This is a genomic window from Lactococcus hircilactis (genome assembly GCF_009601015.1).
Classification (GTDB): domain Bacteria; phylum Bacillota; class Bacilli; order Lactobacillales; family Streptococcaceae; genus Lactococcus; species Lactococcus hircilactis.
Window position 1 is genome coordinate 1 of the sequence record NZ_WITJ01000008.1, and the last position, 57,671, is coordinate 57,671.

At 39.4% G+C, this 57,671-nt stretch carries 52 protein-coding genes, 2 tRNA genes and 1 pseudogene (1 of these 55 running past the window's edge); 17 read left to right on the top strand and 38 right to left on the bottom strand.

The window, feature by feature from the left end; translation table 11 throughout:
• Positions 1-109 (top strand): annotated as a pseudogene (locus GHI93_RS06485) (IS982 family transposase); the annotation flags it as partial.
• 39 nt (positions 110-148) lie between these two features.
• Positions 149-235: transfer RNA gene (locus GHI93_RS06490), tRNA-Ser, on the top strand.
• Between the two features lie 126 nt (positions 236-361).
• Here the strand turns inward: GHI93_RS06490 and GHI93_RS06495 are convergent.
• From GHI93_RS06495 to GHI93_RS06525, 7 genes are all read right to left on the bottom strand, one after another.
• Complete coding sequence (locus tag GHI93_RS06495; protein WP_153496257.1) at positions 362-1,807, bottom strand: glycoside hydrolase family 1 protein; 1,446 nt, start codon at positions 1,805-1,807, stop codon at positions 362-364.
• Positions 1,808-1,837: 30 nt separating this feature from the next.
• Entirely contained in the window at positions 1,838-3,778 is a 1,941-nt protein-coding gene (locus GHI93_RS06500) for a beta-glucoside-specific PTS transporter subunit IIABC (RefSeq protein ID WP_153496258.1), read from the bottom strand.
• A gap of 18 nt (positions 3,779-3,796) precedes the next feature.
• A complete protein-coding gene (gene licT / locus GHI93_RS06505) occupies positions 3,797-4,651 on the bottom strand; it encodes a BglG family transcription antiterminator LicT (protein WP_153496259.1) in 855 nt (284 codons plus the stop codon).
• A 295-nt stretch (positions 4,652-4,946) separates the two neighbouring features.
• Positions 4,947-8,126 carry a beta strand repeat-containing protein gene (locus GHI93_RS06510; RefSeq protein ID WP_153496260.1) on the bottom strand — a complete coding sequence of 1,060 codons (3,180 nt, stop codon included), beginning with the start codon at positions 8,124-8,126 and terminating at the stop codon, positions 4,947-4,949.
• Positions 8,127-8,174: 48 nt separating this feature from the next.
• On the bottom strand, positions 8,175-8,924 hold the full coding sequence (locus GHI93_RS13240) for an LPXTG cell wall anchor domain-containing protein (RefSeq protein WP_153496261.1): 750 nt from the start codon (positions 8,922-8,924) through the stop codon (positions 8,175-8,177).
• Positions 8,925-8,957: 33 nt separating this feature from the next.
• Positions 8,958-10,220: a class C sortase gene (locus tag GHI93_RS06520; RefSeq protein WP_153496262.1), complete on the bottom strand. Its 1,263-nt coding sequence runs from the start codon at positions 10,218-10,220 to the stop codon at positions 8,958-8,960.
• Between the two features lie 54 nt (positions 10,221-10,274).
• The gene (locus GHI93_RS06525) at positions 10,275-12,152 is read right to left on the bottom strand and encodes an isopeptide-forming domain-containing protein (RefSeq protein ID WP_153496263.1); all 1,878 of its coding nucleotides are present in this window, start codon (positions 12,150-12,152) and stop codon (positions 10,275-10,277) included.
• Positions 12,153-12,266: 114 nt separating this feature from the next.
• Between GHI93_RS06525 and GHI93_RS06530 the strand changes: the two genes are divergently transcribed.
• From GHI93_RS06530 to GHI93_RS06540, 3 genes are all read left to right on the top strand, one after another.
• Positions 12,267-12,425: a hypothetical protein gene (locus GHI93_RS06530; protein ID WP_153496264.1), complete on the top strand. Its 159-nt coding sequence runs from the start codon at positions 12,267-12,269 to the stop codon at positions 12,423-12,425.
• A gap of 44 nt (positions 12,426-12,469) precedes the next feature.
• Positions 12,470-13,399, top strand: a complete 930-nt coding sequence (locus GHI93_RS06535; RefSeq protein ID WP_153496265.1) for an alpha/beta hydrolase — start codon at positions 12,470-12,472, stop codon at positions 13,397-13,399.
• A gap of 58 nt (positions 13,400-13,457) precedes the next feature.
• Positions 13,458-13,543: transfer RNA gene (locus tag GHI93_RS06540), tRNA-Leu, on the top strand.
• A 64-nt stretch (positions 13,544-13,607) separates the two neighbouring features.
• Here GHI93_RS06540 and GHI93_RS06545 read toward each other — a convergent pair.
• Entirely contained in the window at positions 13,608-14,006 is a 399-nt protein-coding gene (locus tag GHI93_RS06545) for a Fur family transcriptional regulator (protein WP_153496266.1), read from the bottom strand.
• A gap of 175 nt (positions 14,007-14,181) precedes the next feature.
• Here GHI93_RS06545 and GHI93_RS06550 point away from each other — a divergent pair, with 175 nt between their 5' ends.
• Positions 14,182-14,871: a VIT1/CCC1 transporter family protein gene (locus GHI93_RS06550; protein ID WP_153496267.1), complete on the top strand. Its 690-nt coding sequence runs from the start codon at positions 14,182-14,184 to the stop codon at positions 14,869-14,871.
• Positions 14,871-15,554 carry a VIT1/CCC1 transporter family protein gene (locus tag GHI93_RS06555; RefSeq protein ID WP_153496268.1) on the top strand — a complete coding sequence of 228 codons (684 nt, stop codon included), beginning with the start codon at positions 14,871-14,873 and terminating at the stop codon, positions 15,552-15,554. The genes GHI93_RS06550 and GHI93_RS06555 overlap by 1 nt, the downstream gene beginning before the upstream one ends.
• Positions 15,555-15,619: 65 nt before the next feature.
• Here GHI93_RS06555 and GHI93_RS06560 read toward each other — a convergent pair whose 3' ends face one another.
• The gene (locus tag GHI93_RS06560; protein WP_153496269.1) at positions 15,620-16,594 is read right to left on the bottom strand and encodes a biotin--[acetyl-CoA-carboxylase] ligase; all 975 of its coding nucleotides are present in this window, start codon (positions 16,592-16,594) and stop codon (positions 15,620-15,622) included.
• Positions 16,594-17,169 carry a biotin transporter BioY gene (locus tag GHI93_RS06565; protein ID WP_343030331.1) on the bottom strand — a complete coding sequence of 192 codons (576 nt, stop codon included), beginning with the start codon at positions 17,167-17,169 and terminating at the stop codon, positions 16,594-16,596. Before GHI93_RS06565 ends, GHI93_RS06560 begins: the two co-directional genes overlap by 1 nt.
• A gap of 193 nt (positions 17,170-17,362) precedes the next feature.
• Between GHI93_RS06565 and GHI93_RS06570 the strand changes: the two genes are divergently transcribed.
• A complete protein-coding gene (locus GHI93_RS06570; protein ID WP_211368883.1) occupies positions 17,363-17,524 on the top strand; it encodes a hypothetical protein in 162 nt (53 codons plus the stop codon).
• A gap of 119 nt (positions 17,525-17,643) precedes the next feature.
• Here GHI93_RS06570 and GHI93_RS06575 read toward each other — a convergent pair whose 3' ends face one another.
• The 5 genes from GHI93_RS06575 to GHI93_RS06595 all read right to left on the bottom strand — a co-directional run bounded on the left by GHI93_RS06575 (position 17,644) and on the right by GHI93_RS06595 (position 22,833).
• Positions 17,644-19,203, bottom strand: coding sequence for a bifunctional metallophosphatase/5'-nucleotidase (locus GHI93_RS06575; protein ID WP_343030332.1), 1,560 nt, complete (start codon positions 19,201-19,203; stop codon positions 17,644-17,646).
• 60 nt (positions 19,204-19,263) lie between these two features.
• A complete protein-coding gene (gene phnE / locus GHI93_RS06580; protein WP_153496271.1) occupies positions 19,264-20,073 on the bottom strand; it encodes a phosphonate ABC transporter, permease protein PhnE in 810 nt (269 codons plus the stop codon).
• 9 nt (positions 20,074-20,082) lie between these two features.
• Positions 20,083-20,895 carry a phosphonate ABC transporter, permease protein PhnE gene (gene phnE / locus GHI93_RS06585; RefSeq protein WP_153496272.1) on the bottom strand — a complete coding sequence of 271 codons (813 nt, stop codon included), beginning with the start codon at positions 20,893-20,895 and terminating at the stop codon, positions 20,083-20,085.
• A complete protein-coding gene (gene phnC, locus GHI93_RS06590) occupies positions 20,896-21,636 on the bottom strand; it encodes a phosphonate ABC transporter ATP-binding protein (RefSeq protein WP_153496273.1) in 741 nt (246 codons plus the stop codon).
• A gap of 147 nt (positions 21,637-21,783) precedes the next feature.
• Positions 21,784-22,833, bottom strand: coding sequence for a phosphate/phosphite/phosphonate ABC transporter substrate-binding protein (locus GHI93_RS06595; protein WP_153496274.1), 1,050 nt, complete (start codon positions 22,831-22,833; stop codon positions 21,784-21,786).
• A gap of 410 nt (positions 22,834-23,243) precedes the next feature.
• Here GHI93_RS06595 and spxB point away from each other — a divergent pair, with 410 nt between their 5' ends.
• Positions 23,244-25,046 (top strand): pyruvate oxidase, encoded by a 1,803-nt coding sequence (gene spxB, locus GHI93_RS06600; protein WP_153496275.1) that lies wholly within the window; start codon positions 23,244-23,246, stop codon positions 25,044-25,046.
• A 366-nt stretch (positions 25,047-25,412) separates the two neighbouring features.
• Here the strand turns inward: spxB and GHI93_RS06605 are convergent, their stop codons facing one another.
• Together GHI93_RS06605 and GHI93_RS06610 are read right to left on the bottom strand one after the other, a co-directional pair.
• The gene (locus GHI93_RS06605) at positions 25,413-25,736 is read right to left on the bottom strand and encodes a hypothetical protein (protein WP_153496276.1); all 324 of its coding nucleotides are present in this window, start codon (positions 25,734-25,736) and stop codon (positions 25,413-25,415) included.
• Positions 25,733-26,005: a hypothetical protein gene (locus GHI93_RS06610; protein WP_153496277.1), complete on the bottom strand. Its 273-nt coding sequence runs from the start codon at positions 26,003-26,005 to the stop codon at positions 25,733-25,735. Before GHI93_RS06610 ends, GHI93_RS06605 begins: the two co-directional genes overlap by 4 nt.
• A 637-nt stretch (positions 26,006-26,642) precedes the next feature.
• Here GHI93_RS06610 and GHI93_RS06620 point away from each other — a divergent pair.
• Both GHI93_RS06620 and GHI93_RS06625 read left to right on the top strand, forming a co-directional pair.
• On the top strand, positions 26,643-27,236 hold the full coding sequence (locus GHI93_RS06620) for a TetR/AcrR family transcriptional regulator (protein ID WP_246177053.1): 594 nt from the start codon (positions 26,643-26,645) through the stop codon (positions 27,234-27,236).
• A 316-nt stretch (positions 27,237-27,552) separates the two neighbouring features.
• Positions 27,553-27,852, top strand: coding sequence for a YbaB/EbfC family nucleoid-associated protein (locus GHI93_RS06625; RefSeq protein ID WP_153496279.1), 300 nt, complete (start codon positions 27,553-27,555; stop codon positions 27,850-27,852).
• Positions 27,853-28,015: 163 nt separating this feature from the next.
• Here the strand turns inward: GHI93_RS06625 and ptsP are convergent, their stop codons facing one another.
• From ptsP to GHI93_RS06710, 17 genes are all read right to left on the bottom strand, one after another.
• Positions 28,016-29,746 carry a phosphoenolpyruvate--protein phosphotransferase gene (gene ptsP / locus GHI93_RS06630; RefSeq protein ID WP_153496280.1) on the bottom strand — a complete coding sequence of 577 codons (1,731 nt, stop codon included), beginning with the start codon at positions 29,744-29,746 and terminating at the stop codon, positions 28,016-28,018.
• Positions 29,747-29,748: 2 nt separating this feature from the next.
• Complete coding sequence (locus GHI93_RS06635) at positions 29,749-30,015, bottom strand: phosphocarrier protein HPr (RefSeq protein WP_054639877.1); 267 nt, start codon at positions 30,013-30,015, stop codon at positions 29,749-29,751.
• 250 nt (positions 30,016-30,265) lie between these two features.
• Positions 30,266-31,297 carry a 3-deoxy-7-phosphoheptulonate synthase gene (locus tag GHI93_RS06640; RefSeq protein ID WP_153496281.1) on the bottom strand — a complete coding sequence of 344 codons (1,032 nt, stop codon included), beginning with the start codon at positions 31,295-31,297 and terminating at the stop codon, positions 30,266-30,268.
• A gap of 2 nt (positions 31,298-31,299) precedes the next feature.
• The gene (locus tag GHI93_RS06645; RefSeq protein ID WP_153496282.1) at positions 31,300-32,343 is read right to left on the bottom strand and encodes a 3-deoxy-7-phosphoheptulonate synthase; all 1,044 of its coding nucleotides are present in this window, start codon (positions 32,341-32,343) and stop codon (positions 31,300-31,302) included.
• A 208-nt stretch (positions 32,344-32,551) separates the two neighbouring features.
• On the bottom strand, positions 32,552-35,134 hold the full coding sequence (secA, locus tag GHI93_RS06650; protein WP_153496283.1) for a preprotein translocase subunit SecA: 2,583 nt from the start codon (positions 35,132-35,134) through the stop codon (positions 32,552-32,554).
• Between the two features lie 150 nt (positions 35,135-35,284).
• On the bottom strand, positions 35,285-35,905 hold the full coding sequence (locus GHI93_RS06655) for a lysophospholipid acyltransferase family protein (RefSeq protein ID WP_153496284.1): 621 nt from the start codon (positions 35,903-35,905) through the stop codon (positions 35,285-35,287).
• An 83-nt stretch (positions 35,906-35,988) separates the two neighbouring features.
• Positions 35,989-37,344 (bottom strand): amino acid permease, encoded by a 1,356-nt coding sequence (locus GHI93_RS06660; protein WP_153496285.1) that lies wholly within the window; start codon positions 37,342-37,344, stop codon positions 35,989-35,991.
• Positions 37,345-37,664: 320 nt separating this feature from the next.
• Entirely contained in the window at positions 37,665-38,291 is a 627-nt protein-coding gene (locus tag GHI93_RS06665; RefSeq protein WP_153496286.1) for an HAD family hydrolase, read from the bottom strand.
• Between the two features lie 2 nt (positions 38,292-38,293).
• Positions 38,294-39,298: a TMEM175 family protein gene (locus GHI93_RS06670; RefSeq protein WP_153496287.1), complete on the bottom strand. Its 1,005-nt coding sequence runs from the start codon at positions 39,296-39,298 to the stop codon at positions 38,294-38,296.
• Positions 39,291-39,746 (bottom strand): D-aminoacyl-tRNA deacylase, encoded by a 456-nt coding sequence (gene dtd, locus GHI93_RS06675; protein ID WP_153496288.1) that lies wholly within the window; start codon positions 39,744-39,746, stop codon positions 39,291-39,293. Before dtd ends, GHI93_RS06670 begins: the two co-directional genes overlap by 8 nt.
• Positions 39,747-39,952: 206 nt before the next feature.
• A complete protein-coding gene (locus GHI93_RS06680) occupies positions 39,953-42,178 on the bottom strand; it encodes a RelA/SpoT family protein (RefSeq protein ID WP_153496289.1) in 2,226 nt (741 codons plus the stop codon).
• 180 nt (positions 42,179-42,358) lie between these two features.
• Entirely contained in the window at positions 42,359-43,120 is a 762-nt protein-coding gene (locus GHI93_RS06685; RefSeq protein ID WP_343030333.1) for a 16S rRNA (uracil(1498)-N(3))-methyltransferase, read from the bottom strand.
• A complete protein-coding gene (gene prmA / locus GHI93_RS06690) occupies positions 43,113-44,063 on the bottom strand; it encodes a 50S ribosomal protein L11 methyltransferase (RefSeq protein ID WP_153496290.1) in 951 nt (316 codons plus the stop codon). The genes GHI93_RS06685 and prmA overlap by 8 nt, the downstream gene beginning before the upstream one ends.
• 25 nt (positions 44,064-44,088) lie before the next feature.
• The gene (locus GHI93_RS06695; protein ID WP_170272409.1) at positions 44,089-44,790 is read right to left on the bottom strand and encodes a class I SAM-dependent methyltransferase; all 702 of its coding nucleotides are present in this window, start codon (positions 44,788-44,790) and stop codon (positions 44,089-44,091) included.
• 66 nt (positions 44,791-44,856) lie between these two features.
• Entirely contained in the window at positions 44,857-46,416 is a 1,560-nt protein-coding gene (locus tag GHI93_RS06700) for an ABC-F family ATP-binding cassette domain-containing protein (protein ID WP_153496292.1), read from the bottom strand.
• Between the two features lie 435 nt (positions 46,417-46,851).
• The gene (locus GHI93_RS06705) at positions 46,852-47,586 is read right to left on the bottom strand and encodes a class I SAM-dependent methyltransferase (protein ID WP_153496293.1); all 735 of its coding nucleotides are present in this window, start codon (positions 47,584-47,586) and stop codon (positions 46,852-46,854) included.
• Positions 47,587-47,663: 77 nt separating this feature from the next.
• Positions 47,664-48,131: a DUF3013 family protein gene (locus tag GHI93_RS06710; RefSeq protein ID WP_153496294.1), complete on the bottom strand. Its 468-nt coding sequence runs from the start codon at positions 48,129-48,131 to the stop codon at positions 47,664-47,666.
• A gap of 132 nt (positions 48,132-48,263) precedes the next feature.
• On the opposite strand from GHI93_RS06710, the gene GHI93_RS06715 reads away from it, so the two are divergent.
• From GHI93_RS06715 to GHI93_RS06725, 3 genes are read left to right on the top strand one after another with little or no spacing between them, the layout of a single operon-like run.
• Positions 48,264-48,752, top strand: a complete 489-nt coding sequence (locus GHI93_RS06715; protein WP_153496295.1) for a GNAT family N-acetyltransferase — start codon at positions 48,264-48,266, stop codon at positions 48,750-48,752.
• Positions 48,753-48,794: 42 nt separating this feature from the next.
• On the top strand, positions 48,795-50,060 hold the full coding sequence (locus GHI93_RS06720) for a replication-associated recombination protein A (protein WP_153496296.1): 1,266 nt from the start codon (positions 48,795-48,797) through the stop codon (positions 50,058-50,060).
• On the top strand, positions 50,044-50,835 hold the full coding sequence (locus GHI93_RS06725; protein WP_343030334.1) for a ParB/RepB/Spo0J family partition protein: 792 nt from the start codon (positions 50,044-50,046) through the stop codon (positions 50,833-50,835). Before GHI93_RS06720 ends, GHI93_RS06725 begins: the two co-directional genes overlap by 17 nt.
• On the opposite strand, the gene GHI93_RS06730 is transcribed toward GHI93_RS06725, so the two are convergent.
• The 4 genes from GHI93_RS06730 to GHI93_RS06745 all read right to left on the bottom strand — a co-directional run bounded on the left by GHI93_RS06730 (position 50,829) and on the right by GHI93_RS06745 (position 56,036).
• Positions 50,829-51,488 carry a phosphatase PAP2 family protein gene (locus GHI93_RS06730; protein ID WP_343030335.1) on the bottom strand — a complete coding sequence of 220 codons (660 nt, stop codon included), beginning with the start codon at positions 51,486-51,488 and terminating at the stop codon, positions 50,829-50,831. The two genes, GHI93_RS06725 and GHI93_RS06730, sit on opposite strands and share 7 nt — an antisense overlap.
• Positions 51,489-51,529: 41 nt before the next feature.
• Positions 51,530-52,501 (bottom strand): glycosyltransferase family 2 protein, encoded by a 972-nt coding sequence (locus GHI93_RS06735; RefSeq protein WP_153496298.1) that lies wholly within the window; start codon positions 52,499-52,501, stop codon positions 51,530-51,532.
• A complete protein-coding gene (locus GHI93_RS06740) occupies positions 52,464-54,071 on the bottom strand; it encodes a hypothetical protein (RefSeq protein WP_153496299.1) in 1,608 nt (535 codons plus the stop codon). The genes GHI93_RS06735 and GHI93_RS06740 overlap by 38 nt, the downstream gene beginning before the upstream one ends.
• Positions 54,072-54,206: 135 nt before the next feature.
• Positions 54,207-56,036, bottom strand: a complete 1,830-nt coding sequence (locus tag GHI93_RS06745) for a heavy metal translocating P-type ATPase (RefSeq protein WP_153496300.1) — start codon at positions 56,034-56,036, stop codon at positions 54,207-54,209.
• 384 nt (positions 56,037-56,420) lie between these two features.
• On the opposite strand from GHI93_RS06745, the gene rpmF reads away from it, so the two are divergent.
• The 3 genes from rpmF to GHI93_RS06760 form a co-directional block, all read left to right on the top strand.
• The gene (rpmF, locus tag GHI93_RS06750) at positions 56,421-56,594 is read left to right on the top strand and encodes a 50S ribosomal protein L32 (RefSeq protein WP_054639723.1); all 174 of its coding nucleotides are present in this window, start codon (positions 56,421-56,423) and stop codon (positions 56,592-56,594) included.
• 34 nt (positions 56,595-56,628) lie between these two features.
• Positions 56,629-56,790, top strand: coding sequence for a 50S ribosomal protein L33 (gene rpmG / locus GHI93_RS06755; RefSeq protein WP_054639691.1), 162 nt, complete (start codon positions 56,629-56,631; stop codon positions 56,788-56,790).
• 404 nt (positions 56,791-57,194) lie between these two features.
• A protein-coding gene (locus GHI93_RS06760) for a CoA-disulfide reductase (protein ID WP_153496301.1) crosses the window boundary here: on the top strand, positions 57,195-57,671 show its 5' portion. It continues 1,998 nt past the right edge of the window; the window shows 477 of its 2,475 coding nt (coding positions 1-477); it begins with the start codon at positions 57,195-57,197; its stop codon lies beyond the right edge, outside the window.

Below are 57,671 nucleotides of genomic sequence, written 5' to 3' on the forward strand. Positions count from 1 at the left end.
GAAATTAGAGATGATACTTTTAGCGTATTCTTTACTGTTAAAATCAGCTAAATCACTGGAACCAGAGACTTTAAGATATTCTATCGGGTATCAAGTCATGGCTAAATAATCAACTAGCAATTCGGGTAATAGTTATAGATAAAAGGATGGAGCCATGGCAGAGTGGTAATGCAACGGACTCGAAATCCGTCGAACCGTGTAAAGCGGTGCAGGGGTTCAAATCCCCTTGACTCCTTTCATTTCACCTTTTTGTTCGTTTTTATACGAATGTACTCCTTTTTCCTCCTGCGAACGAAAGCAGGAGGTTTTTTTTGACAAAACATCGCATGAGCAACCACTCACACGATGTTTTAAACGTTATTTATTCAAGCACTTCTCCATTGGTCGAAATGACTTTTTTATACCACTCAAATGAATCTTTCCGAGAACGATCCAGAGTACCATTGCCCGCATCATCCAGATCCACATAAATAAAGCCATACCGCTTACTCATCTCGCCCGTCGAAGCCGACACAAGATCAATACACCCCCACGGCGTGTACCCCATCAGATCAACTCCGTCTTCATTGACCGCAAGCTTCATCGCCTCAATGTGTTTTCTAAGATAAGCAATCCGATACCCATCATGAATCGCACCATCCACTTCAACGACATCCTTTGCTCCCAAGCCATTTTCAACCACGAAAACAGGTTTTTGATAGCGATAATAAAGCTCGTTGAGCGCAATGCGCAAGCCATCAGGATCAATCTGCCATCCCCAATCACTCGATTCCAAAAATGGATTTTTCACCCCTCCAACAAGATTTCCACGCGCAGCGCCACCTGCATCATTTACTTCATCTACACATGAAGACATGTAGTAGCTAAATCCCACATAATCAACAGGATATTTTGAAAGAAGCTCTAAATCTTCAACTGTCGTATCAAGTTTTTCCCAAGAAGTCCCATGTTCTTTTAAGAACCGATCGCGAAACGCTGGATATTTTCCTCGCACTTGAACATCCGCACAATAATAATTAAATCCTTGGTTTTGTAGCAAGTTTGCGACTTGATTGATCGGATTAGCATCCATAGCATAACTTGTTGCATAAATAATCATACATCCAATTTTCAAATCCGGATCAAGTTCATGTCCAATTTTGACCGCCTTACTACTTGCAACAAATTGATTGTGCCAAGCTTGAGCGATATGCGTGAAATCATTTGCCCCGTTACTTGGAACAAGACCTTGAGAAAGTGCAGGAAATTCATTTGCAGAATTTATTTCATTAAATGTCATCCAATACTTCACCCGATCGTGATACCGCGTCAAAACAACCTTTGCATAGCGTTCATAAAAATCAATCAGTGCCCGATTTTTCCACCCCCCATAATTTTTAACCAATCCAAGTGGCATCTCATAGTGCGAAATCGTGATAACAGGTTCGATATGATACTGAACACAAGTATCAATCAAACGATCATAAAATGCCAATCCTGCCTCATTAGGGGTTTGTTCATCTCCATTTGGAAAAATCCGTGACCACGCAATTGAAAAACGGTAGCATTTAAATCCCATTTCAGAAAAAAGTGCAAGATCTTCTTGAAAACGATCATAATGATCAATTCCCCGATGATTTGGATAGCGATACATTTTTTCATTCATTTCCCATTCAAAATCAGGATCACTTAATGTGCTCATTCTAATCTTTCCGCCCGGCATTACATCTGCAACAGAAAGTCCTTTCCCATCGCGATCAAATCCTCCTTCAAGCTGATTTGCTGCGGTTGCACCGCCCCACAAAAAGTGTTTTGGAAATTGTGTCATTTTTTAACTCCTTTTTTTCTATCTTTTGTTTTATTTTAATACCGTCATCAAATAGTCCCCATGTTGAACCTCTTTTTCCTCTGTGACAAAAAGGTCTTCAAGCTCATTTGTCACAACAACTGGAGTAATCAATGGGAGATTTTGTTGTTTGATATAATCCAAGTCAAAATCAATCAATTTTTGTCCTGCTTCAACAACGTCTCCTTGTTTGACATGGACAGTAAATCCCTTTCCTTCAAGTTTCACTGTATCCATCCCAATATGAATCAAAAGTTCTGTTCCATTTTCACTGACCAATCCAATCGCGTGATTCGTTGGCATGAGTGCCTGTACTGTTGCTTTGATTGGTGCATAAATATGTCCTTCTGAGGGTTCTATTGCAATTCCTTTACCAAAAGCTCCTGAGTTAAAAACAGGATCTGGTGTTTCAGAAAGAGCAACCACACGACCAGAAAGCGGACTTGCAAAAATTTCTTTGATTCCTCTTGATTCGTGCGTATCTCCCCCTTTCATCTGCGCCGGTGTTTCCGTCACAGGTGCTACATTTTCAGATGTTTCTCCTTCTTTTGAATAAAGCAGTGGCACTTTGATCATCATTGTAATCGCAAACGCAAGTACAAAAGCAAGAAGCGTCGTAAATACACTCACCAAGAGATTGCTCATCCCTTCTCCGACTTTGATATTGCTTAAATAACCAAAGATGCCAAGCCCACCAATCACATAGATCTTAAAGTTCATCAATCCACCGATCGCCGCCGTAATTCCTGCAACCACACAAGAAATCGCAAATGGGGTTTTCATTGGCAGTGTCACACCATAAATCGAAGGTTCTGTCACACCGAAGATCCCTGAGATGAACGCCGGAATAGAAAGTTCTCTCACTTTTTTCTCTTTTGTCTTAATCATAATCGCAAGTAAAGCACCGATCTGTGCAAAACTTGCAGTGAACGAAGAGGCAATGATCGGATCAAATCCTTTGGTTGCCACATTGTTCAAAGCGATAGGGACAAGTCCCCAATGCAACCCAAAGATCACCAAAATTTGCCAGAATCCACCAATAAGACCAGTAGCAAGCCAAGGCACACCATTATAAATCGTCAACAATAAATCCCCAACACCAGTCGCTGCCCAACTAAAGACAGGTCCGATCAATAAGACCGACAAAGGTACTGCAATCAAAAGTGTGACAAATGGCACAACAAACAATTTCACCGTCGTTGGAACGACTTTTTTCAACCATTTTTCAAGTTTTGAAGCAAACCATACTGCAAAAAGAATTGGAACAACGGTCGAATAATACGACATGATGATGACTGGAATTCCTAAAAAAGTATAATACACCTTCGTGGCGAAAATAGTACCACTAAATAAAGTATAAAGTGCATGACCCGTTGCTGGATTGACCAAACTTGGATAAAGCATTGCAGCAGCGAGTGCCATCGCTGTAAATTTATCCATCTTAAACTTTTTACTTGCAGAATAAGCAAGGAAAAATGGTAAAAATTGGAATAATCCATCCCCAGCAGCTTGAATGATAAGATACGTTCCCGTATCTTTCATCCCGACCACAGATAAAATCGCCGCAAGCCCTTTAAGCATACCAGCAGCAGCCAATGGTCCCAAGATTGGCGCAAATATTTTCGACATTAAATCAATAAATTTTGCGACGATTCCTTTTGGTGCATCATCGCTATCTTCTGTGCGATCCACTTCATTTTTTAGATGTCCTACTTTATTTACTGCATCAAAAACTTCTGGCACTTCGTTTCCGATCACGACCTGATATTGCCCACCAGATTTGACGACCGTCACAACACCTTCGCGTTGTTTCAAATAGTCATCATCCGCAATACTTTCATCCTTAAGTCTAAAGCGCAGTCGCGTGATGCAATGCACCAGACTCTCAACATTTTCTCGACCTCCCACATGCTCAAGAATATCTTGAGCAAGCGCATCGTAATTTTTAGCCATTTTTTCTCCTTTGATCCGCTAGGATTTTTTCTCCTCTATTTCATCAAATAAGCGCTGTATGTGTAGTGTCAGATAAGCAATCTCATCTGTATCTAAAGTTACTGATCGACTTTGCCTCAAATAATAAGTGATTTTTTCTACACATTGACTCGCGTGTGGATATTTGCGCTGCACTTGCTTAAATAAAAATTGGTCCTCAATCTGATTTGAAGCATTCCCATTTAAAATCCGCTGTCCTAAATAATGAAGATGTGTGACAAAGCGTTGAAATGAAAGAGAATCCTCATCATAATCAATATGATAATATAATCTTACAATCTTTAAAATATCATCAATCAAATGTGTAATCTCATACGTATTTCGATAGAGACTATTTTCTTGTCGTGCATTGACAAAGTGAAGCGCAATCGCAGCCGCTTCATCCTCGTGGAGCTTGACATCTAGGACCTGATTGATTTTTTGGACGTACTTTCTACTTAAAGCAAATTCTTTTGCATAAAACTTTCTCACCTCCCACGTCAGAGGATTTTTAATCTCAATCCCCTCACGCGTTCGTGTGATTGCATAATGGATGTGATCTGCTAATGAAACATAAAGACTGACAAAGTAAGTTTGATGAAACTCAGTCTCTGCTTCTTTGATCAGATCACTGATCAGATCGATCTCCTCAGAAGGCAGTTGTTCATAGATTTCTAAAAGCGAATCTCGCACACTTTTCTTCTGAAAAGAAAATACTTTTTGAATCATTGTTCCATCTACTGATTCTCCCGGTTTTTTCTTAAAACCGATCCCTTTTCCCATCACAAACTTCTCATGATGGTCATCATCTTCGACAAGTAAAGCGTTATTATTAAATATTTTTAAGATGCGCATCTTAAACACTCTCCTCCTTTTTCAAAATCACACGCAGTAATCAATAAATGGCCAATAAATCAATCAAAAAACCGAAACAAAACAAACACCCGAGTATTCCTCGTCGGTATCTTGTCTTATTTCGGTTTCGCCTGCATGATCAGTAACAATCCTACTTTGATTTAAGTTTATTATAGCACAAGTCCTATCGCTTTGCAAGCGCTATTATAAAAAATATTTTTTTATTTTCACTCCTAAAAAATCAAGCGGCAAAAAGAAAAAAGCGGTGGCTTTTTTCTTTTGAGATGCTTTTAGCTTAACTTTCTTCTTCTGTCTTTTTACGTTTCGTGGCATAGAGTGCGACCGCTGCGATGAACGCAGCCACAGAAATCCCACCAATCATCGCGAGTCCTTCGCCACCCGTATAGGGCAATGCAAACGGCGGGTCAACAGTAACCTGATCATGTGCAACAACCGTCTGCGTCAGCCCGTCCGCCGTCGTGTAGGTATAGGTCACGTCAAAGCTGTAAGTGCCCGGCTGATTAAGCTTGCCAGAAGCGATGGTAACCTTGCCCGTATTATCAGCCTTGATGTCCGTGAGCTGCAGGTTGGGTGTGATAGTGTTGCCCACGGGATCGACAGCTGACAGGTTCGACACCGTCCCTGCTGAGAGCGAGGCACCGCTATTGAGCCCCTGACCCTGAGTCCACGGGCTAGCATCCGCCACGACATTCACATCATTTTGACTGGAGTAGTTATCATTGCCGAAGTTGCTATTCATTTCAGTGCCCGTAACTGCCCCGTCAAGCGGCACTTCGGTATTAAAGCCATAAGCCCCGACCACCGTGATTTTTGCTGTCGCTGATGCCGATGCACCAGTGACAGGATCGACAAATTTGTAAGTCACTGTATAAACGCCTGGGTTTTTAATATTAGCAAAAGTAGCCGACATACCGTTGAATGGTCCTGTAATGGTAGGATTTTCAGCCTGATTATTGCTAGAATTACCACCACCAGGATTAAAATCATCATAGGTTGAATCTTGCGTTTGATTGGTCGATGTGGTAAATGAAACAAAGCCAGCACCAGCCCGAATAGTAGTGCCCGCAGCGACGATGATGTTTTTTGTCGTGATCGTCGGCTGAACAGCTTGGTAAAGCACAGCAAACTGGTCAACTCCACCACCACTTGTCGTGGTAAAGTCGTGCCGTCCGACGGGGGTATTATAAGGATAATCATAGTATTGATCATTATTATTTGCAAGTGCTGCTTCCATAGAAGCATATTTCGTCGTGGCAGTCAGCCCAGTCGTTGTAATCCCAGTCGTCTGGCTAATGTCCGATGTTGAGTTGGAATGACGGACACCGATAATCTTGTAGCCTGGAATATTCAAACTTGAATTCGGCGTCGTCGTCGTAGGGAAAGCATTTGACCCTGAAACACTCTTCATACTCGCATAAGTCTGCCCTTGAGAAGCAATGAAGCCATAGGGCTGGTTGATTGAGTTGCCTGTTAGAGTCCCTGAGTAAAGCCCTCCGTTGGTACTACTTCCCCCAAAAGCCTTATAGGTGCCTGCTGCGACTGAACCGCTCGCTTGTTTAAGTGTTACACCTAGAGTCGCTGTGGCACCGCCATCGGTCGTTGTTTCAAGGAAAACTTTTGTTTGGGCTGCATTTGTATTAGCAATCGTCTGAGTACTGGTCGTTCCACCTGCTGAGGTCATCGTGTAAGTCGCCGTACCAGCTGTACCAGCAGTGATAGCCGTCGTCTGATAACCTGAATACGGTGCTAAATAAAACTGGATTTTATCTGTACTGCTTGCAACGGTCACAGAAGATGTCGTTGGCGTTGTCGGTAAGCTCGTGTTTGAGTCCGTCAGTGCGACAGGTTTGCCACCCGCATAGCTGTAACCTACGATATAGTAGCCCAAAGGCGCCGTATAAACGACAGGCGTCACACTAGTGTTTGTAGTATCTTTCACGGTTACTTTTGCAGTACCCAGTGGATTTGGGACAGCTGTTAGGACATCCGTTTTGCTGATGGTCAGATTATCGCCGACATTTGCCGCTATCGTTGCTGTCGTTCCTGTGCCGTTGAGCGCATCATTGCCTGGCAATGCCCCTGTTGTGTTTGAGCCGGGTGTGCCATCAACGAAGGTAAAGCTGCCTGCGATGTTGGCTTGCTGGGCGTAGGTCACGGTAATCGTCGGTGTTGCAGACGTTGAAGCTGTCACGGCTGCCGAGACAGATTTGTAAGTATAGCCTGAAATCGTAGGCGCCGCATAATCATAAGTATTGCTATCGCTGATACTAGTTGCGCCTGGTGCAACCACACCGATAGTGTCGCCCACTTTGGCGTTTAGCATCGTCGCTGGAGCTGCATTGATAGGATTGCCATTGCTATCGACGTATTTGACATTGACGAGACCCGTGGGTGCATAAGCAGAGAAACTCGCATTCCAAACTTGCATTTGAGAGCCATAGTTTCCTGTGGAGCCCGCAACACCAAACTGCATCCCATTTTGCATCACGACACTTTGGCTAATTGTAGTGTTGTTGCCGAATGTTAGAGTGAGTATTCCTGTCGTTGTTGTGCCACCGACAGCTGTCGGTGTCCATGTAATCTTGACAGTTTCTCCACCTGATGGAATTGATACAGAATTATCTGTATTTGCCGTACCAATCGTGTTCTGATTAGCCGACGCATCTGTTTGCGACATCTGGATAGCTAGACTACTCGCACCTGTATAATAGTAATTTCTCCCTAAGAAAAACGAATTTTTAATCCCAGAAATAGCAGTATAGGTTGGTGAACCTGTTTGGCTTGTGCTTGTTGTCTGAGTGAAAGTTGTTCCTACTGGCACAAAATACGCCCCAAAGTAATTTCCTACGTTATTCAAAGGATTGAGCGTAGCATTAGGTGTTGCCTTAAAGCTCGCACTAAATGAGAAAGCTTGCGTCATATTAAGTGTCGGGTTAAATGTCGCCCATGAATTTTCTGCATCATATAAAGTAGCAGTGGGGTTGAGTAGTGACGTATGAGATGTAGAATTCTGTAGTGTTAAAGTCCCATTAACGGCAGACCAATTTGATCCTGTCTTACCAAGAGTAAACGAACCAGACAAACCAGTCCCAGATTGAGCGAAGACATTTTCAGTTAAAGTTGTATTGGCTGCAGTTGTATAATCCGTAGCACTATAGGCAGCTGCCACATCAGGTGTATTGAGCGGCAAGCCTGTCGTCGTGCCTTGACCAGGGGTCAAGGTCGCGGTGCTTGTGGTGGCTGCGTTTGCGATTTCGACTTTTGGGAGAAAGGCGAGGTTGCCGATAGGTGCGACAGTGCCTGCTGTGAGGGAGAGGACAGCTGCGCCGTAGATCCATTTTTTACCTGATTTCCACGTGCGAAAATGACCCGTTTTTGTTTCAAGCGGCACTTTTTTGCGTTTTACGTCATGGATGCTTCCACCGTGTTTTATGTCATGTATGGAGTGGCTCATCGCGCTGTCCCTTTCTTTGGTTTTTGATTTATTTTTGTGTGTTTGATTCTATGCGTTTTCTTCTTCGACGACACGATTTTTTCGGCGTAGGATGATCAAGCTAAAGCTCAAAAGAATCAATCCTACTGTCCCTAGCGCACTCACTTGATCTCCTGTTTTTGGCAAATAGCGATTCACGATTTGTGTGATCGGGTTGCTTGGGATTTTAGTGATTGGTTTTGGACGTGGTTTTGGTGGCGCTGGCTTTGGGTGTGGCGTTACGACAGGTGGCGTTTGTGAGACGACACTCGATTTTGGATAGACATAGAGTTGACTCATGTCACTTGAGCTTGTCGCATCCCATGCTGGTAGATGGATCAAGACAGGCTCACTCGGTGTCGTCAATCCTTTTTGAGGATTGGCAAGCTCTGTGAGGAGATACACGCCATCACTCAGTGTGAGACTGGCTTGACCTGTAGCGTCCGTCGTGATTTTTTGGCTTTTTCCCACAAGATGATAGGTTTCTTCGTGCTTTGGATCTATCGTATCAGCGCCATTTGCAGCGACTTCTTGGACTTCATACGAGATGTCAGAGACAACATGAAGTTCTTGACCTGTATTATCATAGATGGGGAGATGATTGATTTCTTGACCTGTGTTGATGGTTTGATTTTCTTGAAATCCTGTAGCGTTTTGACTCAGACCGTACTTGACGATGGTCAGCGTTTGCGTGTGTGTGTCGGCATCAACGCTCGTCGCACTTAGGCCTCCTATGAAAAGGAGGAGTACGATAAAGAGATTGATTGGTTTTACTTTCACGACTCCTCCTCTTTTAGAAAGTCTAAAAATTTTTTATTTTACTTGCTCTGACTTGATAAACTTCAGATGTTCAAATGCGGCATCTGACTGGAGGACGACTTGCATCTCCCGACGTTTGACTGGGATTTCAGGAGTGTGATGAGGCCCTTTGACATAGTCGTGTGCTTTTCCCTCGTACTGTCCGTCTAAGTTTGCGGTGACAAACTTCTCCCAATTTTCCGTTTGTTTATAATAAATCAGATATTTTAATCCTTTTTTGGCTTTTACAAACCGATAACTATTGATCACAGCGCCCTCAAGTGCTTGTGCTTGGTGCTGTGCTAGCTTTTTGCTGGTCGTCAGATAAAATCCTGCGCCAAACTCTCCTTGTACTTTTCCATCTGCTAAATGCGGCTGTTTCAGAACAACTTGTGCGACATGATAAAGTCTGCGTCTTTTTGCTAAAAGTAAGAGCAGACTTGTCAAAAGTGCAAGCAACGCAAGACTGCTCGATCCTGCCAGCACCCAAAAATCATAGCCAAACTTATTGCGACTAATCTTTTCTGAGGGAGTGACTTGTGTGAGCGGAATGCGTTTTCCAGTCACAAGAAGTCGTTTATTATTGATTCCTGTCGGATAGCAGGTGACCAACGTCGCGAGATCTTCGCCTTTGATGATACTTAGCGTTGAAACATCAGCAGGTTGTACGATTTTTGTGTTGATGACCTCATATTTTAGCTCAATGTTGAGTGTATGGATATAGAAAACATCTCCACTTTTGAGCTTGTCCAGATCTGTAAAAAGCGTATCATTGACCCGTCCAGAGTGTGCTGCAAGTACCGTGTGTGTATTGATGCCACCGATTGGCAGACTGGTTTGTTGCAGATGCCCAACCCCAATCGCAAGTGTGCTTTCAGCGTCCCCATGATAGATCGGCACGTCATTGACTTTGATCTGTGGGATGGAGATGTAGCCCATCATTCCTTTTTGGTCGATGTCAAGGGTTTGATTGTAATCAGGGATTTTTCCTGTAAACTTGATACCTTGACTTGCGTCATAGACATACTGATTGTAGAGTTTTGCATTGTAGAGTCTGGCATCATCTATGATTTGCTTGACTTTGGTTTGACTCGTTTTTTGAACTTCTTGATTAAACTTTTGCACCGAAGTGACGGCTTGTTTAGCAGCGAGATAGTTTGCAATGATTGGATATAAAAGCACTCCAAGCGCAATCAATAAAAACAAAGTCGATAAGCCCGTACGAATACGGTTGGAAGTACGAGATTTAGCAGATTTCTTCCTTTGCTCTTTTTTCATCACGCGCTCCTCTCATGGATTTCTTTGCTTTTTATCCCGCTTCAATCGTCAAAGTTAAGCTTGTTCTTCTTCATTATCACGACGACGACGGATCGCAAACGCAGCAAGTCCTGCAACCGTCGCAATAATGATGATTCCCGTCAATCCCTCACCTCCAGTGAATGGCAAAGCGAAAGGTTTGTTGTTGTAAATAACATTAGAGTTCGTCGTTCCACTACCATTCAAAGTTGTTGTTGATGTTTTTACTGCAAAGACATTTTCTGCATTGGATGCGTTTGGAAGAGCATAATTATTTGCGTTACCATCTGCTGTTCCTGGCGCTTTTACTTCGACAGCAAAGTAAGTGGTCGCATCAGAAGTATCTGTATCTGTATCTACTAAATTCAGACCTGTAAATGATCCCACACCATGGCTGTCTGTTGTTGTTGTAACAGCATTTCCTGTGCTATCCGTTACGAATTTTGCATTTGTAGATGTCGCATCTTTAAAGGCAGATCCAGCTTGAGCTGTATTATTAAAGAGACTTGCGTTAGCTTTTACTAAATCTTGTGCATCAGTTGCTGTTTTTGCTTGGACGAGGACAAACTCAGCACCTTGCAAAAGCGTTTGACTTCCAGTTGCTTCTTTTTCAAAGTCTGTTCCACCAACATTCAAGGTAGATGGAGTGATTCCTGTCGTAACGTTTGTTGAGAGATCTGTTCCATAAGCATTGACAATCGTTGTTGATGGACTATCTTTAAATTGACCAACTGCGGTATTTGAGACAGTCGTTGTATATTGAACATTGATGCCACCTGTTGTGCCATATTTTGTTCCTGTCCCATCTCCGCCAGCGATAAGATCTGCTGCTTTGATCTGACCTGCTGGTGTCAATGTTACTGTTGTTCCATCAGTACTGACTGTGTAGTCCGTACCAGCTGTCAAAGTACCAAGAACTTTACCTGTACTATCTGTGACATTGACTTTAGAAACTGTTTGTGCTCCTGTCGCAAATTGACTTGTTGGAATAGTATCTGTGATGACATATTTTCCAGCATTTGTCGTTGTTGTCGTGTTAGTGACTTGTGATTGATCAAATGTAGAGTTGACGTTCCAAGTGACCGTATCATTTGATCCAGCGGTGTTTGTGTTGCCGTTGACATCTTGTTTAGTGTACGCAACATCATCAGATCCCAATTTGCTATTTGAAATCGCATTAGGGTCTGTCACTGTATCAGAAGTATCTCCTTTTACTAAAACACTATCTGAAGCTGTATTAGATGAGCTAAGACTCAATTTAGGATATACATTGAGTGTTCCAGCGCTATTGTCCTCAGTATTGACCTGAATGATAAATGGAGCTACAGTACGCACACCACCAACCGTTGTGACTTGTGTGATGAGATAATAGCCGTCAGACAAACCTGAAATTGTCGCAAGGCCAGAACCATCTGTCGTTCCTGTTTTTGTTAGATCTCCAAGTGTGATGTTTGTTCCATCTGCTGAAACATTTGGTGTTCCATCATCGTTATACGTCACATTTGCTGGCGTCATGTCGCTTGCCTTACCCGTTGATGAGGTGATGCTGTACACGTCAAATGTAACATTTGACATCCCATAGACGCTACCATTTGCATCTGTGCTCACGCTCCCATTTACACCTGTTTTGGCGCTGCTATTTTGACCATCGCCGACTACACTTGTAGTGTTTCCAGACGTTTGGTCTGAGCCGTCATTATTACCAAAAGTGTTGGTTTGACCTGAGCCATATCCACCCGTTGGTGCTGCTTGTTCTGCGTAGATGGCGACATTTCCATCTGAGATTTGGTCGGTCGTGGCTTTGTTTGGTGTCGTTGCAGCGCTGACAACACTCAATCCAGAAGTTCCAAATACAGAAAGAGTAAGCAAAGTCATACTTGCTAGGGTGAATTTTTTGTTTAATGATTTACTCATTTGTTGTACCTCTTTTATTTTTTTAAAGGTCCGTAATATTTTGTACTGTTTTGGATTCATTCCACTACATGACCTGTAATTATCTTACTTCATTTTTTATAAATTACAAGTGTAATGTTCGCTCTTTTTCATTTAATTTTTGCTCTTGCTCTTGCTCTTGCTCTTGCTCTTGCTCTTGCTCTTGCTCTTGCTCTTGCTCTTGCTCTTGCTCTTGCTCTTGCTCTTGGCGCTTTTGTGGGGGATATAAATAAAAAAAATACGTGTGATGCGTGATTTAAAAGAGACTATTTTCATAAATTAATGTATAATATGGCATGATGAAAAAAAAGATAATAAAATGGGTCATTGGAATTCTTATTGTATTGCTTGTGGTTGATGGTGGGGCCACGCTTTATTTTTACAATGTCGCTGCGATCCGAAGTAGTGCTGCTGTGAAGCAGGTTTCAAAAAAAAGTCCCAATCATGCGCTCGTCGTGCAATTTGATCAACTGAAAAAAACGAAAAAGACCCTCACAACTGACGGTCTGAAACTTGATGCTTGGTATGTCGCTGCCGATCAGCCCACTCATAAAACGGTCGTGATTGTTCATGGGTTTAGACAAGATAAATCAGCCATGCGCCAATACGGTGAATTATTTCATCAACTTGGGTACAATGTTTTGATGCCTGATAATCGCGGTGCTGGTGCTTCTCAAGGGAAGTTTATCAGCTATGGATATTATGATAAGACAGATGTCATTGCATGGACTAAACAACTCACAAAAGAAGATCCCACAAGCGATATCACACTCTTTGGACTGTCAATGGGTGCTGCAACGGTCATGATGGCCAGTGGTCAAAAAAGCTTACCTTCATCGGTGAGCAGTATCATCGAAGATTGTGGGTATAGCGGCGTCTGGGATGAAATCACCTATCAAGCGAAAGCTTCATATCATATTCCTGCTTTTCCGTTGGTTTATAGCGTTTCTTTAGAAAATAAAATCCGTCAGGGCTGGTTTTTCCAAGAAGCAAAATCTACTACTGCTCTGGCAAAAGATCATTTGCCAATCTTACTTATTCACGGTAGTGCAGATACATATGTCCCTACAAAGATGGTCTATGAAAACTACAAGGCTGTGAAATCTGGTACTCCAAAGTCCTTACTTATTGTCAAAGGTGCTGCTCATGCGAAGTCTTTTGAAACGAATCCAAAACTCTATCGCACGACTGTCAGTGCATTTATGAATCACTATAATCCACTTCATTAATGTTCTGTAAAGCTTGCAAAAAATGAGAATAAATGGTACGATATTGAAGTACTGTTTTGCGGTGGTGGCGGAATTGGCAGACGCGCAGGATTAAGGATCCTGTGGCCGCTTTAGGCTGTAAGGGTTCAAGTCCCTTCCACCGCATCATTAAAAGGGCTTTGTGTTTGTAAAGCTCTTTTTTCTTTGATTAAAAAAGAGGAATGATAGATCATTCCTCTTTTTTTTGATTTTCGCCATAGACTTCAATGTTAAATCCTGTGATTGTCAATCCACTTGCGGAGCGTGCAGCGTCAAGTAATGGATGTAGATCAAAATTATCTGCATCTAAGATTTCACCTGTTGTTTTATTGATGATATGATAATGTGGCTCGCCATAATAGTCGTAACGTCTGGTGAGTCCATCTCCCATCACAATCACTAATTTGCTGGCAATTAATTTTTCTAATGTATTATATACCGTGGCAAGACTAATCTCTGGAAATGCTTCGTGAATCTCCTCTGCCGTCGGGTGAGTGTGGCAATGGATAAGATAGTCTAAGATAGATAAACGCTGTGCTGTTGCTTTTAGTCCATGTGTTTTTAATAATTCTTTTAAGTCAACAGTCATCTCCATCACCTCTTTCTATTTTTTTTTAATCCTTGTAAAAGTGCTATTTTAGGAGGATTAGACCTTTTTACATTATATCATTTCCTCATCATCATTTCAAATTAATTGCTATTTGTTTAGAATTGTTCTAAAATAGAACTATGAGATTAGAATGATTCTAATAAAGGAGCAAATAATGAAGAAGAAAAGTAATTTTTCACAATATAATAATATCATCAGAGCAAGTATTATGGGAGCAAATGATGGCATCATTTCGATTGCGGGGATTGTCGTTGGGGTTGCTGGGGCAACAACAAATATGGGAACCATCCTTTTAGCTGGTCTTGCAGGAACATTAGCTGGGACGGTCAGTATGGCGATGGGAGAGTATGTTTCTGTGAGTTCACAGAGAGATTCTCAAAAAAAGATTGTTGAAGATCAGACAAAAGCTTTAAAAGAAGATTTTCAAAAAGAATTTGATGCGGTCTATCAAAACTATCGAGACATGGGAATTTCTGAGCCATTGGCGCTCAAAGCAACCAATGAGATGATGAATAAGGATGCGCTGGGGACTACTGTTAGAGAACGGTTTGGTTTTACGCTCGGTCAGGAATTAGATGCACGAGCTGCAGCGATTGCTTCAATGCTTTCTTTTCCGGCAGGTGCACTTTTACCCATGCTTGCGATCTCTTGTGCGCCGACTGCTTTAAAAGAGGGACTTACTTTTATCACTGTCGTCATCGCACTTGCGCTTACGGGTTATGGTGCGGCAAGTTTTAATGGTGCAGATAAGAAACATGCGGCACTAAGAAATATCATTTCAGGGATTTTGACGATGGTTGTGACGTATGTTGTTGGGATGATTTTTAGAGGGGAAGGTTTTTAATGGCAAATAAAAAACACATGACGATGGATGAAAAATTAAATAGTATTCGTGCAGGTGTATTGGGATCAAATGATGGGATTTTGACTGTTGTCGGTGTCATGTTTTCGGTCTCTGCGGCTTCTGGAAGTGCTTTTGCTCTCTTTATCGCGGCATTGTCTAATCTGATCTCTGGAGCCTTTTCTATGGCTTCTGGGGAATATGCCAGTGTCAGCTCGCAGTCTGATAGTGAGAAAGTTGTTGTTGAAAGAGAAAAACAATTATTAAAGACTGATTTTGAAGGGCAACAACGCGATGTGACGGATTTTTATATTCAAAAGGGAATTTCTCAAGCGACTGCGGCTCAGATTTCAAGAGAATTGCTTGCTAAAAAACCACTGGAGACGGTATTGTCTGTCAAATATGATATTACACTTGGACATTATATGAATCCTTGGCAGGCGGCTTATTCTTCTTTGATTTGTTTTACGATTGGCGGACTTTTTCCTTTATTGGCGATGATTTTCATCAAAGGACCGTATCAATTTCCTATCACTATTGCATCTACCACAGTTGCGCTTGCCTTTACTGGATTGATTAGTTCAAAATTATCCAATGGTTTTGTCAAAAAAGCGATCTGGCGTAATATTATCATTGGAATAATCACGATTTTTATCCACTATGGTTTAGGTAAAATCTTTAGTTAATCTTTTTCACATTAAAAAGAGCAGTGATGAGGTCACGCTCTTTTTTTTCTTTTTTTATCTGTTCCTTAAGCCCATCTGAGCTTTATTACTTCTCCGCTATTGAAAGTGTGGAGTTTTCCGTAATCATCTTGAATCACAAGTCCGCCATCGTCTTTGATTTGTTTTGCTGTGCCAAAAACTGAGGTATTTCCGAGTTGTAGGGTCACTTTTTTGTCTAAGATAAGCGAGCGCTTGCGATATTCTTTTAGTAAGTCTGGTGCGGTATAATTGACCGCAGTTTTCGTGATGTGCTGAATCAATGCTGCGGCAAGTTGGTTGCGATCAACTTTTATCGTTGGATCAATTGCTTGTGCAATTTGGCCTAAATCTTCTGGAAAATCTTGTGTGGACAAGTTGATTCCAACCCCTAGAATAAAATGAGCTGCAGTGCTTGATTCTAAATCAAGGACTGCTTCAGTAATGATTCCTGCTACTTTATGTTGATCTAAATAGACATCATTGACCCATTTGAGTTGGAATTTTTTTTCCGGATAAAATTGCTCAAGTACTCTTGCAATTACAACTGAGATACTGGTTGTCAATAATCCTACTTGAAAGAGTTGATGATCCGGATTTGGAAGGATGATACTGAGGTAAAGTCCCGTTTGTGCTGGTGAATAAAAAGAACGTCCTCGTCTTCCATAGCCTTTTGTTTGATGATCCGCTAGAAAAATAACAGGGGATGAGATGGTATGCGTACTGAGGTATTGTTTTGCCATATCCTGAGTGGATGTGGTTTCTTTGAATACGATAATCTTGTTTTCAAAATGGTGGTCACTGTAAAAATCTATTGTATCTACATCTAAAAATGGATTGCCGCTATAACGATAGCCCAAGTTTTTTCGACTTAAAATATCATTTCCTTGACGTTTCAAGCTATTGATGGCTTTCCAAATGCTTTCTCTGCTGACACCGATTTGGCTAGCTAAATCATCCCCTGAAACCCATGTGTCTCGCTGTTTTAGAAGTTGTTTTAATACAAGATTTTTAGTTGAATTCATTATGCTTTCTTTCTATCGGTCCCATCAAGTCTAAGACTCTTTCTGAGACGTCTGATAATGATCACTGATAAAATTGCTTTGATCAGATCTCCTGGGATAAAAACTAAGTTGGAACTTAGTGAAGTTAAAATTGGAAGGTGTGTTTGCCATGAGAGCCAAAAAGAGCCGATGACATCAACGAAAAGGGCACCTGCGATAATGACAACGCTCAACTCAAACCACCACGGATTTGAGAGACGCGCGCTTCTTTTTTCTAGGAAAAATCCTATCAAAAGAGGGACAAATAGCCAAGCGATCAAGTATCCTCCCGTTGGTCCTAGAAAATGTGCTGCACCTCCTGCACCACCGGTCAATACCGGCACACCTAATAATACCAAAAATAGGAAAGAAAAGACAGAGGCTGTCCCGTATTTTGACCCAAGTAATTCACCTGACATCATAATTCCCATATTTTGTAAAACAATGGGAACTGGTATAAATCCAAGCGGGATGGCTGGGAAAAATCCTAATACAATGATAAAAGCGGTCATCATCGCTGAATAGGTGAGCATTTTAATTTTTTTGTTGTTCGTCACAAGAACTACTCCTCAAATATATTTTACAATAATCATTTTTATTGTATTTATAGCATAACAAATAGTAACCCATTAATCAAATATAAGGTCACTATTATTTTTGAGAAGATTCTTGTTTTTTGAATGATATTGCTTTGAATTATAAGAATAAAATGAGAAAATGAATTTAGAATTAAAAAACACGGAGGAAAGGATGTTCATATTAATCTCAATTTCACTTTCTTTGATTATTCTTATCGTAGGCACTTTCTTATTCAATAAAGGCGCACGCCCCAAAGTGCATCACGAACAAATTAATCATGAAGAGATGAAAGCCCTGAAAAAATGGGAAAATCGTCGTTTAAGTAAAAAATAATTTCTGTCAGTACTGACAGAAATTACACTGTTAAAAATTTTGAAATCTGTCAGTACTGACAGATTTTTAAATGCCTGTTTGGGCACAAAGCACCAGAACACGTTCTGGGTGGTGTTTTTTTAATGGATGATTTTGAAGTTATGGTTTACTGTTGCTTCAATCACAGGGTGCTTTTTTAGATATTCTGCAATGAGCTCTGTCATATCCACTGTAATTTCTTTTACAATTTTGCTGGCATCAAACATGTCGTAATTGCCACCACCTACGGCTCGATATTGATTTACCACTACATCTAATTGCTCCTGTGCTGTGATGGTGTGCCCCTCAAAAGTGAGTGCAACGATTCTATGTCCAATCGGCTGTGTCAAGTCAATGGTGTAATCAATCCCCTCGTACATGTCGTAGTTATAGTACTCTGGTTTTGGTGTGACAAAGCGTGGACTAAAAATTATGTCCCCTTGCTCATCTCGCTCTAAATGCTCTGCGGTACGCTCTAACGCTGCTTTTAAATCCGCTCCTGTAAGACGTAAGACGGCTAACGTATTAGGATAAATATAGTTTGTCAAAATAGAACGCATCGTAATCACCTGACCAAAACCACGGGCTTCATTATTAAATAGCGCTGTTCCAGATATTTTTGCTCCTGATGCTTCCATCTGAACTTTATTGATAAACTCAATATAGGGGTGCTCAGACACGCGCGCAAGCATTGGATTTTTTATTTGCATCTCTCCTGAAACTTGCCCCATTGGTGTGTCTAACCAATCTTCTGTTTCTTTACTGATGTCTGAGATGATAGATACAACTTCCTTAGAAGGTTCCATTGCACCAGTTTCGTGAATTTGTGCTGTAGAATGGATAACCTTTTTGTCTTCATCTAGCTCTAGCTCAATCTCACCTACAAAAGCACCGCGATATCCTGGTTGAACGACTGGGACGCCTAGCACGTGCTGTGCAATTTCTCGGTGTTGGTGACCAGTGACAAACGCATCAATCCAGTGGCCACATTCTTTTAATAATTGGTACCCTTCGTTTTCTCCTGTCAGCGCTTCTGTTGGTTCTCCTGTGTTTAAATCGCGCTCAAATCCGCCATGATAAGCAACAACCACAACATCCGCAAGCTCATGAAGTTGAGGTAAGATTTTTTTAGCTGTTGTAACAACAGATTGAAACGTTAGATTTTTGATTGTTGCAGGCTGCTCCCAATGAGGAATGTATTGTGTTAAAAATCCTATGATTGCAATTTTAATGCCTTGTGTTTCAATGATTTTATACTCTGGTCCAAAAGCTGGGCTTCCAGATGCATTCAATACATTTGCTGCCAAAATGGGATAAGCTGCTTGGTCAACATAAGATTGGAGATAGTTCAATCCATAATTAAATTCGTGATTGCCAAGAAGCCCCACCTGATACCCTGACGCATTCGTGACTTCTACTAAATCATGCACGCCAGATTTTGATTTTTTAGCTAAATAATATGCTAAAGCAGAGCCTTGTAACAGATCCCCATTTTCTATTTTTAAAATGATATTCCCTTTTGACTGGGCAAGAAGGGTTCGTTCATCCATTTTTGATCTTGCTTTTGCCATTGAAAAAGGGAGATTCATATTTCTTTCTGTAAAATTTGTAGGAAGGACAAATCCATGCATGTCACTGGTTTCTAATATTGTAATCTTCACTTTTAATCTCCTTATCGTTAAAAAAGTCCCATTTTTTTGGAACTTTTAATCCTTTATTTTTTATCCTTTTGCTAAGATGTGACGGATTCGTGATGAAATTAATTCGACAACAATAATCAAAACTAAGAGTCCCAATAAAATGGCACCAACAGATGACCACTTGTAACCACTCATTGCAAAACTTAACGGTGCTCCAATACCACCAGCTCCGACAAGTCCTAAAATGGCTGCATCACGTAAATTCATATCCAAACGATAGAGCAAAATCGAATACAACTCCGGTAAAAGTTGAGGAAGAACCCCGTATCTAATTTTTTGGAATGTCGTACTTCCTGCAGCATCCATCGCTTCAATGACACCCATATCCAAATCCTCGATCGCTTCGATAAATAGTTTTGCAATCATCCCGATCGACTCAAATCCAAGTGCCATGACTCCAGCAGAAGAACCTAGCCCGACAACTGGAATAAATAAAAGCGCATAAACAAACGATGGAATGGTCCGAATGGCCATCAAAACGACACGAATGATGTATGCAAACCACGTTGGAACTAAATTCGTTGCCGCCAAAAAAGAAAGAGGAACTGCAATGATCGCTCCGACCAGTGTTCCTAAAATTCCAATCGCTAGTGTTTGGAGCAGTAAGTAAGAAAGTCCTGTCTCTCCAAAATCAAACATCAATGCAGTATCTGGATGAAAAATCCCAGTAAAAATATTTTTTGCGATTAACGAACCATGTTCAGAAACGCCGTGAAATTGGACAACAGAAGTTGACCAAATTGAGATGGCAAGTACAATCAGAATAATCAGCAAATAATAAAACCATTTTTTGGGTCTGCGATTATATTCTTCAATTATTTTAGAATTCATTTTTCCCCCTTATGCAATCTTTTTACGGATTAAAGCGCTAAGAAAATCAATGATCATAACGGTCACTAAAATGGACAGTAAAATCATCCCAACGCTTGAGAAATCACGAAAATTAACACGATCATTTAAGATGTTTCCAATCCCACCGGCTCCGACATATCCCAAAATCGCTGCATATCTGACATTTCCTTCAAAAGCATAGAGCGCTGTAGATAAGTAGGTCGGTAAGACTTGTGGAAACACAGAGACAAAGAAGGCTTTGAGCGGACTCACACCGAGTGTTTCTGCTGCTTCAAAGGGTCCCATATCTACTGTTTCAATGACTTCAAATAATTGCTTTCCGATGAATGAGAAGGTGAAGATAAAGATGGCAATGACTCCTGCAAAAGTCCCAAGACCAAAAATATAGGTTGCAATCAAGGCTAATACAAGCGTCGGCAATGTTCTTGTAATCATGAAAATGAAACGAACAACCGCATTGATTGCTTTGTTTTTAACAATATTGTTTGCTGCTAAAATGGCGAAAGGTACTCCTATAATAGCACCAATCAGCGAAGCAAAAAAGCTCATCTTTATTGTATCTAATAACGGAGGTAACACGGAATGAAAATAGGACCAATTGGGCGGAAACATGCTTGCTAACTTTTGGAAAAAGAGGTTAATTCCTGCAAGCGACTTAAAATCAAAGCCTGTCAATAAAACAGAAAGATAGATAATTACAAGAATCACCAGCCAATAAAACCATGTTTTACTGCGCTTTTGCTCAACAACTTCTCCTGTTTTTAGGGTTATTTTTTTGGGCTTAAAGAGTTTATCGTACATTTAAGCCTCTTTCCTATAAACTTCATCCAAAATTTCTTTTGTTACATTTTGAGATGGACCGTCATAGACGATCTCCCCTTTTTTAATCGCAACGATTCGTGAAGCATACTCTAATGCCAGCTCGACGTGGTGAATGTTGAGTAAAATTGTTTTATTTAAATCTTCATTGATGCGTTTAAAATCATCCATCACTTCTTTAGCAGTAACGGGATCCAATGCTGAGACGGGCTCGTCTGCAAGTAAAATGTCTGTATCTTGGGTCAATGCACGCGCAAGTGAAACCCGCTGTTGTTGTCCGCCTGAGAGTTGATCTGCACGAATAAATGCTTTATCTAAAATCCCGACTTTATTGAGTGAATCTAGCGCAGCCAACTTATCTTCCTTTGAAAATAGACCAAAAATAACTTTAAATAAATTCATATCGGGCACACGAGCAAACATGACATTTTTTAATACGGTCGCTCTGGGAACAAGATTATAGGATTGAAAAATCATTCCGACATGACGACGGAATTGCCGTAATTCTTTCCCCTTTAGCTTGGCGACATCTGTGTCATTAACCAATAAATTTCCTTGGGTAATATTGTTTAAACCATTGACACAGCGAATCAAAGTTGATTTTCCTGCACCAGATGTCCCAATAATCGCAACAAACTCCCCTTGCTCAATTGTTAGATTGATGTTGGTTAGCCCTTTGGTGCCATTGGGATAAACCTTTGACACATTTTCAAATTTAATCATGAATCCTCCACCTTCCATGAAAGGTTTTATTTTTTAATTTTCTTTTAACAAAGAAAAACGTTACTGCTTATTTACACCCTCTGCAAAAAAGGTCTGGAACCGTATCAGCTGTCCAGACTGTTTATTTTAGAATGATGTGTGATGTGATTAGTTTGCCTTACTCATTGAATTAACAATTTTGATTGCTGTTTTATAATCATCTTTTGATGAATCGACATAACCGTCATGTGAATAAATGGCGATGACTTTTTTACCTTCATCTGTTTTTGCCATGTCTTTAATCGCAGTTGATAACGCTTTTTTGAATGCTGGCGTCATAATTTTAGATTTTTCTGAGACCATAATTCCGTCATTAGCAATCGCTGGTGTTACACCGATGACGTTGGTATCATCCCAGATGCTTCCTTTAGCACCAAATGTTGTGTTCCATTTTACTGCTTCATCTAAACGCGCATCAGCATATTCAGGCATCACGTCAATTTGACCAGAAGCGAGTTGAGCTGTTGCAGAGTCGTATGAATCAACGGTCACAGTATTTTTCAAATCACGAATGGAGTGCTTGAAGTTTTCCGTCAACCATTGTGATGGATACATATAACCTGCAGCTGATGATGTTGATTCAAGTCCCCATTTAGCAGCGTTCAAATCTTTCCATGTCAATGTCCCATCATTAGCTTCTTTGGCTAATTTTTTACCCATTTCAGAATTACCAGTAATAATGAGGGAGCGATAAGATGTAACTTCTTTGTCTGTTTTAGTGGTTGGTTTGTGTTCATTCCAATATTTTGCAGAAGCAGAAGCATCATTTGAAAGTCCTTTACGCGTTGCCATCAAAAGTGGCGTTGAACCGTCTTGATACATCGCATAAGTTGTGGCTGACATCCCATAACCGACATCAACGGAACCTGCATCAAGTCCTTCTCCAACGGCTTGATAGTTTGTCCCAACACTTGTTTCAATGTTTTTAACAGTATATCCTTGTTTTTTTAATTCAGATTTCAAGATGTTTGCGATTGGTTTTGTCGCTGTTGTGATGTCATCTGGATTTTTAGATGGGATAAATGAAATCTTCAAGTTTGAGATCGTTTTGCTCTCTGATTTTGAAGAGGAAGCATTATTACCACAAGCAGCAAGAACGGATACTGCAATCAATGCAGCCGCTGTAAGTCCAATAACTTTCTTTGATGTCTTTTTCATTTTGAAAATGAATCTCCTTAATTTTTATTCATCACATCGATGAACGCATTATTACTACAAGACTATTCTAAACTATTTTTTTGTTCTTGACAATGGTGTGTTTGTAAACATTCTGTTAATCTTTTTTATCGTTCGTAAATATCGAACGTTGTATTTTAAAAGTATTTTTTATTGAGTGATTATTATGAATTTTTGGATTAATTAAAGTGGTTTAATTTTTTTAATTTTCATCCCAGATTTTAGATAAAAAAAATGACACGCGCGCTAAAAGATGAATTTTATCGATTCCGTTGCTTTAACGTTCGAAATTTCCGAACAATTTGTTTCAATAAGGAATCATTTTTTGGTATAATATTTTTTGAAATCGATTTCAAAAAATGATTAGAGTGTTTATTGGAGGAATAGATATAATGGCATCAGATAAAATAACAGCTGGTCTAGCTGCTTTAAAAGTAATGGAGGGATGGGGTGTGGACACCATGTATGGGATACCATCAGGGACACTTAGTGGCCTTATGGATGCGATGGGACATCCTGGTCATCACATCCAATTTATTCAAGTAAAGCATGAAGAGACTGGTGCTATGGCGGCTGAAATGCAATGGAAATGGGGAGGAAAACTTGGTGTAGCTGTTGGTTCAGGAGGTCCTGGCGCAACACATTTGATCAATGGAATTTATGATGCAGCGATGGATCGGATTCCAATGCTTGCAATTTTGGGATCGAAACCAAATCGTGAAAATGCAATGGATGCGTTTCAAGAATTGAATCAAAATCCAATGTATGAGAATGTTGCGGTGTATAATCGTAGAGTGGCTTATGCTGAAGAATTACCTAAATTAGTAGATGAAGCGATTCGTAGTGCAATCACAAAACGTGGTGTAGCGGTTCTTGAAGTGCCTGCAGATTTTGGTTTTGCAGAAATTGATGCTGATGCGTGGTATTCATCTGGGCTCACACATCATCACTTTAAACCTCAAGCACCCGATGAGGCTGAGATTGATGAAGCAGTAGCAATTTTGCGCGACTCAAAGCGTCCAGTGATTTATGCTGGTTTTGGTACTCGTGGTCATGGTCAAGCCGTTCAAGAGTTGTCTCGAAAAATTAAAGCACCTCTCATCACAACTGGGAAAAATTTTGAAACTTTTGATTGGGATTTTGAAGCATTGCTTGGTTCTACTTTCCGTGTCGGTTGGAAACCTGCAAATGAGGCTATACTCGAAGCTGATACTGTGCTTTTTATTGGATCAAATTTTCCATTTGCAGAAGTTGAGCGGACGTTTCGTAATGTGAAGCACTTCATCCAGATTGACAATAATCCTGGCATGCTTGGAAAACGGCATCAAGCAGATGTTGCGATTTTAGCAGATGCTGGACTTTCTGTCACTGCGCTTTTAGAAAAAACAACAGCCATTGAACAATCTGCTTGGTGGGATGCTAATCTTGAAAACGTCAAAAATTGGCGAGAATATATGGATCATTTGGAGAAAAAAACACAAGGGGATTTGCAATTTTATCAAGTGTACCATGCAATTAACACTTTTGCTGATAACGATGCGATTTTCTCGATTGATGTCGGGAACGTAACCCTTACTTCTACACGGCATTTGCATATGACTGAAAAAAATATGTGGCGTACTTCTCCACTCTTTGCAAGTATGGGAATTGCGATTCCTGGTGGTATTGCTGCGAAAAAAACTTATCCTAATCGACAGGTTTGGAATATCGTTGGGGATGGTGCTTTTGCGATGACTTATCCTGATGTGGTCACAAATGTCCATTATCAACTGCCTGTCATAAATGTTGTATTCACAAATACGGAGTATGGCTTCATCAAAAACAAGTATGAAGATACAAATACTTATAATTTTGGGGTTGATTTTGATGATGTAGATTACGCAAAAATTGCTGAAGCCCAAGGTGCTGTTGGTCTTACGGTAAGTAAGATTGAGGACATTAATCGTGTGGTTAAAGAAGCTGTGGAGCATTATCGTCACGGACGTGTTGTGGTCATTGATGCGAAAATTACACATGATCGTCCACTGCCAGTTGAAACGTTAAAACTTGATCCGTCGCTTTATTCTGAAGCTGAGGTCTTAGCTTACAAGGAAAAATATGAAGCACAGAATCTGGTTCCTTTTAGAGAAATTCTTGAACAACATCACTTGAGCTCTCAATATATCAAAGATGAAGAAAATCAATATAGTTTTTAAGTGTAATGAATTCTCCTATTTTGGGAGAATTTTTTATTTTTGAAGAATGATTACGCTATTATGATGGATACATAAAACTAATCCAGCTCTTTCTAAATAGCAAAAAAATTTTTAAATATTAGTACACATCTATTCATCACTTCACTAGATTATTTTGGTTCATTGAAGCTTAACTATAATTAGTATATTTTGAAATTAGTATTAATTTTTTAAACAAAATAAAACAGCAATCCATAAATTAAAATTGCTGTTTTCGTAAGCACGACATTAAATCCTTTACTAAAAATATATTCAATTCAAGAAAAAATATAAGAAAAAAATAGTAAAAAATAGTTGAACCACTCTTTTTTAGTTCTTTTTCAATTGTTAATTCTTGCTAAACAGAATCATTTTATCTAAAAATTTTTTTAAATCTGATTTTTGTTGAATGGTCATCCTTGCTTTTTCAGCATCATGGTCACTAACAGTTCCAACATGTGTTTCAACTTGTCCTTTCGAATTGATTGACACCACAAAAGGTACAGACAATGATGTTTGATGAGTATATTTTTCAAAAAAACGATTTAATTTTTGGTTATCTTGACTAGAGTAATGCTTTTCCTTAATTTTTGCCATAAAAAAATGAAGTAACTCATGACTTAAAACAATCACTAGCGATGACATTAAATAAATCAAAACAAGTAAAATCATTGTTTATTTTTCACTTTTTCTATTCCTTTATTTATTGCAAATCCCAAAATTAAAGTAACGAAGTAACTTATCACTAAGATCCAAGTGGGAGAAAAGGTTGTCGTAATATTATGTGTCGTAATTGTATTTTTGATTTGAATCCCTAACAATGAGGTCACGATGACAGAATAGTTTGCTGGGGTAGAAAACAAAGTGAATAGAGTGTCAATGAGCAACATCCCTAAATAGATCATTGTCATTATTCCAAATGTTTTACTATATTCTTTCATATCTCTCCTTTCTTAAAATATAAAATAGTATTCCCCCTAATATTAAAATAATAAAAAGAGCAGTACCATTCACTCGATTTGATAATTCTAGCAACGCAAAAAACATAATCAAAAGAACTGTAGAAGTAGTTTCATTGAGACTCCCTTCTGATTTTGGAAAAAGGTAACCAAGTATTAACGATCCAATAGAAACACTTAACGCCAAAAAAGTCTTTTGTACGACAGCATTTCCCTGTAACCAACTCATCACAAATACTAAACAAGAAAGCAATATACTCATCATAAATTTCGTAAAGAAGTAATGCAACGTTTGTCAAAGTTAAAAATGAGCTTTGCTCTATCTATTAATTGGATAGATATTCCATATATGAAAATCTCATTACTAATCTACAATTGAATTTTATCATTCTATCAAGGTAAAAACAATAATGTTTAGTTCTCATAATGTGAACGTTTCTAATGATTATAGAAGCTCTTTGCTTATATTTTATGAGCTTTGAGAGGCATGTAACCAAATTCAACGTTCACACTGTGTGACCTTTTTCTTTCTTTAACATTCTTTTTTAGTTTTTAGATTCCAATGATGTAAATTAATGATATAATTCATTTAGAAATAAAATTTGAAGGAGGTACAGGCATGCCTGTCACAAGTGATTCTCAAAGACAATTAATAGAGGCTTTCTTTCGAGTGGCCAAGGAATATCCCGAACAAAAAATGACTTTTGCTATGGTTGCAAAAAGAGCTGGGATGTCACGAGAAAACGCTTATCGTAATCATTTTAGAGGAATACCAGAAATTATTGAAAGAATTCATTTTTTGATTGATAATGAAATAAGGACTGATTTTGAGAAATTTATCTCCAGCGAAGATCCTGACATTTCAAAGTTTTTCAGCACTATCCTCCCTTTTTTATATGAAAAACAAGAATGGCTTAGGGTACTTTTTAATTCATATATCGATCCTAATTGGTTGATGTTTTTGCAACAGAAATATATTCCTTTATTTACAGATTATCTTGATAAGCTCGGGAAAGTTGATGTATTTTCTAATGCTTTTTTATCTCAGATTGTTGTAAAAGAATTTCTTTCTATTATATCTACATGGTTATCAACTGATTCACCTGAGCCGCCCGCTCTTTTCGTGAAAAAATTTATTCATCTTTTACAACAATCTCCAATTGATATGCTAACTCAAAAATCGCAATTTTCTTACAAAGATTCAAATCTGTAATTATTGCTTAATTCTTTTTATACATTCAAATCGCAGTCCTAATTTTCAGTTTGTTGATCTGGTTGTTTAATATAGTTTTTAAGTGTAATGAATTCTCCTATTTTGGGAGAATTTTTTATTTTTGAAGAATGATCACGCGGTGGTTGGGGTTCAAATTTTGCTGTGAAAATGGTATAATGGAAGGAAATGAGTGAGGAAAAGTGGGATGTCGTTTTTGCCCTTGTGGTTTTAAGTCATCACACATTCTCGTTGCGTTTCGTGACTCATTTGTATTTTAAATGGCGCACAGTCGCTGATAAGGAGAATTAAAACTACGATGATGAATATGCAAAATATGATGCGTCAGGCACAAAAGCTTCAAAAGCAAATGGCTGCATCAAAAGATGAAATTGATGCTTCTACTTTTGTTGGAAAATCGCCTCAAGAATTGGTCAGTGTTGAATTTACAGGGGATAAAAAATTAAGAACCATCCATTTTAATGCTGAGATTATTGACCCTGATGATGTTGAGACCTTACAAGAGATGACCATTGCCGCGGTGAATGATGCGCTGGGTCAAATCGAAAAAATTACTGAGGAAAAGATGGGAAAATTCACTAAAGGATTGCCTTTCTAATGACTGTTTGAGATGAAAAGCGGCGTTTTTTAGCTCCGTTTTTCTTATTTTTTTCTGTCAGTACTGACAGAAAAATTTTTTAATTAAAAAGCTCGGCGTTCACTAAAGAACACCGAGTTTTTTATGTTGTGATCGTTCTGTCAGTACTGACAGAATCTGATTTTTATTTTGTATAGTCGTCAACAAGAGCGAGAACTTCTTCCATTGTAGCGGCTTGTGTCAAGGCTTTGTCAGCGAGTTCTTCCATCTTAGTAGAATCAAGACGTTTCATCAGTGAGCGTGTTTCAAGTACAGAAGTTGCTGACATTGAAAATTCGTCAAGGCCAATTCCCATAAGCAATGGAACAGCTTTTTGATCTCCTGCCATCGCACCACACATTCCAGCCCATTTTCCTTCAGCGTGTGCAGATTTAACAACGTGATTAATCAAACGCAAAAGTGATGGGTTGTAAGGTTGGTAGAGGTAAGAAACGCGTTCATTCATTCGGTCAGAAGCCATTGAATATTGAATGAGGTCATTTGTACCGATCGAGAAGAAGTCAACTTCTTTAGCAAATTGGTCCGCCAAAACTGCGGCTGCTGGGATTTCAATCATGATTCCGACTTCGATTCCATCTGCTACGGCAACACCGTCTGCAATTAATTTTGCTTTTTCTTCTTCATAGATGGCTTTTGCTGCACGGAATTCTGTAACAAGTGCAACCATTGGGAACATGATCCGAAGTCGTCCGTGAACAGAGGCGCGTAAAAGGGCACGCAGTTGTGTACGGAACATTTCTTCACCTGCACCTTGAGTCAAACTAATCCGAAGGGCACGCCATCCAAGGAAAGGATTCATTTCTTCTGGAAGATCGAAGTAAGGCAATGTCTTATCTCCACCGATATCCATCGTCCGAACAACAACAGGTTTTCCATTCATGCCTTCGAGTACTGCTTTATATGCAGCATACTGCTCATCTTCTGTTGGGAAATGATCAGATTCCATGTAGAGGAATTCTGTACGGTAAAGTCCAACAGCTTCTGCGCCATTAGCATTTACCCCTTCAACATCTTTTGGTGCACCGATATTTGCAGCAAGTTCAAAGTGTTTGCCATCAGCAGTGAGCGTTTTTGCATCTTTAAGCGCAGCCCATTCCGCTTTTTTTGCAGCATAAACTTTTCCAGCTTCAACAAATGAAGCTGCTTGTTCTTCTGTTGGCTCGATGATAACATCACCTGTTAAGCCATTTGCAGCAAGCATTTGACCATCTTTAACAAGCGTTGTGATATTTTTAGTTCCCAAAACGGCTGGAATTTCAAGCGTATTAGCCATGATGGCAGAGTGAGATGTTTTTCCTCCCACATTTGTCACAAAGGCTTTTACAAATTTCTTGTCTAATTGAGCAGTTTCTGAAGGAGTCAAATCGTCAGCAACGATAATAACTTCTTCATTAATCAATGCTGGACTAGGAAGTTTAACACCTAATAGATTGGCCATTACACGCTTTGTGACATCTTTGATATCAGCAGCACGTTCTTGCATGTATTTATTATCATCCATGCCTTCAAAGATCGAGATAAACATGTCTGTCACTTCTTTGAGCGCTGATTCAGCGTTGACTTTCTTGTCATCAATGACAGTTTTGATTTGACCCGTCATTTCTGGGTCAGAAAGAACCATCATGTGTGCATCAAATACTGATGCAGCTTCTTCTCCAAGGCTCGCTACTGCTTTACTCTTAATCAAAGAAAGCTCGTCAATAGAGGCAGCCAAGGCTGCGTCAAGGCGAGCTTTCTCAGATTCTGAATCTTCAACTGTTTTTGTCTCAAAAGATAAATCTGGTTGAACAAGCAAGTACGCCTTTGCTACAGCTACACCTGATGATGCAGCAATACCTTTAAGCATAGTTGTCATGATTATTCAGCAAGTCCTTCTTTAGTCATAGTTTCAGCAATCGTTGCGATAGCATCATCTGCATCAGCACCTTCAGCTGTGATTGTAACATCAGCACCTTGACCAACACCAAGGGACATCACACCCATGATAGATTTAAGGTTTACAGATTTTCCTTTGTATTCCAAAGCGATCTCTGAAGTGAATTTTGAAGCTGTTTGAACGAGCAATGTAGCTGGACGTGCATGAATACCAGTTTCTGCAACAATGTGGAATTCTTTAGATGCCATTTTATGGTTCTCCTTGTTTTTCATTTACTGATAGTATCTTGTGTTTGAATACCTATCACTCTACAAATTGTACCACAAAGTGAAGTCGTTTGCAATATTTTCTAAATTTTTTTGATGAAAAATGTTTCTTGAGGAATGAATTCGAATGTTCACGCTTCGATTCCTTTTGAGCACTTCTTTTATTTCGGATAGATGCATTATTTCAAAAAAATAGTTATCCGATAGGATAAATAAAAAAGACTGTGAGGTCTTATTTATTGAGTGATTCAAATATCTCTTGAACGAGTGTTTCTGTTTTGTCCCAGCCTAAGCAAGGATCGGTGATGGATTTTCCGTAAATTTCTGGACGATCTTGGCGGCCATCCTCAATGTAGGATTCAATCATGAACCCACGAACGTATTTTTTAATTTCATCATTCCATGCCCGATTGATCAAGGTTTGGCGGACGATGCGGATCTGCTCCATAAAGCGTTTGCCTGAGTTATCGTGATTCGTGTCAATCATGATGAATGGATTTTTCAAGTTCATTTTTTCATATAAAGCAATCGTGTCAAGTAAATTATCGGTGTAATAATTCGGGTGATTTTTCCCATTTTCATCTAATCCACCTCGTAAAACAGCGTGTGCGAGTGGGTTCCCAGATGTTTCAACTTCAGCACGCGCAAAAAGAAAATGTTGAGGTTGTTGTGCGGCATAAATACTATTAAACATGACTTTGAGATTTCCAGATGTTGGATTTTTCATCCCGATTGGTGCGTCAATTCCTGATGCCGTAAATCGATGTTGCTGATCTTCAACTGATCGTGCACCGACCGCGTGATAGGAGACCAGATCATCGACCAATCGTACATTCTCAGGATAAAGCATCTCGTCAGCTGTGGTCAATCCTGTCTGTGTGATTACTTTGTAGTGCAAATCGCGCACCATCTTGATGCCATTAATGAGATCGGTATGCCCGTCTTCATCTGGCTCATGCAACATCCCTTTGTAACCATCTCCATTCGTGCGAGGCTTGGCGGTATAGACGCGCATGACGATAAATAAGCGAGATTTAACTTTTTCTTGAAGTTGTGCTAAGCGGTGTGCATAATCAAGCACTGCGGCTTCATTATCTGATGAGCATGGACCAATCACAAGAAGTAAACGATCGTCTTCTCCTTTGATAATCGCTTCAAGTTCACGATCTCGTGCAGTTTTCTTTTTTTCTTGTTCGGAATTGAGATGTCCCAGTTTTTTAATGGACTCAATATCGATTTTTGGACTAATTTCTGTAAATGCCATGTTTAGTTTTCCTGAACTTTCTGTTCATTCTTGTAAATTTCTTGAACGAGGGCTACTGTTTTGTCCCAGCCTAAGCAAGGATCGGTGATGGATTTTCCGTAAATTTCTGGACGATCTTGACGGCCATCCGCAATATAGGATTCAATCATGAACCCACGAACGTATTTTTTGATTTCATCATTCCATGCCCGATTGATCAAGGTTTGGCGGACGATACGAATCTGCTCCATGAAACGTTTGCCTGAGTTGTCATGATTCGTGTCAATCACGATGAATGGATTTTTCAAGTTCATCTTTTCATACAAAGCGATGGTATCAAGCAAGTCATCCGTGTAATAATTCGGGTGATTTTTCCCATTTTCATCTAATCCACCACGTAAAATAGCGTGTGCGAGTGGATTTCCTGAAGTTTTTACTTCAGCACGACGATAGAGGAAATCTTGTTCTTGTTGAGCAGCATAAATTCCGTTGAACATGACTTTGAGATTTCCAGAGGTTGGATTTTTCATCCCGACAGGTGCATCTGCACCAGAAGCAACAAATCGGTGTTGTTGATCTTCAACCGACCGTGCGCCGACTGCGACATAAGAAACTAAATCATCAACTAAAGAAAGATTTTCAGGGTAAAGCATCTCGTCAGCCGTGGTCAAGCCTGTTTGTGTGATGACTTTGTAGTGCAGATCGCGCACCATCTTGATGCCGTTGATCAAATCAACCCGTCCATCTGCGTCAGGCTCGTGAATCAGCCCTTTATAGCCATCTCCATTGGTGCGAGGCTTAGCGGTATAGACGCGCATGACGATAAAAATCTTATCCTCGACTTCTTTTTGAAGTTGTGCTAAGCGGTGCGCATAATCAAGCACTGCGGCTTCATTATCTGACGAACACGGACCAATAATCAATAAAAGGCGATCATCTTCTCCTTTAATGATGGCTTCAAGTTCGCGATCTCTTTTTGCTTTGAGCTGTTGTTCTGCTTCGTTTAAATGTCCAAGCTTTTTTACGTTATCAATATCAATCTTTGGACTAATTTCTTTAAATGTCATGTGCCGTTTCCCTTGGTAAAAATATTGCACTGGAATAGTGCAATATTTTTTAAATTTTATAGAATATTTTACAACATACTGCTGCTATTGTCAAATTTTTGTGTATTTTTTTTGTTGTCAGTACTGACAAAAATACTTTTTGGTGTTTTTGACTGATTTTGATTCACTGTCAGTGCTGACAGATTTTAGAAATCCACATGCATCACGCTTATGCGAGATGTGCGCGTCCGTGACAATTTTTAAACTTCTTACCAGATCCGCATGGGCAAAGCTCATTTCTACCCACATTTTCAAATGGATTTGTGACGGTTTCATTGGTAAGGTTCGCAGGTCCTGTTGTCACAACAGAACGTGGGGCTTGTTGCTGGACTTGTGCAGTTTGTGGATGAATTTGTGCTTTCATCATCAACCGCGTCACTTCAAATTCAATCGCACCAATCATGTTATTAAACATGTTGTAGGCTTCTTCTTGATACTCAACGATTGGATTATTTTGTGCATAGCCACGAAGTCCTACAGACTGACGCATTTGATCAAGTGCATCAATGTGCTCTGACCAATTATTATCCACAACGCGTAAAATGACTGCGCGTTGAAATTCGATTTGGCGCTCAAGCACTTCTAATTTTTCCATTTGCGTAGCATAATGTGCCTTGATTTTATCAAAAAGCAAATCCTTGATTTCTTGTGCAGATTTTTCTGTCAGTGCTGACAGATCAATGGATTCTTCAGGAAGCATGGTGTTTTGCACCGTCGAAAGAAGATTTTTGAGCGTTTCTTCATTTTTGAGATCATTTAAGGCATGACCGTCCACTTGACGCTCAACAGTACGCTTAAACATTCCCATCAAAACAGGGGTCATATCCTTTGTTTCTACAATGACTTGATGCCGTTGAGCATAAATTACTTCACGTTGTTCACGAATGACATCATCATATTGAAGCACTTGTTTTCGGGAATCGTAGTTGTTTCCTTCAACCCGCTTTTGTGAACTTTCGATCTGTCTTGTGATCAATCCCGATTTAATAACGGCATCATCTCCAGAAATTCGCATCCGATCTAAGAATGCGGAGACGCGCTCTGAACCAAAACGTTTCATCAAATCATCTTCAAGTGAGAGATAAAATTGTGACACGCCTGGATCTCCTTGACGTCCAGCACGACCACGAAGCTGATTATCAATACGACGCGATTCATGACGTTCCGTCCCAATCACTGCAAGGCCTCGAAATTCTGGATCAGCGTGATCAATCACTCCAGCACCCAGTTTGATGTCCGTTCCACGTCCAGCCATGTTGGTCGCAATCGTCACCGCTCCTTGTTGTCCTGCATTCATAATGATTTGCGCTTCACGGAAGTGATTTTTTGCATTTAATACTTCGTGAGGGATTTTTGCTTCAACCAATTTTTTTGAAATCAACTCAGACGTCTCCACAGCGACTGTACCAATGAGCAGTGGTTGCCCTTGAGCATGACGTCGTTTGATGTCTTCAAGAACAGCTTTAAATTTCGTCTCCAACGTAGGATAAAGCAAATCTGGATGATCCAGTCGTTGAATGGGACGGTTGGTTGGAATTGGTGTGATTTGAATGTTATAAATCTCACGGAATTCTTCTTCTTCGGTTTTAGCAGTACCTGTCATTCCTGACAATTTTTTATACATCCGGAAATAGTTTTGAATCGTAATCGAAGCCATTGTTTTCGATTCATCCTGGATTGGTGCAGCTTCTTTGGCTTCAATTGCTTGGTGAAGTCCATCAGAATAACGCCGTCCTGGCATGGTACGCCCCGTAAATTGGTCAATAATTAAAACTTCTTGATTTTCATCCACCATATAATCAATATCGTGGAGCATGATATAATTCGCACGAAGTGCATTATCTACAAAGTGTGTGAGTGCAACATTATCCATATCATAAAGGTTTTCGATTTGGAAGAATTTCTCTGCTTTATCAATGCCTTCTTCTGTCAAAGAAATGGTTTTAGATTGTAAATCAATCTTATAATCATCCCCTTCTTCGTAATCAGATGTGACGATATTCAAATCTTGTCCACTCAGCGATTTCGCAAATTGATCCGCACGGTAATAAAGCGCAGATGAACTTTCAGCTTGACCGGAAATGATCAACGGTGTTCTGGCTTCATCAACCAAAATCGAGTCCACTTCATCGACCAAAGCATAATTGAGCGTCCGTTGCACCATATCTTCTTTACGCGTGACCATATTGTCACGCAAATAATCGAACCCCAGCTCAGCAGAAGTAGAATACGTGATGTCACAATTATACGCTTCCCGTTTTTCTTCTGGCGATTTTGAATTCAAATTCAAACCTACCGTCAACCCAAGCCAATTGTAAAGTTCCCCCATCTCTGTCATATCACGTGTGGCAAGGTATTCATTGACAGTGACTACGTGTGCGCCTTTGTCTGACAATGCGTTTAAATATACTGGCATTGTCGCAGTCAACGTTTTTCCTTCACCTGTACGCATCTCTGGAACATCTCCATTATGAAGCACGATTCCACCCATGATTTGGACATGGAAAGGGTAGAGTCCAAGCACACGTCTTGCTGCTTCACGACAGACGGCAAAAGCTTCATAAAGCAAATCATCTAAGCTCTCCCCATTTTGAACACGCGCTTTTAGCTCTGGTGTTTTGGCCTTCAATTGATCATCTGAAAGATGCTCCATTTCATCAGCAAAACTTTCGACTTTACGTGCCATCCGATCTAATTTGCGCAATTCTTTTTTATCGTTTTCGACGATTTGTTTAATAAAATTATTAGGCATAGTTTCTCTTTCGTTAATCCTGCGTGATTTTTAGCGAAAAATCCACAGATACAGTTAGTGCTATTTTATCATTTTCAAGTTTAGATTTCAAACTAGAAACTGCACATGTCTTCTTTTAATGAGAAAATTCTGTCAGTACTGACAGAACACTCACTTTGCTTGATAATGATAGTCTGGATTGATTTCTTTATCCAATGCCACAAAAGCTTCTTCCATCCGACGATTGATTTCTTCAATTCCTTCTGGATTCGCTTTTTTAATATCTGAAATGTCGATGGGTTCACCAAAATTGACATCAACGCGCTGACGTTTAAAAATCCCTTTCATATTTTGTGGGCCTTGATAAACAGCTGGGACAAGACGGACCTTCGCCATCTTCCCAATCACAGCGACACCTCCTTTGAGCTCAGAAGAATGACGACTTCCTGTTGGAAACATGATTAAAGATTTATCAGATTCTTTTAGCTGCTTCACAGCATATTTTAGCGTTTTAGGACTTGGATGATCTCGATCCACTGGAAAAGCACCACAATGCCGAATCCACCACGCTCCAAAAGGATTTTTAAATAATTCTTTTTTTGCCATAAAAATAAATTGTTTTGGGCGCGTCGCAAAAGCAAAATAAACTGGCTCAAGTGCCATCCGATGAGGGGCGACTAAGATATAGTTTTCCTCACGATTCGGGATCCGATCAAGATGGTGATAATGAGCATTCCCATTAAAAATCAAAAGTAAAAATTGAACTAAACCACGTAAAAATGCGTAAAACATAGATTCTCCTATTTATTCAAACTGTTATGATTATAGCATATCAAAAGCACAAAGGTAAACCTTTCGTGCTTTTATTTTCATCTTCACGCTTTCTCTTTTGGTTTACGATAACTAAAGAAAGCCAGTAAACAAATGACGATTGCAAAAATGGAAAGTTGGACTGGATTTGTTACAACTTGTGAAATCAAAACAAAAATCAATAGTGCAAGGACAAACAAAGTGATGAGTTTTAGAAAAAGATGTCCCGTTTCTTTGCGTTTAAAATACATGATGCTCGCTGCCAAAAGTAACATGATCCATACAATCGTAATCGTAAATGAAATTGATCCTGCGACAAATCCCCAGAAATGTGACCCAAAAATAGCAGACAAAATGACGCCCAAAAACAAAATTGCCGCACTCACCAAAACCGCACGAATGGGAACTTGGTTTTTGTTCAAGTGATTCAATTGCTTGCCAATGCCATGTGTCGAAGATTGTACACGAGAATAAAGAGAACGTGATGTCGCATAAATCGCAGAATTGACCGCAGAAAAAATCGCAATAATAATGACCAGTAAAATCACCTTGTCAGCATATGGAATTCCAATTTTTGTAAAGATTGTGGCAAATGGACTTGGCGCATTAGGATTAGACACTTTTGACCACGGTAAAAGTTGAAGAAATAAAAAGATAGGAATCACGTAAAATGAAATGATTCGAATTAAAATTCCCCGAACCGCTTTTGGAAGGGCTTCTTTAGGATTTTCAGTCTCCGTCACAGTCACCGCAACTAACTCAGACCCACCAAATGAGAAAATGACAATCAATAAAGAAGTCAACACCCCTTGAAATCCATGAGGAGCAAAGCTAGGTGCAACACTGGTGGATGCTTTTTGAACCGCTGGTGCCGTAAATCCCAAATGCGTGTCGTTGATAAGCAATAAATAAGCCCCCAAAACGATTAAAATAATAATGACAGCAACTTTAATGAAAGCAAGCCAATATTCTGTCTCTGCAAAAGCACGCACAGAATAAAGATTGATGACAGTGCCAAGGACCGCAACAATCAATGCAAACACCCAAAGCGGAACGCCTGGAATGAGCATGCCAAGAAAAGTTGAAACACCTGCTTCTTCAGCAATCAAAACAGCCATCCATGTCGCCCAATACACCCAGTCTGTAAAATGCGCCATCCGTCCCCCCACAAATGCTTTCACAATTCCTGACATTCCAGATTCGTGAATTTCTTGGTGAATGACCATTTGACCCACGCCATACATAACAATATATAGCATCAATCCTGCTAAGATATAGGAAATAAGCACAGCAGGTCCTGCTGCTGCGATGGCTTGACCTGAGCCTAAAAATAGACCAGATCCAATAGCTCCCCCAAGTGAGAGCATGACAATGTGTCTTGTCTTCAAGGAAGACTTGAGTTTTTGATCAGAATTTTCCAATAAAAATTCCTCATTTCTATAGTTTTCTTATCTTTCGCTCATAAAGCGGTGACAAAACCCTGCTTGGAGTCTAAGGTCGATTAATTTTGTCAAAGATAGAGATGAAGTAAAAAAAGAAAGCTAGGTAAAAATTTACCTAGCTTTTGAAAATCAGAGGCTAGGATACACAAAAGTTGCATCTAGCCTACGCTACACACAACTACTCACTGCCCAAAATAAAAGATGCCTTGATGCGTCTTAATCATCTGATTTTCCTTTTCTTTTTCTAAACTTTATCTGATTATATCTTTTTATGCGCGAAAATGCAAGGATTTATCAGACTATTTTGAATTAATAATCTGCGAAAAATCCAAATCCAAAAGCGTTTCATGCGTGAGCAGATAGGTCTGAAGGCCCACTTTTTTTGCTCCTTCAATATTTGCAGCATTGTCATCAATAAAGAGTGTTTCATCCGCTTTTAAATGCGCTTTTTCTAAGACGCCTAAAAACGCCTCAGTTTCTGGCTTTCTCATCCCTAAATCGTGAGAATAAAAGCACGTCGTAAAATAAGCACTTAAAGGTTTTTGAGTTTGATCTAAACAGGATTGTTCAAAAGATGCCGCATGAATCGCGTTCGTATTTGAAAATAAATAAAGGGAATATGTTTTTGAAAGGCGTTCAATAAGTGCCATTCTTCTAAGATTATAGGGAGCTAAGATCAAATTCCATGCGGATTTAATTTCTTCATTTGTCAGATTGGTTTGTGTTGTTTGACGAAAGCCGTCGTAAAAAGCTTCTGGAGTAATTTTTCCAAGTTCAAGATTTAAAAACAAATCACTTTGCGAATTAAAATTAAAATAGGAGGAAAAATTTTTGATGCCTAATGCTTCAAAACGAGAAGTCATCTCATTTATCTTCAGATCAATCACAACGCCTCCCAAATCAAAGATGATATTCTTTATCGTCATTTTTATCCTTCTTTCAAATAAGGCACGCCAACTGAGCGTGTTGCAGCATACGTTTCTTCTTCTTGATTTCGATCATTTACCATGTGGAACAAGAAGTTAAATACAGGAACAATCACAAAGAGCCAATGCCCGTAATATGGGAAAATAATGGCAATAATCATGATGACAATATTCATCAAAATCGTTGAAAAAAGTCGAATTAACCAAACGCGTCGCCAAAATTTAAAGGATTTTGGCATTTTATGAAAATGATCTTTTGTTATGGAATAACTCAAAAGTTCTTGTTGAAGTAAAATCACAATCAAAACTAATCCAAAATTCAGCGCACTAAATGCTGTAGGTGCAACCATAATCCATTTGGTCAATAGCGGAATAAGAGAGAGCAGTCCAATAAAAATAAAATCTTGAATGATGATTTTTTCTGTGATTTCTTCTGTCAGTGCAAAAATTTTATGCCGATTAAACCAAAAGTTTGCTGTGACAACAAAACTTACCAGAAAAATACCGACAGAACTCAAAAATTCCCAATACCCTTGATTGCCCGTAGGCACAGGGATTTCAAGGAGCATGATTGTGATAATTACCGCAATGATTCCATCAGCGAACGCTTCAATGTGATTACGCAATTTTTGTTTTCTTAGTTTCTCATCTTCTAGTGTATGACGCGTCATGGATTCTTGCAATTCAGCGATCGTCATTTGAGCATATTGTGGATGCGTATTGATAAACTCTTCTTTTAATTCTTCACGGGCTTGCATCATCTCAGGATTACTTTGGATTTCTTTAATTTTCCTTTTTTGACGTTCTGTCATCCTTTTGTTTTGCTGACTTTTTGCTTGCTCTTTTGAGTAATCGTGATCGAGCGATTGAATCAGATTATTTTGCCAAATTTCTCCAATTTGATCAACCGTATCCTTCTTTTTTACTGGGGGTGTGATGCGGCTTTTGCTGCTTGGATGCGTGAAACGCTTTTTTTTGATGGTGCTTTGTTGCACTCTTTTAGGCATTTTTTCTTACTTCCTTTGTATCCAAAATAATGGTCACAGGACCGTCATTAAGAAGATTTACTTGCATATTTGCTCCAAAAATTCCTACTTTTGTAGGGACAAGTTGAGACAGTTTTTCGTTCAATTTTTCATACATCGCCTGAGCAAAATCAGGCTTTCCAGCTTGACTAAAGCTCGGACGATTGCCTTTTTTCGTTTCTGCATATAAGGTAAATTGTGAGATTGATAAAATCTCACCTTGAACGTCTAGGACTGACAAATTCATTTTATCTTCATTATCAGAGAAGATCCGCATCTGAGTGATTTTGCGGACGGCATAATCAAGATCTTGCGCTGTATCGGCATCCTCTATTCCGACAAGCAACAAAAGTCCTTGATTAATTTTGCTAAAAAGAAGATTGTCAGTGCTGACAGAAGCATTTTTTACACGTTGGATTACTATTTTCATACCTTCTATTATATCAAGATGTTCGGGAAAATGGGGGCAAAAAAAGACAAAAAGGGGGATTTTTTGGTTCTGCTTTTGGCAGGTTCAAAATTTAGCTGTTTTGTGTTTTTGAGTCGTGCGTTCAGTGCTATCAAAAAAACTTGTCACTGACAGAAAGAAACGGCTGTTTGTCGCTCTTTTTGTCAGTACTGACAAGAATTTTTTCATTATGCATTTGTTCGTTTGACTGAATAAACATCGGGTGTCATCTTGATTTTATCGACAATGATGGTCAGCTCTGATAGATTTTTGATTCCAATCGCAATGTGGATATTGGCCATCTTGCGGTCTTTTGTGGGTTGCGCATTGATGGAAACAAGATTTTTTGTTGTATTTGAAAGAACTTGCATGACATCATTGAGTAATCCTGGACGATTAAATCCGTAAACATCAATGTTTGCAATGTATTCTTTTTGGTTTGCATCTTCATTGTCCCACTCGACTTCAACCAATCTTTGTTCAAATTCTTCTTGATTTCGGACGTTTTGGCAATCTTCTCTGTGAATACTCACGCCACGTCCCTTCGTGATGTATCCAATGATTTTATCTCCAGGGACAGGATTACAGCACTTCGCAATTCGCACGAGTAAACTATCAATTCCTGCGACATTTACACCGCCATCTTGACGGATTTTCATGACGTTTTTGCCTTCACGCTTGACTTCACCGCTCATTAATTCTTCTGATTCGGCTTTTTGTCGCTCCCGCTCGATTTTACGTCGATCGCTTTCTGTAAGGCGATTCGCAATGGTTGTCGCTGAAATTTCACCAAATCCAATCGCTGCAAAAAGAGATTCTGCTGTACGATAACTGGTTTTATTAAAGAGTTCATCCAGATGCTTTTTATCCAAATATTGATTTGGAACAAATCCTAACGTTTCAAGGGCGTTTTGTAGTAATTCACGTCCTTTATTAATGGAACTTTCTTTATCTTGATTTTTAAAGAATTGCTTAATTTTATTGCGTGCTTTGTTTGTTTTTACGAGATTGACCCAGTCACGACTTGGACCAAAACTGGTTTTGCTCGTGATAATTTCTACGCGATCCCCTGTTTTCAGGACATAAGTCAACGGCTGCATTCTTCCATTAATCTTGGCGCCGGTCGCGTGATCTCCGACTTGGGTGTGGATATTGTAGGCAAAATCAATCGGTCCTGAGCCAACAGGAAGTTCTTGGACAGCACCATCTGGGGCAAAAACATAGATTTTCTTTGCAGAAAGTAAATCTTCTTGCACTGCTTTGACAAATTCTTCTGCAGAGTCTCCTGTATCTTCACGAAGTTCAACTAATTCATGAATCCAGTTGAGCGTTTCAGAAATTTCGTGAACATCCACTTTTGATGTGACACCTTGTTTATATGCCCAGTGCGCTGCAACCCCGTATTCAGCAATTTGATGCATTTCTTTCGTCCGGATTTGAAATTCAATCGGTCCTTTAGGTCCATAAACTGTCGTGTGAACAGATTGGTATCCATTCGCCTTAGGGTTTGCGATATAGTCTTTAAAGCGTCCAGGAACTGGTTTCCAAAGGTCATGAATATAGCCCAGCGTCGTATAAACATCGCTTGTGGATTCTGTAATGCATCGAATGGCAATCAAATCGTAGATTTCATCAAATCGCTTCTTTTTATCGTGCATTTTTCGATAAATCGAATAGATATGCTTTGGACGGCCGTAGATTTCCTCTCCTTCTACACCAACACTATGCAAACGCTCATTTAATTTATCAATCACTTCGTTGACTAAATGTTCACGATCTCCTCGCTTTTCATTCATTAATCCACGAATGCGATAAAATTCTTGTTCTTCTAAATAACGAAAGCTAAGGTCTTCAAGCTCCCACTTGATGTTTGCAATCCCGAGTTTATCTGCAAGGGGAGCGTAAATGTCCATCGTTTCACGTGAAATGCGTTTTTGTTTATCTGGACGAAGATGTTTGAGCGTGCGCATATTGTGCAGTCGATCCGCCAATTTCACAAGAATAACGCGAATATCTTTTGACATCGCCATTAATAATTTTCGATGTGTTTCTGCTTGTTGTTTTTCACGCGTGAGGTATTCTACTTTCCCGATTTTTGTAACACCCTCAACAATATCTGCGATTTCATCTCCAAAAAGTTCTCTTAAATCAACGGAAAGAAAATTGGTATCTTCTACAACATCATGCAAAAACCCACACGCGACCGTCACTGCATCCAATTGCAACTTTGCTAAAATTCCTGCGACCTGAGTAGGATGGACAATATACGCTTCACCTGAAGCACGGTATTGCTCTGCGTGCGCGATAGAAGCACAATCCAGCGCCTTTCTCACAAGCAAAACATCCTTTTCATTCATGTATTTTTCAGTTATGGCAACAACTTGTGCGCCTGTTAATACGGGTTCTGAAGGCATCTTTTCATCATGGCTAAATTCTTAGTTCTCGAAGTTTTGCGCTTTTTAGCGATAGATTTAGCCTTTCCTCCTTATTTTATTTATCCTATTCTATCATAAATCTAGTCAAATACGATGTTTAATCCCATCTTAAAATCTTAAAAAAAATAAAAAGACCAAAAAATGGTCACTTAACATTGTTTATTTCATTTTAAAGAGGTCAAAATATGCTGAAACTGCTGATAAAGCATAGAGTGGTGCCGTTTCTGCTCTCATGATTCTTGGACCTAATCCGATTGTTTTCGCTCCAGCATTTTCAAAATTTTCTATTTCCTCTGGTGAAATGCCTCCTTCTGGTCCAAAAATCAATAATAGTCGTTCTTTTTTCTTGAGCTGCGAGAGCTGTTGAACAAAGGCAGAGCGCTCTCCTGCTTTTGCTGAAGCTTCATAAGCAACCAAAACTGAATCGAAATCAGAGAATTTTTCTGTCAGTACTGACAGATGTTCAAAAAGCTGAACTTCTGGAATAATTTGGCGGCGTGATTGCTCTGCTGCTCCCAGCGCAATTTTTTCTAATTTTTCTTGCTTTTTTATTCTTTTTTTACTGTCCCATTTTGCTACTGACCACTGAAAAGGAGCTGAAAAAATCGCGTGTGCTCCTAATTCTGTTGCTTTTTCAGTGATCCATTCTAGTTTGTCAGCTTTGGGAAATCCAACTGCAATTGTCACCTCGATGGGAAGCTCTGTGCTGACCACATTCGTGTCAACGAGCTTGACAATATGGTTGACAGCATCGACAACCACCGCACGTCCAACCTTGCCCTCATCAAATACCAATCGAAGTTCATCTCCAGTGTTCGTGCGCATCACTGTGAAAATATGATGAATTGCTTCTCTATTTTCTATTGTAAACGTTGTGTCAATCTCTGGCATTTTTTTGAAAACGAAATATTGATTAGCCACCAATAACCCCCTTGCGATTGTCCGTCTTCTTAAAGATGACACAATTCCATTCGCCTTGAGTCATGTGTGTTTCAAGAAAAAATCCTGCATTTTCTGCTGACGAGATGACCATTTTGGCTTTGTCAGCAATAATTCCTGACAAGATGAGGTAACCTTCTTTTTTGACCAAACGAAACGCATCATCTAGCATTAAAACAAGAATATCAGCCAAAATATTGGCCACAATCACGTCCGCTTTTTTATCGACTCCTCCAAGGAGATTGTTTGCTGACACGTGGATTTTTTCATGACCAGGATTGAGCTCAATGTTTTCTAAAGCCACGCGCACAGCGACTTCATCAATATCGTAAGCAAAAATTTCTGATGCACCAAGATACGAAGCTGCAACAGACAGCACACCAGAACCCGTTCCAACATCAAGCAGGGTTTCACCTCCGCGCAAAACTTGCTCTAAGGCATAAAGTGACAGTTTTGTCGTCGGGTGCGTGCCTGTCCCAAATGCCATGCCAGGATCAAGTGTGATGAGTTTCTCATCTGCTGTTGCGTGATAATCTTTCGTCCAACTTGGAACAATGGTCAAATCATGTGTGATTCTTGCAGGTTCAAAATATTTTTTCCAACTTTCTGCCCAATCTTCCTCAGCTAAATTCTGTGTGGTCAGCTCATAATCACACTCAAAAATCGTTGTCAGTACTGACAATCGCTCTTGTAAACTTGCTGTCAACTCTGTCAACACCAAATGATCTGGATAATAAGCAGTGACACTTACTTTTTCTGACTGCTCAACTTCAGGCAAAACTTCGCCAAATTGATCTACGTGGTTGAGATAATCAGCGCTGTCTATGATTTCAACGCCACCAGCACCCGCAGAGATCAAGATTTCAGAAACTGCTTCCTCAGCCGCTCTTATGATTGTTATCGTGATACTGTTCCAATTGTTCATTGTGTTTTCCTTTTTTATTCACGCATTATTTTTGACTGATAAATAATCCTTGCGTTTTTTGAATATCAAAACTTCCGTTTTGTGCGATTTCTTCTCGAATTTTCGTTTTATTTTTTTGCGAAATGGTTTGGTAGGTTTCAATATAATCAATCAGTGCTTGCGGTTGTGTGACGCTCAATTGATCATGATAGGTTTTAAGCGCAACATTTGAAAAAACGGCAGATAAAATTGATGTCCCATTTTCGAGTGTAAAATTTTGTGGTGTCTTTTCACCATCAAGTTGATGAAGTTCTTTCATATTCTCACACCCAAAAGTCGTACTGTAAAATCTGCCAGAAGCAACAAGGACACGAGAAATTTCATGTAAAGTATAGGAAATATCTTCTAAAAAGAAAAGCAGGTGATTTGCAATGACGACATCAAACGTTTCGTCTTCAAAAGGTAATTTCTTATTTGCATCAACTGAACGATACGTCACATCTCCCTTGATTTGAGCCAAATCAAAAGGGACCGTTTCAGATAAATCGGTCAGGAGTAGTTTACAGTCTTTGGGCAATTTTTGAACCCGCCATAAACTCCCAGTACCACATCCTAACTCCAAAATTTTGAGGGACTCTGAACATTTCATCTGTTCTCTAATCCAGTTTTGAAAACCTTGCGGATTCATTGAATAATCTCTGTGCAATCGGATTCGAATCTCTAAGTTTTCTTGTTCTGTTTTTGTCATCGCGTCACCTTGTTTTTCAACCGTTTGTTGCATATTAGACTTCATTTGTTGCTATTTTTAGTCTTTTTACAAAATTTTTGTCGTCCACTCTTCGCAATTAACGACATCATCGACCCATCCTTCGTAAAATTCAGGTTCATGTGAAACCATCAAAATTGTTCCTGGATAAGCTTGTAATGCACGTTTGAGCTCCTCTTTAGCATCCACATCCAAGTGGTTTGTGGGCTCGTCTAGGATGAGAATATTGGATTCTGAATTCATGAGTTTCGCAAATCGCAACTTGGCTTGTTCTCCACCAGACAACACATGAACGCGACTTTCGATTTGTTTACTGGTTAAGCCTACGCGCGCAAGTGCCGCACGAAGTTCCGCTTGATTCCATGATGGGTACTCATCCCAAAGCTCGTCGAGCACTGTTTTTGTACTAGGATTTTTAATTTCTTGCTCATAATAGGCAATGTCTTGAAAATTTCCACGTTCGATTTCACCATGAAGTGCGGGGATTAAGCCCATTAAACTCTTTAATAAGGTCGATTTTCCGATTCCATTTGAGCCGACAAAGGCAATTTTTTGACGACTTTCAAGTTTAAAATTAATCGCACTAGACAGTGGATTTTCCTCAGCATATCCAATGATTAGCTCCGTTGCTTCAAAAACTAAACGGCTCGGATTGCGACTGAATTTAAAGTCAAAATGAGGTTTTGGTTTCTCAGAAATGGTTTCAACAATCTCCATTTTTGCAAGCTTTTTCTCGCGCGCTTTCGCCTGCCCACTGGTTGCGACATTTGCTTTTTTGCGTGCAATAAAATCTTTGAGTTTGGCTTGTTCTGCAACTTGAGCGTTATGTAACGCTTCGAGCTGAATTTTTTTCTCCTCAAATACACGTTCAAACTCTGCATATCCCATCGAATAGCGAGTTAATCCCAATCCATGAACATGATAAATCACATTGACAACCTCGTCCATAAATGGCACATCGTGCGAAATCAAAATAAAGGCATTTTCATAGTTTTTAAGGTAATTTTTCAGCCAAAAAATATGCTCTTCATCCAGATAGTTCGTAGGTTCATCAAGTAAAAGAATATCGGGTTTTTCAAGCAAAAGTTTCCCAAGTAAAATTTTTGTGCGTTGTCCACCTGAAAGTTCTGCGACATCCTTATCCAGCAAATCCGTCAGCCCAAGCCCTCTGGCCGTTTCTTCTACTTTAGCATCAATGAGATAAAAATCGCCCGTATCTAATAATTCTTGCAACTCTCCCACTTCAACCAGCGCTTCGTTCATTGCTTCTTCTGACATTTCAGCCATTTTCATGTAGGTAGCGTTGATTTCTTTTTCAACATCAAAAAGATACCAAAACGCCTCTGCGAGTGCTTCACGCGTCGTTTTTCCTTTGCCTAGCGCTGCATGTTGATCCATATAGCCGACACGGTGTTTTTTTGACCAAACAACTTTTCCTTCATCTGGTTGCAAACTTCCTGTGATAATCGCCATAAACGTTGATTTTCCCTCACCATTTGCGCCGACAAATCCGATGTGTTCCCCTTTGAGCAGGCGAAAGTTTACATCTTCAAAAATTGCACGATCTCCAAAGCCATGACTGAGGTTTTTTACTTCTAAAATACTCATTTTTTCTAATTCTTTCCAATTTTTAATGCTGTCAGTACTGACAGAAAAATTTTTCTCTTATCCCAAAAGAGGCATACCACTTGAGGCAAAAAAATTCCACTTTCTTGACGCTTTTTATTTGCGAGCACTCTATTATACCAAGATGTAAGCGCAAATCGCTCAAAAAGAGGCGAGAAAGAAGGAATTTTTTGGTTCTGTGCAAGCAGGTTCAAAAATTTCCACTTTCTTGACGCTTTTTATTTGCGCACACGCTATTATACCAAGATGTAAGTGCAAATCGCTCAAAAAGAGGCGAAAAAGAAGGAATTTTTTGGTTTCTTACAAGCAGGTTCAAAAATTTCAGCGTTCTTGACACTTTTTATTTGCGAGCACTCTATTATACCAAAAAAGTTACTGGTTTGTAGCGCTCAAGACTAATGATGTCAAGGGTGCGCATTATGCTTCATCGGACTTCGCTTTTTGCAGTAACAAATGATTAAAAAAAGCAATGTCGCGGAATTCTGACTTTTCAGCACACGTCATCTCCAAACGAAACATTTTTTCAAGCCAGTCGCCCGTATTCTTAAAAGCGTTCGGCTGTAAGCGATTAAACGCACCAATCCCATACTTTTTATCCACTTTGAGCGGGATATTTTCTGTCAGCACTGCTAGGTCGTAATAGTGAATCACTCCAAAGCTTGAACGATGATTGGCGGTACCGTCAAGAAGCATTTGCGCTTCATCAAGATGATTTTCAAAAACAATGCGTTGCATGATGGCCCCTGGAAAATGGTGTTTAATCACTGAAATTTTTCCGTCAGTACTGACAAGTCTTGCAAATTCCGCCAAAATCTCCTGACGCTCCGCTTGATCACACACATACTCTAAAACATTGTGACAAAGGATCAAATCAAAACTTTCTGCTGGTAACTTTTTAAGTTCAGAAAGTCCGCCACACCGCATTTCATAGGGATGAGTTTCACAATGGTTCGCCACCATGTCTAAATTAGGTTCAAGTGCTAAAACCTCATTATTTAACGCCAGAGCATTCGCTGTCCAGCCAAATCCTGCACCAAAATCCAAAATTTTCTTTCCCGAACACACGGGCAATTGCGCCGCAACCAAGCGATAAAACAACGTCATCCAAGGTGTTGATTGTTGCTCATAAAAGTGTTTCAATTGATCATTCATCAGCGCTCCTTTCGCATTCAAAATGAGATTTTCTAATGCTATTTTTTCTCAACTCAAAAATCTGACGAATTTCCATTTTAATATCTCGGATATTTATAAAAAATGGTTTCTGTCAGCGCTGACAGCCCCCTTTGAAAGGCTGCTTCATCCCAAACCATTGAAAAAACTTCTGCGTCATCATCTTCCAAAAAATCCATCAGATCATCTAAACCTTGATGTGCAGTTTCTTGTAAAAATTCAGAAAAATACGCCAAAAATTCACGTGATAATCCCTTGTCAGTGTAAGGAATCGCTGCTAAATAATCATTTTCATCAAAATGTGACTTGGCAGGATTGTAGAAAATAATCGCATCTTCATAGATAATATTTTCTGAAGATTCTACGCCATCAGCATCCGTCAACTCAATGTTCATTGGGTTATTTGCTTCAAGAATAAAATTAACTTCCATTGAGAAATTCTTTTTATCCCAATTCATCTCAAAATCATACGTTAAATTTTTTTCTAATTCATCTTGTAGAACTTCTAAAAAGCCATATTTTCCCATGTTTTCTCCTTAAAACTCGACCTTGCAAGTTGATGTATTCGCGCTTTATACTAAGCTTACACATTTATGTTAAAATAATTATATCAAAAAACATTCACTTTAATGATTAAAAAATGAAAATGAGGAGAAATAATGGAAATCAGGACCATTGAACCTCGTGACTTCGTTGAAGTTGCCACACTTGAAAATCAAAATTGGACCCTAAAAGAAACACCGCATCTCATGGCTGCTACTGCTGAGCAAATTATGAATAAAGTGCTCTCAGGGACTACTTATTTAGTTGCGATTGAGGATGAAAAAATCGTAGGCGTTTTAGACTACAAACCAAGACATCCCTCCAAATACGGAAATCACGTCGTCACGTTCGGACTGGTCACAGATGAAAAAGCACGACAACATGGTATCGCAACACGATTGATTGAAAAATGCTTTGAATGTGCTAAAAACGAAGGCTTCAAAAAAGTCACCATACAAGTTTTAGGAACGAATAAAAAAGCACTCCAACTCTACAAAAAAATAGGGTTCGTACAAGAAGCTCAGCTAAAAAACGAATTTTTGATTCATGGAGAATACGTTGATGATGATTATTTTGCTTATTATTTAGATTCCCAAATGCCGTAAACTTAGTTTACACTGCTGTAAACTTCAGAAAGGAGTACGAAAATGGTACAAAATCTAGCCCGACGAATGAGACCAAGAACAATTGATGAAATTATTGGTCAGCAACATTTAGTGGGAGAAGGAAAAATCATTCGTCGCATGGTTGAGACTGGCCTTTTGACAAGCATGATTCTTTATGGCCCTCCTGGAATCGGAAAAACATCCATTGCTTCAGCAATTGCAGGGACGATGAATGCCGCATTTAGAGTCTTTAACGCTACCACAGACACAAAAAAGCGACTCCAAGAAATTTCAGCAGAAGCTGAATTTTCTGGACAATTAGTTTTGTTACTTGATGAAATCCATCGATTGGATAAACCAAAACAGGACTTTTTACTCCCCTTACTTGAAAATGGACAGATTATTTTAATTGGTGCAACCACTGAAAATCCTTATTTTTCAGTGGTTCCTGCAATTCGTTCTCGGGTTCAAATTTTTGAATTAAAACCACTTTCTCCTGGAGATTTACAACGCGCTGTCAATCTTAGTTTACAGGATAAAGAGCGTGGATTTGATTTTGAGGTTCAAATTGATCAAGACGCACTCTCTTTTTTAGTCCACGCAACAAATGGGGATTTACGCTCAACGTTTAATGCGCTTGAACTCGCTGTTTTATCCTCTCTTGACCATCATGTCACACTCAACGATATGGAAAATTCTTTGCAGCGTAAAGCAGCAACGTTTGATAAAGATGGTGATGCACATTATGACATTCTTTCTGCCTTGCAAAAGTCCATTCGAGGATCTGATGTCAACGCAAGTTTACACTATGCAGCACGTTTGATTGAAGGTGGAGATTTACCTTCTTTAGCACGTCGTTTGATGGTGATGGCTTATGAAGATGTGGGCTTGGCTAATCCTGATGCTGCAGTTCATACGATGCTTGCTTTACAAGCGTGTGAAAAATTAGGATTTCCTGAGGCACGCATCCCGCTTGCAAATGTTGTCATTGATCTCGCCTTATCCCCAAAATCCAATGCAGCCTATGTCGCAATGGATGCGGCCCTTTCCGACCTAGGAAAATATGGAAATCTCCCCATACCAGCCCATCTCCAAGATGGACATTATGCTGGTGCAAAAGCGCTTGGGCGCTCTATTTCTTATCAGTATGCTCATGATTTTCCAAATCACTGGGTGGATCAACAATATCTCCCTGAATTGATTAAGTCCGCGGATTACTTTAAACCAGACGAGATGGGAAAATATGAAAAGGCGTTAAATTTACGAAAAAAATGGATTGAGGAGCAAAAACGTGACCGAAAAAATTGAAACGCTTTTTCTTGACGAAATCGTAAAAAATCCGTATCAGCCACGCAATGTTTTTGACGATGAAAAGCTGAAAGAACTCGCTGATTCCATCAAAGAAAATGGACTCTTACAGCCAATTATTGTACGAAAATCCCCTCTTTTTGGCTATGAATTGCTCGCAGGAGAGCGCCGATTTTTAGCCTCAAAATTAGCAAAAAAATCAACGATTTCTGCCATCGTGCGCGAGTATTCTGATGAAAAGATGATGACCTTGTCCATCTTAGAAAATTTACAACGAGAGGATTTAAATCCAGTTGAAGAAGCACGAAGTTTAAAAATCTTGACAGAAAAATTAGGGTTGACGCATGATGAAATCGGGAAAAGTCTTGGAAAATCGCGGTCTTTTGTCTCAAATGCAATCCGAATTTTAAGTTTACCTGAGACCATTTTAAATGAAGTCGAATCTGGCAAGTTGTCACTGGCACATGCAAGAACCTTACTGGCTGAGAAAGATCCACGGATTCAACGCGCGCTTTGTAAGCGAATTATCAAAGAAAAAATGAGTGTGCGTAAGCTCGAACAGCTCATCTATCCTCAAAAAACGCCGCCAAAACACGCGATCAGTACTGACAAAAATATATTTATTGCCCACACCGAAAATGAACTCAAAAAAGAGCTTGGAAATACTGTAAAAATCACAGCTACTTCGAATTATCAGGGAAAAATAGCCATTCAATTTGACAGCTTAGAAGCACTTGAACGCTTAATTTCTCGCTTATCAAAAAAACGTCAGTGAGACGTTTTTTTCTGTTGATATTTTACATAAGTTGGGTAAGTGAGCGAAATGAACATTATCCCCTGTAAGAGACCACCAAGTGTGTCTGATGGATAATGCACACCGACAAAAATCCGTGAGCACATCACTAAAAAAATCACCACTACACACAGCACACCAAAGAAAATTCGGCTTTTTTTACTGCTCATTTTTCCAAGAAAAATTAAAAATAAAGTCACGCACAGCACTGTCGCAAAAGTCGAATGTCCGCTCGCATAACTCAGACCAGGCTCATGAAAAAAGCCAGGTAAGCGATGAATATCCGGGCGAACACGGCCAACGATTGATTTAATGATAGTATTGCATACAATACTTAAAATAATGACACTTCCCAACCACAGTGCACCGATTTTTTCCTTAAAAATAAAAAATAGTGCCAAACAAACGATAATCGAGGTGATTGCCCCTCCTACATCTCCAAAAATAAACGTAAAGTGGCTAAAAAATAGCACTAAAAGCGGATTGCTTTGCAAATGAAATGCAAGATTTTGAATCGATTGATCAAACGCAAATCCAGTGTGCTTGTAAAAAGCCCAAATGATAAGCGTTAAGCTCAGAAATAAAACAAAGCTTATGCCAGAAAAAAGATAACTTATTTTTGATGTTTTGTTCACGATATTCCTTTCATCTACTCAAAAAAATCTTTTGAGTTTTTTTACTTCTTTTTTTCAGTCCCGTCATCCGTGATAAAATCCGAAATGATGTAGCGCGGACGCTGCTTGACTTCAAGAAATATTTTTCCAATGTATTCTCCAATAATCCCAATCGCAAGGAGATTTAATCCTCCAAAAGCAATGATTGCAACCATTGTTGAAGACCACCCAAGCACCGTACGGCCTTGAATCGAGTGACTGATGAGCACATAAATTCCTGTCAGTACTGACAAAACAAAAACAGCAAGTCCCGTCCAAAAAATCATGCGCATTGGTGTTGCAGAGGTCGATGTAATCCCATCAATGGCAAAGCTCATCATTTTTTTCAAAGGATATTTGCTCTCGCCCGCAAATCGTTTGCCTCGTTTATAATACACCGTGGCGGATGGATAGCCAATCATTGGTACCATTCCTCGTAAAAATAAATTCACTTCCTGAAATTGCTCCAAACCGTCTAATGCTCGCGCACTTAACAAACGATAATCTGCATGATTCGGCACACTTTGACTGCCTAAAATTTTCATTACTTTGTAAAATAAACGCGCTGTATTTCGCTTGAAAAACGTGTCGGTCTCACGATTATCGCGCACCCCATATACGACATCAAATCCATCGTTATACTGCTCAAGCATCGCGTCAATTGCATCAATATCATCTTGCAAATCCGCATCCATAGAAATGACACAATCAGCCAAATTTTTGACCGTCATCAATCCCGCAAGTAAGGCATTTTGGTGCCCTCGATTCCGCGTCAAATTGATGCCACTAAAGAGATGAGAAGCGTTATGTTTTTCAAGAATTTTTTCCCACGTTTGATCGTTTGAGCCATCATTGACATAAACAATCCGACTTTTTGGGGAAATTTTTCCATTCTGAATCAATGTTTCGTATTTCTTTTTCAACCGATCTGACGTCTCATCTAAGACGACCGCTTCATTAAAACATGGAATGACCATATAAAGTATCGGACTCATTTTTATTCTCCTTTTTTGAGCGGTTGGTGTAGCCATATAGTGCTAAAGCAAGCATCAAAGGGCTAAAATTATATAAATAACGTGAATTTGCTTCCCACAAAATCAAGAAAATTGTGCAGCCAAATACTGACACTGCTAAGATGAACCACAGCTGTTGCCAGTAATATTTGTGAAACATCATCTTGAAAATTAGTCGCCACATGAACCATACCACCATGGCCCAATACGGAAAACAAGCCATTTTCAAGAAGATAAAGCCCGTCACATTTCCAACTTTTGTCTGAGGCGAATAATCAAAATAGCGATGAATCAGAGGATTTTCATGATTTAAACTGTAAAATAAACCATTCAAATCTGGATAAGCCCAGGTGTAGATCAGCTTTCGTCCGATTTGCCTAAACACTCCTAACACACCCATTTTCTTTAAATTATTTAAAAATAATTGTTTTGTTGCAATCTGTTTTTTTTGATAAGTATCAAACTGCTCTGTATAAAGCCGGATGGCTTTTTTAAATCCCCCCGTTTTATTTTCTGGCGCCCAAGACATCGCAATCCAGTGCATCACAGGTAAACTATAGCGCTCCTTATTTTCTTGTGAAAAAACAGGATCTGATGAAACGATCGCTTTTACACCAAAATCTTTTGCGACAACTAACACCCCAAACAAAGCTAAAACCACCCCAAACGCTTTCCATTTTTTATTAACCAACAGAAAAATTAATTCTGCAATGAGAACAATCAAGACTGTCGGTTTAAAAGTAAAGCCGATTAAAAGAAAAGTCACACTCAAAGAAAAGCCAAGGAGTTTTGTCAGTACTGACAATGCTTTAAACGCCCAAACAAAGCACAACAGTCCCAAACAAACAAACGGAAGTGTCAATGTATCTGTGTATAATTGAGCGCCATAAAGATAAAAAGGCAAAAAAGCTGCCGCACAACAATTAAACAACACCGCCAGTCTGCAATCAGCTAAAATTCGAACCAAAAGTGAGCTTGCAAGAAGCGCAAGACTTGTCAGTACTGACGAAACCAAAGTAACCACAAAGATTTTAAGCGAAATTTCTGTCAGACCAGCAAAAGTCTGATTAAATAAAATCGAAAAAAGTTGGTTATTGGGGTAGCGCAAAAAATATCCCAGCGCATTTGTCGTCATCGGCAGATGTGCAAAAGACTGTCCATGAAGTTTTGAAGTCGCATTAAAAATGATAAAAAAGTCCCAATCGTGTCCTGCATCAGGGACATGGATCATAAAAAATAGAGGGACAATGACCATTAATAGCCCTAAAATTCCAAAACTCCACCAATAATAGTGCGTGAGGAGTTCCTGGTTTACTCTTGATTTTACACCTTTAAAATCAGAATATCCAAAACCAAGCTTGTCCCCTAAACGATAAAGCAACCAAAAGACAAGCAGCGTAAAAATTAACACGAGATTTCCAAGAACCAGCGCCGTCAGATGATCAGCGTCCCATCCCGTTGTTTTCATCACGGCCACCCCATTAGAAATCCCCATATAGAGACCAAATAGAAGGATAACAAAAGGAAATTTTATTTTTTCAATCCACTTCATACCTCTATTATATTAAACTTCCGACACAAAAGCCATAATAAATCAGTTTTATTACAAATCAATCATTATTAAGTTTAATTATTTTTTACCCGCCGTGACAATTCAAAAAAAGCCCAGCACCCTGAGCTTTATTTTTTATTGATCCCGTAATGCTTTTAGTGCATATAAAATCGATACCACATCAATGACTTCTTGAAGCAACGCTCCAATCACTGCAGGAATTAGCCCTGTTGATGCAATTCCCATCAAAATGATACAAATGATAATCCCAATCAACACAGACTGACGTGCAATTTTCATCGTATCACGACTGATTCTGATTGCTTTTGTCACACTATTCAAATCGTTTTTGAGTAACACCAAATCTGCCGCTTCACTTGCAACTGTGGAACTCCCCGATCCAACCGAAATTCCAACATCTGCCACCGTCAACGCTGGTGCATCATTCACTCCATCTCCAACCATAATGACTGGATGTACCTGAGATTGTTTGATGTGCTCCAACTTCTCTCCTGGCAACAATCCTGCATAAACCGCCGTAATTCCGACCTCTTGAGCCACCTGATCAGCGACACGTGCATGATCCCCTGTCAGCATTGTGATTTGATTTAAGCCCAACTGCTTGAGCTGTGTAATGACCGCTTTTGCTTCTTTACGGATCTGATCTGAAAATGTCACTGCACCCAGATAAACACCGTCACGACTGACATAAAATGCTGTTTCAAAATCAGGACCATCTTCTGCTCCCACAAAGCTCTTCCGACCAATTTTGACTTCATGACCATCAATAAATCCACTCACACCCATCCCTGCAACTTCTGTCAGTGCTGACAGCGGCAAAAGTGTTGCCCCATGCTCTTGTGCGTACGTACTGACCGCTTTTGCTAAGACATGACTGCTTGATTTTTCAAGGGTATAAACGATTTCAAGCAATTGGTGTTCTTCTTGAGAAAGTGTCGCGTGCTCCCCTTGTTTTTTTTCTTCTTTTTGCACTAGATGAGCTACTTCAATATGATTGACCTGAATTTTTCCATCCGTGATTGTTCCTGTTTTATCAAAGAAAATCGCTTTTGCACGTGCTAATTTTTCAATGACCGTTCCATTTTTGATCAAAAACCCATTTTTTGACGAACGACTCATTCCTGATACAAAAGCAATCGGTGCCGCTAAAATCAACGGACACGGACTCGCTACAACCAGCACTTGCGCAATCCGAACTGGATCTTTTGAGATGGCAAAAGCAACACCTGCAATCACATAAGCAATAATCGTAAAGGGAACAGCATACCGATCCGCTAAGCGCACAAAATGAGCCGGCGTTACCTCAGCTTCTCGTACTAGATTAATGATTTTTTGAAACTGCGAGTCACTAGCCAAAACAGTGGTTTTAATTTCAATGCTTGAGTTTCCATTGATCGCACCAGACATCACTGGACTCCCTTTGACAAGCTCATTTGGTTTCGTTTCTCCAGTGACAGAGGATTCATCTAAAATCGCCGCATCAGAAATCAAAATCCCATCAATCGCAACGACCTCCATCGGCTTAATCAAAAGGCGTGTCCCAATTTCGATCTGATCCAAATCTTGATCTACAATCTGATTTCCCACATAAACATGTGCTACTTCAGGCGATTTTTTTAAAAGTGCAGATAATTCTCGGTGCGCCCGCCCAGCAGCAAAATCCTCAAGCGTCTCTCCACCGACCAACATCAAAATAATGATCAAAGAAGCCCAATATTCCCCCACAATCAACGTTGCGACAATCGCTGTGATGGCCAATAAATCAACGCCATACGAGCCATTTCTAAGCGTTTTAATCATCTCGATAAACATCGTAACCGCAAGAAATCCTCCTGCAATCGTCACAATTAAACGCGCAAGAAATTCCTGATGAAAGCCAAAATACGCCACCAATGCCACTGCCGCAATCAAAAATACCACGACTAATTTTTGCCAGTTTTTCATTTCAAACCTCAATGCTTTCCATAAAAAGAACCCAAGCCCTTTTTATTTTTAAAATTTTTGTGAAACATTGCCCTGTTTGGATCACGTTGTCCCTTCATTTGAATCCTGAATGATTCAACCCCTGAAGGAGCACTCTTTTTTCCGCACTTTGATTCTTTCGAAGCTGAGCTTGAGATTTAAAAATAATCTGCTTTTATTTTAGCAAAAAAAGATCGTGCGCGCCCTCATAAAGCCCGTCAAACAACTTTTACATTTAAACATACAAAAAACGTCAAGTATTTTTACTTTACAATTCTTGCATTTCATTTCATGATGTGATATGATAATAAAGTACGTTTTTGGACAAGCTCCAAAAACCATAAACACCCACGGAGGAACAAAAAAATGGCAGTACCTGCACGTCACACTTCATCAGCAAAGAAAAATCGTCGTCGTACACACTACAAATTGACAGCTCCAACTGTTAAATTTGACGAAGCAACTGGAGATTACAGTCGCTCACACCGCGTTTCACTTAAAGGCTACTACAAAGGTCGTCAAGTGCGCGACGCAAAATAATCGTTAAATTTATTAGAAAAGGAAGTAACTCAATATGGCAGCTGGAGTACGCACACACGTAATTCTCGAACACAAAGAATCAGGCGAACGTCTTTATCTTACACAAAAGAACAAACGCAACACCCCTGACAAACTTGAACTTAAAAAATACTCTCCAAAACTTCGCAAACACGTTGTTTTTAAAGAAGTGAAATAAGGATTCAGTACACGTCAATAGATGTGAAAATCCCTGATTTAGAGCGATTCTTGATTTTTTGAATTTCATTATATCGCATTAAAAATCAACCTGATGACTTTATTTTTTGAAAATTGTATTTTCAGGAAAAAACATAAAAAGGACTCAATGAGGACTTTTTTTTACGAAAAAATCCTTTCTTGATTAAAAAACATTTAAAAATTCATTGAGATTAATTTTTAATTAAGAGCTCATTCTTCTTAGCAAACAAAGAAACTCCAGAGCCAAGTTTCAATCAAAGCCTCACAGAATTAAAATCCATCAACCATTTCTTATGATTTTTTGTATTTTTTTAATTTTCTCTTGTATTTATACCTATATAGGTATATAATAGCTAATAAATTACAAAAGGAAAAGGGTGTCAGATGAAAAAGAAAATTATCATTATTGGTGGTGTTGCTGGTGGTGCAACAGCAGCTACAAGATTAAGACGTCTAAGTGAAGAAGATGAAATTATTCTCGTTGAAAAAGGAGCATACATCTCTTTTGCAAATTGCGGATTACCTTATCACATCGGGGGAGTAATCAAAGAAAGAGATGAGCTTCTACTTCAAACTCCTGAAGCGATGGAGGCACAATATGGTCTTGATGTTCGTCCTTTTTCAGAAGTCATAGCTATTGATCCAACCAAAAAAGAAGTTCGTATTTTTAATCATCAGACCAATGAGCACTATGATGAATCTTTTGACAAATTAATCATTTCAACAGGAGCAAAAGCTATCGTTCCTACGATTGAAGGATTATCTGAATCTGAAAATGTTTTTACTTTGAGAAACATTCCAGATATGGATCAAATCAAAGATTTTATTTCAAAAAACAATGTTCAAACTGCGACAGTGATT

Excerpts from the sequence above, each read along its gene's own strand:
- GHI93_RS06495 (WP_153496257.1), bottom strand. The coding sequence starts at position 1,807 with ATGACACAATTTCCAAAACACTTTTTGTGGGGCGGTGCAACCGCAGCA.
- GHI93_RS06500 (WP_153496258.1), bottom strand. The coding sequence starts at position 3,778 with ATGGCTAAAAATTACGATGCGCTTGCTCAAGATATTCTTGAGCATGTG.
- licT (WP_153496259.1), bottom strand. The coding sequence starts at position 4,651 with ATGCGCATCTTAAAAATATTTAATAATAACGCTTTACTTGTCGAAGAT.
- GHI93_RS06510 (WP_153496260.1), bottom strand. The coding sequence starts at position 8,126 with ATGAGCCACTCCATACATGACATAAAACACGGTGGAAGCATCCATGAC.
- GHI93_RS06520 (WP_153496262.1), bottom strand. The coding sequence starts at position 10,220 with ATGAAAAAAGAGCAAAGGAAGAAATCTGCTAAATCTCGTACTTCCAAC.
- GHI93_RS06525 (WP_153496263.1), bottom strand. The coding sequence starts at position 12,152 with ATGAGTAAATCATTAAACAAAAAATTCACCCTAGCAAGTATGACTTTG.
- GHI93_RS06530 (WP_153496264.1), top strand. The coding sequence starts at position 12,267 with ATGTTCGCTCTTTTTCATTTAATTTTTGCTCTTGCTCTTGCTCTTGCT.
- GHI93_RS06535 (WP_153496265.1), top strand. The coding sequence starts at position 12,470 with ATGAAAAAAAAGATAATAAAATGGGTCATTGGAATTCTTATTGTATTG.
- GHI93_RS06545 (WP_153496266.1), bottom strand. The coding sequence starts at position 14,006 with ATGACTGTTGACTTAAAAGAATTATTAAAAACACATGGACTAAAAGCA.
- GHI93_RS06550 (WP_153496267.1), top strand. The coding sequence starts at position 14,182 with ATGAAGAAGAAAAGTAATTTTTCACAATATAATAATATCATCAGAGCA.
- GHI93_RS06555 (WP_153496268.1), top strand. The coding sequence starts at position 14,871 with ATGGCAAATAAAAAACACATGACGATGGATGAAAAATTAAATAGTATT.
- GHI93_RS06560 (WP_153496269.1), bottom strand. The coding sequence starts at position 16,594 with ATGAATTCAACTAAAAATCTTGTATTAAAACAACTTCTAAAACAGCGA.
- GHI93_RS06570 (WP_211368883.1), top strand. The coding sequence starts at position 17,363 with ATGTTCATATTAATCTCAATTTCACTTTCTTTGATTATTCTTATCGTA.
- phnE (WP_153496271.1), bottom strand. The coding sequence starts at position 20,073 with ATGAATTCTAAAATAATTGAAGAATATAATCGCAGACCCAAAAAATGG.
- phnE (WP_153496272.1), bottom strand. The coding sequence starts at position 20,895 with ATGTACGATAAACTCTTTAAGCCCAAAAAAATAACCCTAAAAACAGGA.
- phnC (WP_153496273.1), bottom strand. The coding sequence starts at position 21,636 with ATGATTAAATTTGAAAATGTGTCAAAGGTTTATCCCAATGGCACCAAA.
- GHI93_RS06595 (WP_153496274.1), bottom strand. The coding sequence starts at position 22,833 with ATGAAAAAGACATCAAAGAAAGTTATTGGACTTACAGCGGCTGCATTG.
- spxB (WP_153496275.1), top strand. The coding sequence starts at position 23,244 with ATGGCATCAGATAAAATAACAGCTGGTCTAGCTGCTTTAAAAGTAATG.
- GHI93_RS06605 (WP_153496276.1), bottom strand. The coding sequence starts at position 25,736 with ATGATTTTACTTGTTTTGATTTATTTAATGTCATCGCTAGTGATTGTT.
- GHI93_RS06610 (WP_153496277.1), bottom strand. The coding sequence starts at position 26,005 with ATGAAAGAATATAGTAAAACATTTGGAATAATGACAATGATCTATTTA.
- GHI93_RS06620 (WP_246177053.1), top strand. The coding sequence starts at position 26,643 with ATGCCTGTCACAAGTGATTCTCAAAGACAATTAATAGAGGCTTTCTTT.
- GHI93_RS06625 (WP_153496279.1), top strand. The coding sequence starts at position 27,553 with ATGATGAATATGCAAAATATGATGCGTCAGGCACAAAAGCTTCAAAAG.
- ptsP (WP_153496280.1), bottom strand. The coding sequence starts at position 29,746 with ATGACAACTATGCTTAAAGGTATTGCTGCATCATCAGGTGTAGCTGTA.
- GHI93_RS06635 (WP_054639877.1), bottom strand. The coding sequence starts at position 30,015 with ATGGCATCTAAAGAATTCCACATTGTTGCAGAAACTGGTATTCATGCA.
- GHI93_RS06640 (WP_153496281.1), bottom strand. The coding sequence starts at position 31,297 with ATGGCATTTACAGAAATTAGTCCAAAAATCGATATTGAGTCCATTAAA.
- GHI93_RS06645 (WP_153496282.1), bottom strand. The coding sequence starts at position 32,343 with ATGACATTTAAAGAAATTAGTCCAAAGATTGATATTGATAACGTAAAA.
- secA (WP_153496283.1), bottom strand. The coding sequence starts at position 35,134 with ATGCCTAATAATTTTATTAAACAAATCGTCGAAAACGATAAAAAAGAA.
- GHI93_RS06655 (WP_153496284.1), bottom strand. The coding sequence starts at position 35,905 with ATGTTTTACGCATTTTTACGTGGTTTAGTTCAATTTTTACTTTTGATT.
- GHI93_RS06665 (WP_153496286.1), bottom strand. The coding sequence starts at position 38,291 with ATGACGATAAAGAATATCATCTTTGATTTGGGAGGCGTTGTGATTGAT.
- GHI93_RS06670 (WP_153496287.1), bottom strand. The coding sequence starts at position 39,298 with ATGCCTAAAAGAGTGCAACAAAGCACCATCAAAAAAAAGCGTTTCACG.
- dtd (WP_153496288.1), bottom strand. The coding sequence starts at position 39,746 with ATGAAAATAGTAATCCAACGTGTAAAAAATGCTTCTGTCAGCACTGAC.
- GHI93_RS06680 (WP_153496289.1), bottom strand. The coding sequence starts at position 42,178 with ATGCCTTCAGAACCCGTATTAACAGGCGCACAAGTTGTTGCCATAACT.
- prmA (WP_153496290.1), bottom strand. The coding sequence starts at position 44,063 with ATGAACAATTGGAACAGTATCACGATAACAATCATAAGAGCGGCTGAG.
- GHI93_RS06695 (WP_170272409.1), bottom strand. The coding sequence starts at position 44,790 with ATGACAAAAACAGAACAAGAAAACTTAGAGATTCGAATCCGATTGCAC.
- GHI93_RS06700 (WP_153496292.1), bottom strand. The coding sequence starts at position 46,416 with ATGAGTATTTTAGAAGTAAAAAACCTCAGTCATGGCTTTGGAGATCGT.
- GHI93_RS06705 (WP_153496293.1), bottom strand. The coding sequence starts at position 47,586 with ATGAATGATCAATTGAAACACTTTTATGAGCAACAATCAACACCTTGG.
- GHI93_RS06710 (WP_153496294.1), bottom strand. The coding sequence starts at position 48,131 with ATGGGAAAATATGGCTTTTTAGAAGTTCTACAAGATGAATTAGAAAAA.
- GHI93_RS06715 (WP_153496295.1), top strand. The coding sequence starts at position 48,264 with ATGGAAATCAGGACCATTGAACCTCGTGACTTCGTTGAAGTTGCCACA.
- GHI93_RS06720 (WP_153496296.1), top strand. The coding sequence starts at position 48,795 with ATGGTACAAAATCTAGCCCGACGAATGAGACCAAGAACAATTGATGAA.
- GHI93_RS06735 (WP_153496298.1), bottom strand. The coding sequence starts at position 52,501 with ATGAGTCCGATACTTTATATGGTCATTCCATGTTTTAATGAAGCGGTC.
- GHI93_RS06740 (WP_153496299.1), bottom strand. The coding sequence starts at position 54,071 with ATGAAGTGGATTGAAAAAATAAAATTTCCTTTTGTTATCCTTCTATTT.
- GHI93_RS06745 (WP_153496300.1), bottom strand. The coding sequence starts at position 56,036 with ATGAAAAACTGGCAAAAATTAGTCGTGGTATTTTTGATTGCGGCAGTG.
- rpmF (WP_054639723.1), top strand. The coding sequence starts at position 56,421 with ATGGCAGTACCTGCACGTCACACTTCATCAGCAAAGAAAAATCGTCGT.
- rpmG (WP_054639691.1), top strand. The coding sequence starts at position 56,629 with ATGGCAGCTGGAGTACGCACACACGTAATTCTCGAACACAAAGAATCA.